Source organism: Priestia aryabhattai B8W22, assembly GCF_000956595.1.
Taxonomy (GTDB): Bacteria; Bacillota; Bacilli; order Bacillales; family Bacillaceae_H; genus Priestia; species Priestia aryabhattai.
The window spans coordinates 57,672-115,342 of the sequence record NZ_JYOO01000009.1; the positions used below are offsets into that span (position 1 = coordinate 57,672).

A 57,671-nucleotide genomic window follows, 5' to 3' on the forward strand; every position below is an offset into this window, starting at 1 on the left:
CAGTGCCCCCATGGCAAACGTTATTTTCTTTGGATTCAGATTCTCAATTGCACGGGCCGGCGCCACAATATTTGCTCCCACATTAATCGTTAAAGAAGAAAGCACGATAACGATTGTTCCTAAGAAAATGATAAACGGAGGGAATTTAGCTACTAACGCCACTGGGTCCCAAATTGCTTCTCCGAATATAACGATGGTTGCCGAGGTGACAGCAATTCCAATAAATGAAAAAATACTCATCGTCAACGGCAAAGAGAAGGTTTGCGCAACCATTTGAGATTTCTGACTTCTAGCATATCGACAAAAATCCGGGATGTTCAAAGCGAGCGTCGCCCAAAATGCAATGACTCCGGTTAAAGCAGGGAAAAATACAGCTAGAAATTCTCCAGTAGATGTAAATTTAGAAGGCGTAGATAAGATGGGGCCCCACCCTCCTGAGTTTGTATAAGCCCATATAAAAAGAATAATAGCTGAAATACCAATAACCGGAGCAGCAATCGCTCCTAATACTTTAATTGCTTGCGGTCCTTTATATGCCACTCCTACATTTAAAAGCCAAAAGAGAGCGAATACAATGGCTGTATGACCAGCTAAACCATTCCAAGATGAAAACGAAGCGCTTAGTAGTGTATCAATTGCTTCCGTTCCAATCCATGTATTAATTCCAAACCACCCAGCAGCCACAATGGCCCTAGCCAGTGCTGGGATATGTGCTCCTTTATCTCCAAACCACAGGCGGGCAAATACTGGATAAGGAATGCCAAACTTGGTTCCAGCGTGAGAATTAAGCAAAATAGGAATAAGAACAATCACATTTCCTAAAAAGATTGTACCAATTGCTTGCCACCAGTTCATTCCAAGCGTCATCATTCCGCTTGCCATTGTGTAAGCTGGAATACACAGACACATCCCAATCCAAAGCGTGGCAAAGTTAACTCCTTTCCAAGAATGTTCTTTCATCGTAGTAGGACGTAAATCTTCATTCCAAAGATCGCTGCCGCTCAGCTGATTGTGCGTCTCATCTGTGAGCGTCACAATTCCATCTTGCTCGATTTGTGTTTTCATCCATAAAACCCCTTTTCATAAAATAAGTTCATTTCAAAAAACAAATTTTATTTGAATTTTCTGAAATATAAAGGCGTTTGTGACGATTCCTTCTAGTATGTGATAAATACTAACGTTACCCCTTATTATATTTAATGCGAAACAGGGATACACTGGACAAATTGTAACATTATTTGAGGGAACTTTTATATATTGTGTAGTGTTAACTCTTTTGGTTGTTAGATAACCTAACACACAAAAGATCATCGCCTGACAGCTTCAAGCGATGATCTTTAAACTTAATGTACGTATTTTTTTTGAAAAGCCGTAATGCTTGCGTATTCTTCTTTAAATAAGCGAGCCAAACGAATATAGATAGCCGTTAACTCTTTATATACTTCACTGTTTTCTTTGATTGGATAATGATGATTAGTCGCTCCAACCATATCGGAAACAACGTTTAATGAGTCAACTTCGCCAAGGCTATATAAGCCAAGGATAACTGCTCCTAAACACGAACTTTCAAAACTTTCCGGCACGGATACTTCTTGGTTAAAGATATCTGCCATCATTTGACGCCAAAGTGCGGAACGTGCAAATCCGCCTGTTGCCTGAATTTTTGTAGGCTCTCCAATTAACTCTTCAAGTGCCAATAACACCGTATATAAGTTAAAAATAACGCCTTCTAGTACGGCACGAATCATATGTTCTTTTTTATGATGCAGACCTAGGCCAAAAAATGAGCCTTTAGCATTTGCATCCCAAAGCGGCGCGCGCTCTCCTGAAAGGTATGGATGAAACAATAAGCCGTCTGCTCCCGGCTTCACTAAAGCCGCAATATCTGTTAATACTTCGTACGGATCTTTTCCAAGACGTTTAGCTGTTTCCACTTCCGACGCTCCAAACTGATCGCGAGCCCATCTGAAAATCATGCCTCCGTTATTTACAGGGCCGCCAATTACCCAGTGGTCTTCTGTCAACGCATAACAGAAAATACGACCTTTAGGATCGACTACTGGCTTGTCAGTGACTGCTCGAATCGCTCCGCTTGTCCCGATTGTCACCGCAACAACGCCTGGTTCAATTGCATTTACGCCTAAGTTTGATAATACACCGTCACTTGCACCTACAATAAAGGGCGTATCCGGAAGTAAATGCATGTCAACTGCAAGCTCTGGGTTTAACCCTTTTAACTGATGCATGGTTGAAACAGGAGTGGATAACTGATCGGTTGTAACACCTGCTACTTTTAGTGCTTCTTCATCCCACGCAAGATTTTTCAGATTAAACAAACCTGTTGCTGATGCAATCGAATAGTCGATAACATATTCGTTAAATAGCTTAAAGAATACATATTCTTTAATTGAAATAAACTTATGTGTTCCCTTCACTAATTCAGGCTGTTCATTAGAAAGCCATGTTAGCTTGGAAAGCGGCGACATCGGATGAATAGGCGTGCCCGTACGTAAATAAATCTCATGGCCATTGTATTCATTTTTAATTTTTTCCGTCCATTCTGCACTTCTATTATCCGCCCACGTAATACATTTTGTCAGCGGCTTTCCCTGCTGATCAACGGCAATAACACTGTGCATAGCTGAGCTGAATGAAACGCATAAAATATCCTCAGGTTTTACATCGCTTGTTTTTACAACCGTTTGAATGGTACGTACAACTGCTTGAAAAATTTCTTCAGGATCTTGCTCAGCCATCGCGGGCGTAGGCGAGTATAGTGGATACTCAATCCCATGGTTAGCAATGACTGTACCGTCTACTGAAAACAATACAGACTTTGTACTCGTTGTTCCGATATCTACACCTATTGCATATTTTTTGCTCATGCTGCTGTCCCCCTACTTTACTACTTTACTTATTTACAACACCGTGACCGCCGAATTCATTTCGAAGTGCTGCTACAACTTTTCCTGTAAATGTATCTTCCTCTAATGAACGATAGCGCATCATTAGCGATAAAGCAATAACAGGAGTTGCCGTTTGAAGATCAAGGGCAGTCTCTACGGTCCATTTCCCTTCACCAGAAGACTGCATGACTCCTTTAATACTATCTAGTTTAGGATCTTTTGAAAACGCATTTTCCGTTAGTTCCATTAACCAAGAGCGAACAACAGATCCGTTATTCCAAACGCGCGCTACGGCTTCATAGTCGAAATCAAACTGACTTTTTTCCAGAACTTCAAATCCTTCAGCAATGGATTGCATCATTCCATATTCTACACCATTATGAACCATTTTTAAAAAATGACCGCTTCCGCTTTTACCTGCATACATAAATCCATTTTCTACGCAAATATCATTAAAAATTGGTTCAATTGTACGGAATGCTTCTGCATCTCCGCCAATCATTGTACACGCTCCGTTTCTTGCGCCTTCCATTCCGCCGCTTGTCCCTACATCAAAGAAGTAAATACCTTTTTCCTGAAGATCGTTAGCACGTCGAACAGATTCTTTATAATTAGAGTTTCCTCCATCTATTACAATATCTCCTTCTGACAGAAGATCTTTTAGTTCTGTAATAACATTTTCCGTTACTTCTCCAGCCGGAACCATAACCCATACAACTTTAGGTGAAGAGGGAAGTTCATTGACTAACTCTTCAATAGTAAAGGCACCAGCCGCTCCTTCATTTGAAAGTTTTTCTACCGCTTCTTTATTCACATCATAAGCTACAACTTCATGATGGTTGTCCATTAAATTTAATGATAAATTATATCCCATTTTTCCTAAACCGATTAATCCAATTTTCATTTTACAAACTCCCTTTGAAAAAAAATTTCACATTACCTTCATTATACGAATTATTTTTCATTTTGCAATCGTTTACAAGAAAATTTTTTTCACACATATTTTTGTGCTATACTCTTTTTACTACTAAATTCGTGGAAAGGAACATCAGTTATGACGCAAAATTGCTTAGGAAAAATTCGTTCTCACTATGCTAGATTCAGTGAAAAAGAGAAAAAAATTGCAAATTATATTTTAGAACAGCCAGAACAAATTATTCACAGTACCATTAATGAAGTAGCAGACGATTTAAATGTAGCTGATGCAACGGTCTTTCGCTTTTGTAAACGAATTGGCTTCAAGGGCTATCAAGCGATGAAAATAGCGCTGGCTGCTGAAATTATGACACCCATTCAGCAGATTCATGAGGAAATTGCTGAAACGGATAATGAAAAAACGATCGCTGAAAAAATCTTTCGCTCCAACGTGAGAACGCTTGAGAATACATTACAAATACTAGAGGGCAATGCTATTGAAAAAGCCGTGAAACTTCTGATGAAGGCCGATAAAGTTCAATTTTATGGCACGGGAGGCTCTTCAGTCGTGGCTATGGATGCTTTTCATAAATTTGTGCGAACAGGAATTAAAACGTTTGCATTTATCGATTCCCACTTCCAGCTTATGTCAGCTTCTCAATTGACGAAACAAGATGTAGCGGTAGTGATTTCTCATTCTGGAACAAATAAAGACACGATGAACATTTTAAATACAGCAAAAGCGAACGGTGCCAAAACGATCGGGATCACGGGTTTTCCTAAATCTCCATTAAGTCAAAACGTTGACGTTTCTCTTTATACAAGTTCAGAAGAAACCGAATATCGATCTGAAGCTCTCGCCTCGAGAATTGGACAGCTAAGCCTCATTGATGCTTTGTATGTTAATGTAATGATTGCGAATAAAGACACCTCTAAACACTCGCTTGAAAAAGTACGCGATGCTATTGCTGAAACTAGAATTTAATGTTTCGCCCTTATATATTCTTCAACTACAACATCAAACAGAGCATAAAATATATGCTCTGTTTAGTGCCGTTCTTCACTTAAATTTTTCAGGTTTTCATTCTCATTTAACATTTTCTAAGTTGCTACATATGATAAAGCACAACTTTTAAAAAGTAGGTGAAGTGTGTATGGATATTATCTATCGCACTGCAAAACTAGATGATTATACAGAAGTAAATAAAATATTAGGGGAATCACTAGAACTCCACGCAAATGCGCTTCCTTCTATGTTTGATACCCAAATGGCTGTTTTATCTCCGGAACAATATCAAGCTACTCTTTATTATGCAACCATTGATATTCTTGTAGCTCAATATCGAAATCAAATTATTGGGGCGTCTGTTGTTGAATTAAAATATAACCCTCCCACCACATTAGCTCCTCTTTCCTATACAGCATACATCCAATATTTTGGTGTAAAAAAAGGCTTTCAAAATTACGGCGTAGGAAAAGGTCTTTTTTCTGCTACGAAACAGTGGGCTGTACAAAAAGGAGCAAGTGACCTCCAGCTTACCGTATGGGCATTTAACGAAAAAGCACGTGCTTTTTATGAAAGTCTTGGGCTGGAAAACTTAAGCTATCTTATGACTACTTCACTACAGCCATAAATCGTTCCATTAACGGAGGCTAGGCACGTATCTTCTACGTGCCTAGCCTCCGTTATTCAAATAAAAGACTAAATCATTTTGACGCGTTAATTTACGCAGCTTATATACATACTAAAAGAAGTTTATTACGTAGCCGGATTGCCTTCTTGCAGCTGTTCTTGTTCATCACGCTGACGGTGAGCCAAACGACTTGCCGCACTAGAAGCTACGCTCGCTACCAAATCATCTAAAAAGGTATTAACTCCTTTTTCTTTTTTACAGTCCAGCTTTTCAATAATGCCTACTTTTACTTTATCTAAATAGCCAAAGGTCGTAACAGCGATACTGCCATAGGTTAAAACGGCACCTAAAGCAATCGTTTCGTCAACGCCAAACAGCCCTTCGTCTTGCTCTACAATACTTTGAAGAGGTTCTGATAATTTATTTTGCTCAGCTAACTTATCAAGTTCGATTCCAACTAGAAGCGCATGCTGAATTTCTCTCTTTTGCAGTACTCTCTCTACGCTTTCAGCGCATTCCTGAATGGTTAGAGCTGGATGATAAGGAAGCTGTAAATCATACACAATTTCAGCAATATCCAAAACTGTTACGCCACGCTCTTCCAGCAAATTAAATGTTGCCTTGGCTACTTCTTTGCTCGTTGGGATTTTTTTCGCTGTCATATCTCTCTCTCCTTTTCAAGTTGTTGTCTCTCTTTATACTAAATTCGATGAGAGGTGCTAAAAACCTTTTTTGTTCATCCGCCTGAGTTCATAAACTCGTCACATATCTCTTTAGGCGCTCATTACATTTACTTGCTATAATGAAATTATCTAATCAGGAGGTTTGTCTACTGTGGAAGAAAAACAAAGTAAATTTAGCAGAGGCTTATTATTATTTTTCATTGGCGCAACAGCCCTTTTCTTTATCGTTTTAATCGTTCTGTTTCTCATATCTACTTTTGGAAAAAGCGAAAAAGAAGCCGTAGCTCTTCTAGCAGGGAATCACTACGCTATCGTTAAAGAAGAGAATTCATATACTCTTTATGATCAAAAAGAAAACAAGCCTATTTTGAAAGATGTAAACGGCTATTTTGGTGCGCGCAATATCCGAAGTTATGTAAAAAATGACACAGAATTGGTTTCGATTGATGAAAAAGAAGAGGAATATACGAAGAAGCCGCTAGAAAAAGCCAGCCAAGCAGAAAAAGCTATGTTTAAAAAAATGAAAAAATTAGATTAACCAAAAGCGCTTCAGTCGATTCTGAAGCGCTTTTTTTAATGACGCATGCCTCTTTCTCGTCATTCGCTAAAAAATTCGTTACAATAAAATAAAGAACGGTTGTTAGAAAATGTGTTACAATAAAGGTAACGCTTTCATTCAAATGCATAGGAGTCGATTATTCATGTCAGAAAGTAAGCGGAAGTTAGAAGAAATTTCTTTTTATAGTGACGCACTGCAAGAAGATGTCACATTACTAGTCTATTTGCCGTCAAACTATTCTACGCTCTATAAGTATTCTCTACTTATCGCCCAAGACGGAAAAGATTATGTTATGTACGGACGTACACCTCGTTTAATCGATGATTTAATGAACGAGTCAGAAATCGATCGTACTATTTTTGTTGGAATTCCATACAAAAGCGTAGAAGACAGACGTGATAAGTATCATCCAGAAGGAAAGCAAGTAGATGCTTATATTCGCTTTTTAGCACATGAGCTTGTGCCATTTTTGGATAAAACATATCCTACATATCAAATGGGAAAATCGCGTGTTCTAATTGGCGATTCGCTTGCTGCTACAGTTTCACTGCTGACGGCCATTGCGTATCCACACACGTTCGGGAAAGTAATTATGCATTCTCCTTTCGTGAACGATGCTGTATTACAAACGGTCAACTCATTTGCTTCTCCTTCACTTCTTGATTTGTATCATGTTATTGGAACGGAAGAAACGGATGTCAAAACCACACAAGATGGTATATTAAACTTTATTGAGCCTAACCGCCTGTTGCATGAACAAATGAAGCAGCGTGGATATTCTGTTTTCTACGAAGAATTTAATGGAAACCATACGTGGAAATACTGGCAAAAAGACGTAAAGCGTTCGCTTCAATACATGTTGAAGTAGAAAGATATCATATTTTTTGAAAATTTGTTATAATAAGCTCGCTTTATACATATTTTATGATCTTACTTTGGAGGGATTTTTTATGAAATTTGGCGTTGTACTTTTTCCATCTAAAAAATTGCAAGATGTAGCGAATTCTTATCGAAAACGATATGATTCTCACTATTCATTAATTCCGCCTCATCTTACATTAAAAGAAGTCTTTGAAGCTACAGAAGACCAAATTGATGAAATTGCGGCTAACTTGCGTAAAATTGCCGAAGAAACAAATCCATTTACATTAAATGTAACGAAAGTAAGCTCATTTTCACCAGCCAATAACGTTATTTACTTAAAAGTGGAACAAAAGCCAGAACTGACGTCACTTTACAATAAACTTCATAAAGGCAATCTCGAACAGCCAACCGAGTATTCATTTATTCCACATATCACAATTGGCCAACGACTTTCAGATGATGAGCACTTAGATGTGTATAGCCAGTTGAAACTTGTAGATGTCGCTCATGAAGAAACAGTAGATCGTTTTCATTTAATGTACCAGCTCGAAAATGAAACATGGACTGTGTTTGAAACATTTCGTCTTGGAAAGGGATAAAATACGTGAACATCAAAGTACTAACGAACAAACAAGATCATTCTGATGCTTACTTCGTACGTCAAAAAGTATTTGTAGAAGAACAGCAGGTTGATGTAGAGCAAGAAATCGATGAATACGATTCCGAAGCCCTGCATTTAGTTGTATACAAAGGAACTGCACCAATTGGGGCAGGACGCTTCCGTATAGTAGAGGACTATGGAAAAGCCGAACGAATCTGCGTTCTTTCTTCTTATCGAAAAGACGGTGTAGGAAAGCTTTTAATGGATAAGTTAGAAGAGCTCGCAGCAGAGCATGAGATTGAAAAGATTAAGCTGCATGCTCAAACGCATGCGGAAGAATTTTATAAAAAGCTAGGCTACGTAACGGTTTCAGGTGAATTTATGGATGCTGGAATTCCACATGTAGAGATGGTAAAGAAACTAAGTAAAAAACACTAGGAATTGAACCTAGTGTTTTTGCTTTTTTAAAGGATAAGAACCCTCGCTTTGCTTATACTAATACCTAATCATGTGAATTAGGTGAAAATATGGATGAACTTATCGGAATTGCACTAGAGCTTTTTTTCGGATTTATCTGCTTGTTTATTTTAACTAAATTTTTAGGAAGAGCCACGATTACTCAGCTTACCACCTTTGATTTTATCTCTGCTCTTGTATTGGGAGAGTTAGTAGGAAACGCATTATATGACTCAGAAGTAGGAGTAGGAAAAATTTTGTTTTCTGTTATCTTTTGGGGAGCGCTTATTTATGTGACTGAAGTTATTACTCAAAAAAACATTCGCCTGCGCTTGTTTTTAGAAGGACGCCCATCTATTATTATTCGAAAGGGAAAAATTTCGTACAAAGAACTTAGTAAAAATCGATTAGATATCGATCAGCTCCTTCATATGCTTCGTTCAAAAGACATATTTTCCATTCGTGAAGTTGAATATGCAATTTTAGAAACAGATGGATCACTAAGCGTATTGCCAAAATCTGATTATGCTAAGCCAACAAGAAGCGACCTACACCTGCCTCCTTCTGAACCTGCTTTACCTATCGCATTCGTCAGTGATGGACGTTTGCTTTTAAAAAACTTAATTCAGTCAGGCTTTGATGAAGACTGGTTAAAGACACAATTGAAAAAACAGGGATTTACCGATTATAAACAGGTGCTTTATGCTGAATGGCAGCAGGGCAGTACTCTTTTTATTGAATCTTACTAAAATGTTTTTTACTTGTTCATTACTTTGTTAAAAAATCGTGAGCGCATGCATTCTGCCGCGTTCACGATTTTTTCTATTAGACACGTGTATTAATCACTAGGCCCTTATTTGTTAGTTCTCTGTATACACGCTCTGCTGCTTGAAGCTTTTTTCGCTTTTGTACTGAACTTGGCGTCAACCCCAGTGAATGAGAACGCGATTCAAACTCTTCGTCAAAGCTTTTTTTCTCAATAGGCCAAATACGATTTGAAAAAGAAGCATTATTTTTTTGAAGGCGATTTGCATATTGAATAGATTGATAAGGCGTGACGGGCAGTATATATCCCATATGAACCCTCCTCTTTTTCAAGATACCTTCTACTCCCAGACCCCAGTATTTTTCGCAAGAAGTATCGACATTGAAACAGCTCACTTAACCCCTCTTCTAGACTCGTTCAGAACAGATAGCACTTTGTATCTATACCGCTTTTTTTGAACATATGTGACCTCTTACTCAATATATACCCTTTTTTACATCCTATCCCTCCAAAAATATCCGTGCTCTTTTTAAAAAAAGATGATTTTGATATGATAGACTTTGATTATGGAATAAAAACTGTGCGTATATACACATCTATATCGATGTAGAACGAGAGCGGCTTCTTGCTTTACCCCCCTCTTATTTACTATTGATTGTTCATGTTTTACAAAGGAGGCCATGTTTTTTGCAACGTGCACTTTATCAAAATCAGATACTTAACCTTGCTATAACGGCTAGAGACCGATTTCAATATTTATATGAAGCTAGTCTCCGAGGAGAAATAATATGTGCTCACTGCGGAGAACCAGTTAAATTATATCTGGGGATTGAACATTCTCCTTACTTTTATCATGCTCAAGTTCCCCATGAAAGAGAAGAGTGTTCAGACACACTATCAGAAACAACAGCTGTACAACAAATAAAAGAAACTCCGGCTGAATATAGAGAAACTAATGGATTTCGTATTCCTAAAGGACGAGCTATTGGTGAGAAAAATTCAACTGCAAAAGAGAAAGCGACATGGAGGTCTTCCGCACCTTTTTCAAGTGTTCCTGCTTTTCGCTCAAAACCACCTGTTCCTAAACACTCTGACTCTCCTTATTTAAATGAATTTAAAGAGAGCGGTATTGAATTAGATTCGAACCAATGGAAAGCTGTTACACATTCAGAAGGACCTCTCCTTATTCTAGCCGGTGCAGGAAGCGGCAAAACGCGTGTGTTAACAGCTCGCACCGCATATATGATACAAGAAAAACAAATTGATCCAAAATCCATTATGCTGGTGACTTTCACGGCTAAATCAGCTAAAGAAATGAAAGAACGATTAGCTACATATCCAAAGATGTCCGGCTTCCATCTTCGTCAAATGCTAGTTGGAACTTTTCACAGCATTTTCTTACGTATGATTGTTCATCACAATCCTCAAGCGTGGCAAATGGATCGCCTTCTGAAATGGGATTGGCAAAAAGAACAGATCGTGAAAGAAGCAGCAAGAGAGCTCCACGTGGATGAAAAAGATTTTCCGTTTGATCAGGCACTTCAGCAAATCGGCTATTGGAAAAACACGCTTGTTGGAGTGAAAGATGTGCGCCCAAAAGACAAGTGGGAACAAGATGTTCACTTTTTATATCGTCGCTATGAAGAAGTTAAAAAGCAAAAACAGCTATTCGATTTTGATGACATGCTATATGGATGTTATGAAATGCTAAAACAAAATCCCGATTTACTAACTCGTTACCAAAAAAGGTTTCGCTATTTTTTAATTGACGAATTTCAAGATATCAATAAAGTTCAATATAAAATTATGAAAATGCTAAGTGAAGACTCTAAAAACTTGTGTGTCGTAGGAGACGATGATCAATCAATTTACGCTTTTCGCGGAAGCGACCCTTCGTTCATTTTAAATTTTGAAAAAGATTTTGCTCATACAACTGTTATTACGTTAAACCAAAATTATCGTTCAGCTCATGCCATCGTTTCTTCCGCTAATAAAGTGATTGCACGAAATACAGCTCGCCGACAAAAAGAAATGGCTGCCCAGTTTGATAATGAGTTGCGACCTACCTTCTTCTTTCCATATGACGAAGAAGAAGAAGCAACAATGATTGTAACGGATATGAAAGAAAAGATTAAGCAAGGCGCTTCTCCAACTGACTTCGCGGTCTTGTACCGAACTCACGCTTCTTCACGTGCCATCTTTGAACGTTTATCGCAGTCAAACCTGCCGTTTTCAATCGAACAAGATGCAGATTCGTTTTATAAAAGACGAATGGTTCGAAGTTTACTTTCATTTCTACGCTTGAGCGTGAATCCAAATGATGCAAGTTCGCTGCAAGATTTAGTGAACGCGCTCTTTTTAAAGAAAACAGCAGTCAATGACTTAAAAGCAGCAAGTATTCTTCATGACGGTACATTTATTGATGCGCTTGAATATCTTCAAGATTTAAAACCGTTTCAGCAAAAAAAGCTCAAGAAAGTAATTCCTTTATTCAAGTCGCTAAAATCAATGTCTCCTTCTTTGGCACTTGAGACGATTTCTAAAGATATGGGATTCGATGATTTTGTTAAAAAACGCGGAAATGAAGGAAATATGATGGAAAAAGGTTCGGATGACGTGCGGGATTTAAAAGTTGTAGCACGTAAATTCAAAACCGTACCTGAACTCTTAGAGCATGTGGATCATATGATTGCCATGAACACAGAGATGAAAGCTTTAAGCAAGCAATTCAATGAAAGTATTCAGCTAACCACCATTCACCGAGCAAAGGGTCTTGAATATAAGCATGTATACGTACTGAGCAGCGTAGACGGAGGATTGCCTCATGATTATGCACTCGAAGCTTATCGAGGCGGAGATGATGTGCCGCTTCAAGAAGAGCGGCGCCTTTTATATGTAGCCATGACGCGTGCGCAAAATTCACTTTACTTATCCGTTCCGCAAACTAGAAGAGGTAAAACTGCTTATCCTTCAAGATTCCTGAAGTCTTTTATAAAAAAAGTATAAAGGAAAAAGAGGCTGGGACAAAAGTATTTTAGTTAAATTGAAGTACGAACTGTTAATCAGAATTATTGATTAACAGTTCGTACTTTTTATTGTCATGTGAATGTAGGTTTAATATGTTTAGTTGCTTCTATTAACCAAATATTCCACTAAGAGGTAGATATTCATAAGTAGATGCGTTAAACTACGTTATGTACTATATTACTATATTTTAGGAGGTTCCATTATTGAACGCAAAGCTTATTCATGAAAATGAAAAGATTTTTTTCATTCTATGTATGGTTATCAGCTTATTAACCTATTTGCTTTTAATTATTTCACTCGTCGGTATTATCTACATTGCAATCGGTTTTTTAATTACATTTATGCTCCACGGTTTCTCTATTGCTCAAATTCGCAATAATGGAGTTAGATTGACAGAGAAGCAGTTCCCGCACACTTATCATCAGGCAAAACATTTATCTTCAGAGCTGGATTTAGAGCTGCCCGATATTTATATTATTCAATCAGGCGGCTTATTAAACGCGTTTGCTACACGTTTTTTTGGACGTCACTTTGTCGTTTTATACTCGGATATTGTTGAAATGATTGAAGATAATCAAGAAAAAGAACTTTCTTTTATTATTGCCCACGAATTAGTTCATATAAAACGTAAGCATACACTCTACCACTCACTTATTCTACCTGCTCTTTGGGTTCCTTTTTTAGGAAAAGCTTACTCTAGAGCCTGTGAATATACATGTGATCGCATAGCTTCCGTTGCGATTGGTAATGCAAAAGCTGCCACTCAAGCACTCACTATACTTGCGGTTGGGCGTTGTCTAAATAAAAAAGTAAATCAGGAGGAATTTGTTCATACGCACTCACAGGAAAAAGGTTTTTTTATGTGGTTGAATCAAGCCACTTCAACTCACCCTCCTATCGCTCATCGTATTAAAGAAATTAATTACTTAGCACAGCATCCGGAACTGTTTGATCTTGATTCTAACGCATTTCAAACAAATGAAATTGCATAAATGGAAAAAAGCCCTGACACGTCAGGACTTTATATAAAAACATTAAATCATTTTTTCTCATTTAGCATTTTAGCGATGGTCGCAAAATCAATGGACTGATTATTGTTTGCAATCGCCTTAACAATTTGTTCTTCTTTTTGTTTTGAAATTGGCTTATTCGCAATTTGTGCTACTCGCTTTACAATATTACGCACCGTTTGCTCATCTTTAAAGTTAGCATTTTGTACAGAATTCGCAAGCTCAAAAATATCCTTCATATTAACGCCTGTTTTCTTTTCTATATTTTTAAACATATTATTATCCATTTTGCATGACCTCCTTTATTTATACTTCATCGTATGCACCATGTGCCTAGATGGTGCCCTTTACATTTAATAAAAAAATAAAGTGCGAGTGAAACTTCACCCGCACTTTTCTGTGCCTTATTCATAGAAGGGATTAATTGTAAAAACAAACACAACCAACAATAATTAATAGAATGAATAATACAACGATTAACGCAAAACCACCGCCGTAGCCACCACCGTAACCACAACCACCGTAGCCAAATCCGCAGCCCATAATATTACACCCCCTCTGTTTTACTCTCTATACTGTATGTTCACTCAAATGATTTTGTATGGGCTTTTCAACTGTGTACATTAAATTTCATTGTCCAAACGGATCTTCAGCATCTTGCTCATCAAGTCTTTTTACATTTTGCTGCAGTTTCCTCTCTTGCTGTTCCATCTGCTTTTCTGCTTTTTCTACTTCTTTCATTCTCTTTCGATGTTCTCCCATCATATGCTGTTCAAAAAACCGTTCAAATTCATCGAAAAAATCCGGCATCTCTACACCTCTCTCCACTCTCCACTCCATGTAAAAAAGCATTGTCCGAGTGACAATGCTTCTATTGCTTATCGCTTTGGTAACTTTGAACCGCAGCCGCAACCACCTTGTTTTGGAGAAGGGTACTGGACTGGCTTAGGAATAGCCTGCCCTTTCTTCACCGATTGTTTTGTCATTGGTTGTGGATGATAAGGCAGGGGCTGAGGGTATTGATTAGGATTATAATTATAATGATAATACATCATGTTTCCCTCCTTTTTACAGCATCCTATCTATAACATTATATTCAGGACTAAAGAAAGACGTTCTATCTTATTTGTCCATTTTGCGCTGCATGGACAAAAATAAATCCGTGCTGTTTTTTGGCTTTCTTACTCGTGATCTTTCTCCTCCCTTTTGCTCTGTCACTTCACGCAGCCGTTTTTGCAGCTCTTGAATGGTTCCTTGTGCTTCATGATTGTACTGTACAATGGACTGTTCGGTTTTTGATTTTTGTTCATTGACGCATGCTTTAAGCCAATCTATTTTTTCCTCTAGTTTTCTTTTTTCTTCTTCATGCTTTTGCTTTAATTCCGCTAACTCTTCCTTAATATCTTCATATTCAAATTCTTGATGTTTGAATTTTTGATATTCTTCTTTATAAAAAGCCAATTCTGACTTCAATGAAGCAATATATTGTTTTGTTTTTTCCTCACTCATGCCCTTCACTCCTCCATTATAAATAACCCACTACTTCTAAAAAATCAGTTAAAGATGAATAACACTTTTTATTAACATGAATATGCTGTAATTGAGTTTATTATTTCCTTCATTTTTTATGCTCGCTCCAACTAGAATTTATTCCGATAAATTCCGCTTTTACTAAGGAACATAAAAGCAGGTCATTCATACACTATAGTAGTCCGATACCTAGTAACGAAAAGCGTAAAGGAAGGACAATTACAATTAGGAGGTTTAAAAATGGGAGAACTTTTTGAATCATTATGTATCCGCGTGCCTAAAGTGTACGACTGGGTTAGACGTCAAGTTGTTTTACCACAAATCTTTACGAACGACACTTCATTATTTGAAGAAGAAGCACTTAAAGATTTAGGGCATGACGTAGAAGTGGAAATTATTTTAACAGATAGTGACGGTAAACCTGTGGATCCTTCAGATGAAGATGCACTGGATAAAGTAATTGAACTTGTGCCACACGGTGGTCGCCGCGCTAGAAAAATCGTGTTACCAGATGGAGAAGTGGTTATTCTTCATGAAGTTAGATTGTCAATCAGTGGGTTCTATAAGATTAAGTTAATTGATTTAGGTGGTCATCACAAACATCATGAACTTACTTCTTGCAATATTCCATGGAAGACACATCAAACGTTTTACCTTTGTGCTCCAGAAGGCACAGAGCCAGTTGTTCACCTTGATTCTTTTGAAGGATCCGGCGGTTCTATCAGATTGTCACACTGTGACTTACAGCTGTTAAGCTTTGAGCTCGTGTTATGTTTCAGTGTACAAATTGAAAAAGATGTTAAAATTGAAGTGGAAGGCAGCTTCTGCTATCCTCGCCCTGAAATTATAGATGCAGCCAGCGGTTGCGCACCTGTTGAATATCCACCTCAATGTGAAGCGATTTTCCCTGGAAGACGCCACCATCACGATGATTGTGAGGAAAGCAGCAGCTACGAAAGTTCTTTTGAAACAGATTTTGATTAATTAGATACCATCAGAGGAGAATATTTCTCCTCTTTTTTCATCGTTTACAAGCTTTGTGCATACATATAAATAAAACTGCTGTGGGCAGCTTAGGTTTACAAAATTAATTCATAGCTCAGCAGGAAAGGAGACTACTAGATGAGTCGTAACTCCCCTTCCCCTAAAGATGATTTAACTCAATTAAAACAAAAGCTCATTCACTATAAATCAGAAATTCGGCACGTACAAAACCAATTAAAAAGCTATGAACGAGCTTTAGAACGAGAAAAAGAAAATACATCGTTTTGGAAGAAAAAACACGCTGAGACGCTTTCTACATCTGAAAAAGAAGTAGAAATTGAAGGATTAGAAAAAGAGCTGGATTTACTGAGAAACGAGCTTTCTGAACAAAAAATTATTGCAGAAGCATTTCGAGAAAAAGCCTCGAGAAAACAGCCCGTTATTGAAGAAAAGATTGTGGAAAAAGTAATCGAAAAAATTGTAGAAAAACCCGTGGAAAGATTTGAAAAGAGTGATATCCTCTGTTTTTTTCAACATTCTTTACTGCTGCCAGAACAAGATGAAAGCGAGCTGATGATATTCGGCAACGTAATTATTCAAAATCAAACGAGCAGTACTTTACGCTCTCCCGTGCTTTGCTTAAAAATGAAGCCCAATGCTTCGGCTATATTAAGCGGGAAGATCATTGATGAAAAAGACATTGAAGTTTCTAGTATCCCCTCTGCTTCTTTAGAATGGCGCTATGCTCATCCAAAATGGAACGAAAAAATTCAAAATGACGGTGAATATTGGATCAAACCTATTAAGCAAACCGTATTAAAGCCAAAAGACAAATTACTATTTGACTCTTTTCAAGTAGTCATTCCGCTGTCCTCTGATACGACTTCATTTATTCTAGAAGGCTTTTTTTATAGCGAAGAGTGGCAAGAAGGTATCCCTTTTTTAAATAAAGTTGTACTAAATTTCCCTTAATTATTAAAAGACATATTGATGTTCAATATGTCTTTTAACTCGTCCATTTATTTCATAAACGATTCTATAATTCCCGCACATCCTGCAATAGCTAAGATTGTAATGATAGGAATAGCAATGTGTGGGACCGCTACATAACTAAAGTAAATCCCTACCGCACACCATATGCCCGTACACCAATAACAGCTGAGCAGCTCTCCAATCCATCTTTGCAGTCCCTTCCCTTTTATCTCTAGGTAAGTTACCGTATTTCCTTGTTCATCTTGATCTTCTACGATTTTGTGAAACGGTTTACGAATAAACACTGTAATTTTATCAAAAACAATTAGACGAGTAAGTCGAAACGTCGCAAAGACAAATAATGTTAGATAAATCCATGTCATCTTCATTCCTCCGTGCATTCACAAACTTGTGAAAATAAAAGCTAACGTGCTTCTTCACTGTTAGCTTTTAGAATCACTTAAATTTTAACGATAGATATGGTCTGAATATCATGAAATGTCAATACTGTTTTCTCTTTATTAGGAGGAACGCTTACGTATAAACTTCCTTCTTTTAATTCTAAAATTGTTCCTATATATTTTTGGTTTTGACACGTAATTTCACAAATTGGCTGAGACATATGAGGCGGGAAGCTGCATAGAAATTCAACTTTTTCTTTAATCGTCATAGACTGAAACATTTTATTTGGCTTTTTAGTCTCTGATTGCGGTATATCCACGGGAACAATTGAACGCTCTTCCTCTTTTTCTTGCTTAATCTCTTCCACTTTTTCTACGTCAGGCTCTTTGACTTCTTGAATGGAAGAAAAGCTGGGCTCTTCTTTTAACACATGCTCTTTCTCTATTCCTTTATCGTCTTGCTGTTTTGAACTAAAATAATATTGCATAGAACGCTGGTTTTGCGTAGCGTTTGGCTGGACAATGTACATTAGCGGCTCATTTTCTTCTGACTTAGATTTTGAGTTAGTCATGAAGCATACCTCCAATTGCTTGTTATCGTTCTTTTAAAAATGTATGCTTGCACACGGAAAAACTTGTTTATTTTTTTGCGGTAGCCTTTTTGGAATTAAAATCAGCGCTGTACTTTTGTTTCCAGCATTTGAAAAAACACAATAAAAGAGGTTGAGATATAACGAAATTAATTCAATCTAAAGACGCACAAATAGGATACATTAGCTGAGCCGCTTGTTACACCGCAGCTGATTCCCGTGCAAGACTTCGCTTTGCCCTCCCATCAACTGCTAGAAGGAACTAAACAGATAAAACCTATATTCACCATAACAAAAAAAAAACCGAACCACTAATCAAAAATTTTGATCAATGGTTCGTTTTTCACTTGGGCTAAAATACTTTTGTCTCAGCCTTTTACTCTCATTCAATCAGGTAGAAAACTAAATCCAGCTAAATATCTTTATCTAATTTTATACTCAAGAAGCATACGCAATTCATTCACATACGAACGAGACCCCGTTACAATCAAACGATCATCAAATTCAAGCTCCGTATCGCCGTGAGGTACAATGGAATCTTTGCCTCTAAAGATTCGAACAAAAATCACATCTCCTGTAAATGGGAACTTACGAAGCTCCACCCCCTCGTATTTAGGGTTACGCATATTGATTTGATAAAGTGCTGTTTCTTGATTCGTTAAGATATTTAAAATATTTGGCGATTCGATTAAAGCTTTTAGCAATGCCGTTGTAGATAACAGCACAGAAAAAACTTCAATGTTATTTTCTTTCATTTTTTCATCTAATACAGGACTTTCTACGCGGGCAATAACCCGTTCTGTACCATGTTCTTTTGCAAATAGAGCAATGTCGCTATTTCTCTCTTCTTCCCCTGTTGTCACAACTAATACATCCGCATCTAAAATCCCCATACGTATTAACGTTTCCTTACTATACCCATCGATGTCGACGATATTAAAAATGGAATCGGACGTACGGTTTTCAATCTTGTCCTGAGTAGGATGATAAATCGTAACATCATATAAATCAAGATCCATTTCTCGAATAACCGGGAGTGTAAATTGATTTGCACCGAGCATATTAACCTTCAGCTTTCTGTCACTGATCTCTGGCTTTGGAAACAGCTTTCTAAAGATAATAGGTGTAATAATGCATGTAATAATTGCCACCAAAATCAGCGCACCGGACATTTGTGAATCAATCACACCAATATTTTCGCCAACCGTTGCTGCCGCAATAACGAGTGATAAAGTCGATGTTAAAAGAAAACCCGATGCCAAAACGGTTTTCATATCATACCATTTTCTTAAGATTAACGCTGGGACTAGCTTGGATATTAATAATGCAATGAATAATAAAGGCATTAAAATCAGCACTTTTTTATCACTGAACAATGACCAAACGTCAAGCTTCACTCCTACCATCACAAAAAAGATAGGAATTAAAAATCCATAGCCAAACGAATCTAATTTATGGACTAAGTTTTTGTTGGGCGCAAGAAGAGAAACGAGTGATCCCGCTAAAAAAGCGCCTAAAATGTTTTCAACACCAATTGACTCCGAGAGGCCCACTAGAATGATAATGAGTGCAAATACGGCGCGCGTGTCGATTTGAATTGTACCTTTAGACATTGTCTCAAGAAACGATCGATTTTTAAACTGCTTCCCTATGAAGTATAAAATCACTCCTACTCCAAATAAAATTAAAATCAACCATGTATTGCTATTTCCTGATTTATCATAGACGGAAGCAAATACGGCTAGTAAAATCATCGTGACTAAGTCCGCAATAACCGCAATCAGTAAAATGGTCTGTCCAATCGGCTTTTTCATAATCTGTGCATCTTTTAATGTCGGCACTACTACTCCTAGTGAAATGGTAGAAATAATAAGCGTCATCAAAAAGGCATTATCAATAAAACCGGTCCATACAAAAACATAGGACAAAAATAGTGAAACCGCAAAGATAGCTGCAAACACTAGTATAGAAATGGAAAAAGCATTTGGCACCTTTGCTCCTGATGCCTTTTTGTCTTTTGAATTTCCTCCAGCAAAAGCCGAAAAATCAATTTCTAAACCACTTAAAAACATCAAAAAGATAAAGCCTAGAGTCGAAAGTGTTTCAAGCCACATATCCTGCTCCACAAGGTCAAAACCACTTTTCCCTATAATTAACCCCATAATAATTTCAGCTACGACTACAGGTATAATGTTGAGTTTAAACCGATGCAACAGTATAGGCGTTAAAAAGGCCAAACTAATGACGATAACAAGTGATGTAAAGGACGCGTGCTGTTCCATTAGATTCCCCTCCTTTTACCTTCGCTATTTATAAAACGAAGACGTTAGTATTCAAAATTAAAGGTTAATCATAAAAGCTTGAAGGTTCTCTGTCAACTATATGAACTGATAATGAAAATCCGACATGATTACTCATGCCGAATTCTAAAGTTCCTGTCATTATTTTAAGTAACTCATAAATGTTGTCGCTAGGCCGAAGTAAATTAAAATACTGATAAGATCATTAATCGTTGTAATAAATGGTCCTGATGCGACTGCAGGGTCAATTTTAAACCTGTGCATGAGAAGCGGGATAAACGCTCCTGCTAGTGTAGCCACGATCAATGTTGAAAATACAGAGACGCCTACCAAAGCGCCTAAAATGAGATCTCCTTGCCAAATATAAACAATTAATACGACTAAAAGTCCACATGACGCGCCCGTAATCATTCCGGTAGCTGCTTCTCGGATTAACAGCTTAAATTTGCTTTCTTCTTCGATTTCTCCCGTCGCCAGTCCGCGAACCGCAACGGCTAATGCCTGTGTTCCTGTATTACCAGCCATACCGCCAATCAAAGGTATAAATACGGCTAAAATAGCTACTTGATTCAACGTATCTTCAAAACGTCCAATTAAACTCGCTGTCATCATTCCTAAAAACAGCAAAATGATCAGCCAAGGCAGCCTTTTTTTGGCCGCTACTAAAGGATTGTGATCAATCGTATCATCTACATCACTAATACCGGCTAATTTAGAATAGTCATCCGATGCCTCTTCATCAAGAACATCCATCACATCATCAACCGTAATAATCCCGAGAAGATGCTGCTGAAAATCAACAACTGGAAGCGCAAGAAAGTTGTAATCGCGCATAATACGCGCAACTTCTTCTTGGTCTTCTGCCACTGACACTGATACGACTCGTTCATTCATCACTTCGCTTATCATCGTATCTTCATCTGCTATAATTAAATCACGAAGAGAAATAACACCTGCTAGATGCTTTTGTTCATCAATAACAAATACATAATAAATCGTTTCCGCTTCTGGAGCTTCCCTGCGTAGAATGTGCATAGCTGAATGTACGGTTTGATTTTCACGAATGGCCACAAACTCAGTGGTCATAATACTTCCAGCGGTATATTCCTCGTAATGAAGCAACTCTTTAATTTCATCGGCTGCTTCTTCATCCATAATCGTTAAATAGCTCGCCACTTGTTCTTTATCCAATTCATTTAATACGTCAACGGCATCATCCGCCGACATTTCCGACAGCATGTCTGCTGCAAAATTCGGATGCATTTCTGAGAGAATTTCTTGATAATCTTCTTCTCGTATTTCTACATTTTCAAAGATATCCGCCATTTCTTCCGGAGATAACATCTCGTACAGCGCAAATCTAGAAGGCTCATCTAATTCTTCAAAAAATTGAGCTTGGTCATACGTATGCATATGTAAAAATTCTTCACGAAATGCATCGATTTCATTTTTTTCTAAAAGTGATAATAAATGTTCGGCGAACCATGCCTTTTCTTCTTTTTCAATTGAATCTGTCATGTCTTCAACCTCCCTGTCGCACAAAACTCATTTAACTTTATGATGAATTTTGTTTTTTTTCAACTCACAGCTCTTTACTCTTTTCCCAATAATATATAAGTTCTACACATAGTTTGCTCCATATAAGGGTAATTTTATATCGTCAAAGGAAAAACCTCTTAAGGATGTGGATAAAAGATGAAAGTAGATATAATAGGCGATATCCATGGGTGCTATGATGAATTAAAAGCGTTAACAGAAAAACTTGGGTATGAGTGGCAAGACGGGATTCCTGTCCACTCTGACGGACGGCGCCTTGGATTTGTAGGTGATTTAACAGACCGGGGACCTCATTCACTAAAAGTGATTGAGCTCGTATGGTCACTTGTAATAAAGCATCAGCAAGCTTACTACTGTCCAGGCAATCACTGCAATAAGCTATATCGCTTCTTTTGCGGTAACAAAGTGCAGATTACTCATGGGTTAGAAACGACCGTTGCTGAGTACGAAGCTTTGCCTTCAAGAGAACAGAAATTCATTAAAAAAAAGTTCATTGAGCTTTATGAACAATCACCTCTATATGTGCAGCTTGATCAAAATCAATTAATTATTGCTCACGCCGGCCTTAAAGCTGAATACATCGGCAGAACGGATAAAAAAGTAAAAACCTTTGTGCTATACGGAGACATTACGGGTGAAAAACATCTAAACGGCATGCCTGTCCGACGGGATTGGGCCAAACATTATAACGGAAAACCTTTTATCGTGTATGGGCATACACCCGTAGTAAAAGCCAGAAAAATTCATAATACCATCAATATTGATACAGGCGCAGTTTTTGGAGGGGCTTTAACAGCGTTTCAGTATCCTGAAGGGAATATTATATCGGTGCCTTCATCTATGCCCTATGTAGAGGGAAAATTTAACGACTTCGTGTAAAAAGAAAGTCGCTTTTCATTTAAAAAGCGACTTTTATCTTACGATTTGAAGTTTCTGCATATCTGGCGGCAAAGGTGCTGTAAAAGACAAAGTTTCTTGTAAAAAAGGATGAAAAAAAGTGAGCTCATAGCTGTGGAGAGCTTGACGAGAAATAAGATGATTCGTTCCGCCATATAGGGTATCTCCAAGCAGTGGATATCCTTTATAAGCCATATGAACACGAATTTGGTGAGTTCTCCCCGTCTCAAGCGAAAGAGCAACTTCTGTAAAAGAAGAATACGGACGAAGCGCCGCATAGTGTGTAATAGCAAACTGCCCATCTTCTCTTACTTCCCGTTCGATAATACTTGACTCTTTTCGGCCAATCGGTGCCTCTATCGTTTCCTTGCCAACAAGCTTACCATGAACAAAAGCCCGATACACGCGTTTAATTTCATGTTCTTTTTGTGCTTTAGAGAATAAGTAATGAACGTGCCTATGCTTAGCGACAATAAGCAGCCCAGATGTGTCTCGGTCTAACCTATTCACAAGATGAACAGTCGAGTTAATGTTATTTTGCTCATAATAATAGAGCACAGCATTACTTAGCGACCACGTTAGATGTTCTCGAGAAGGTATACTTGGCATGTTTGGCTGCTTATTCAAAACTAATATATACTCATCTTCGTATACAATATCTAAAGGTATAGCTTTAGGGAGAAGACTTTCACTTGTTTTTTCTGGTGGAAACGCCACCTTGATTTCGTCACCTTTTTGCAGAATATATCGCACCGTTGCATGCTTTCCATTTACTTCAATTGCTCCTCCTCTGAACTTAATGTCCGTCAGCGAAGCTTTGGAAATATCATGTTCTTTTAAAAATTCACGAACCGCTACACCCTCGAAAGAATGATCTACGGTCCAACTCAACGTAAAAACTTGTTTCATTCTCTTCCCTGCCTTTAATCATCACATACAAAAGAGTCTCTGACACGCTGCCAGAAAGGAAACGCGCGAAAGCGAGCAAATCGAATTTTTTCGCTTGCTACCCGAAATTGAATCGACTTTACATCTTTATGTAAAAGAGTTAAATGATCAATGGTAATTTGAAAGTCTGCGTCGTTAACAGGCTTTAACAGCGCTGTATGATGTCCAGGAAGAACCAATGGAGAACCTATCGTACGGAACACTCGATTGTTAATAGAAGCCATTTCAGCAATTTGAATAGCTTGAAGCGAAGGATGTAAAATCGCGCCTCCAAGGGATTTGTTATAAGCTGTACTTCCCGAGGGAGTGGATACGCAAAGGCCGTCTCCTCGGAATGTCTCAAATCGCTGCCCTTTAATTTCCACATCCATTACTAAAGAACCTTCTACACTTTTCACCGTACATTCATTCAGAGCTAAGTATCGAGCTTCGCGTCCACCGTTTGTATAGCGAATAATCACTTCGAGCAGTGGATACTCTACAGTCTGATAGGGTGTCTTTGCAATAGCAATGACCAGCTTCTCAATCTCATCAGGTGTCCAATCTGCGTAAAAGCCTAAATGGCCGGTATGAACCCCAATAAAAGCCGTCTTGTCAAGTCGGTTTCGATAGCGGTGAAACGCGTAGAGAAGCGTTCCATCTCCCCCTACTGACACTACAATATCAGGCTGGTTTTCATCATATTCTAAATGAAAATCTAATAAATACGTTTTCATTTTTTGCATAAGCGTATTTGATATTTGGTTGCCTTTTGATGTAATAGCAAATTTTATTTTCTCCACCTAATTCTCTCCCCCTATCCATCCAAAGTACAAAGCTGTTGCTGAGTCATACCTAAGATTCTTCCGCCGATTCTTTTTTTCGTGAGAAAATAGCCTGGGCTTCTTGAATCTCACCTCGTATTTGAGACATTTCTTCATCGAGCTGAGTAGCCGCTTCAGAAGCACGCTGAAGTCGCTTTTTGATATTCTCAGGAAATTTCCCGCTGTACTTATAATTTAAAGAATGCTCAATTGTAGCCCAAAAATTCATAGCCAGTGTACGAATTTGAATTTCCACTAAAATTTTCTTTTCACCTTTAATTGTCTGAACAGGATAACATACGACCACATGATATGAACGATAGCCGCTTTCTTTTTTATGAAGAATATAATCTCTTTCTTCAATCAATTCAAAGTCTGTGCGCTGACGAAGGAGCTCTACGACCGCTTTAATATCGTCCGTAAATTGACACATCATACGGAGTCCCGCAATGTCCTGCATCTCTTCCTCTAAGCGATCCAGAGAAATTCCTTTTCGAGTCGCTTTATCCAAAATACTGGCGATAGGCTTTACTCGTCCCGTCACGAATTCAATAGGTGAATGCGTAGACTTCATATCATACTGTGAACGAATTCCTTTTAATTTCACCTTAAGTTCTTCAACGGCTTGTTTATACGGTGCTAAAAATAAATCCCAATGTCTGATCATTAATAACACCCCCCTTTTTTCTCTCTGTTACTTATTTTCTTTATCTAAAAAAACTTCCTCTACTCTTGCTACCATCTCGTCTCCATAATTCACATTTCCTTCGATGTTACTGATGAGATAAGATAGCTCTTCTTTAACGGCTGATAGCTCAATTACTTCCTTATTAATTTCTAAAAATACTTTCATATCTTTATGTAAGACGTGCTTTAAATTTGCCCAAATATTATCACTAAGGCCAACATACATAAATTGATCATTAATATCTACAACATATACAAATGACATGTTATCTGAGTCAACAAGCATTTGTTTTGTATCTTCCAATTGTTCAATTTCCGTCTCAATAGGGTCTGCTTTTAAATGTAATTCATTTGATTTCATCACACAGGTAGTGATGTCAATTCGATTGTGCATAAATAAACTCCTTCCAACTATACAATTCGTTACTATTTTAACACATTACAGGAACGTTTAATAAAGGTAAAACCTAAACAATCCGTATTTCTTCATTTTCCAAGTTCCCCATATGGATATTCCTGTTAGGAAATGTAGTTTTACTGTCTCAAAAAGTGTGATAAATTAAGATGGAAAGTGCCTTACCAAAAGACCTAAATTAAAAGGATGATTTCATTGAAACAAGAAATTGAAATTGAATTTAAAAATATAGTAACGAAAGAAGAGTTTGATCGTCTCCGCTCACACTTTCAATTAACTGAAGATCAGTTTATTTCTCAAGAAAACCACTATTTTGATACACCTGCTTTCTCATTGAAAGACTGCGGGGCTGCCCTGCGAATTCGAAGCAAAAAAGATAAATCCGTTCTCACCCTCAAACAGCCTCATCAAGAGGGTCTTTTAGAAACACATGAAGCATTAACAAATGAACAAGCTAAAGAATTGCTAGATGGCAGCGCCAAGATTCCTTCAACGATTCAACAGCTTATTACTGATTTACAAGTCGATAGCCATGCGCTAACTTATTTTGGCACTTTGCGTACAAGTCGAGCAGAAATTCCATATAAAAATGGGTTACTTGTACTCGATCATAGCTTTTATCTAGGTGCTGAGGACTATGAACTTGAATACGAAGTAACGGATGCCAATGAAGGGGCAAAACATTTTGAACAATTGCTTACGGAGCTTGATATTAAAAAGAAACCAACGGAAAACAAAATTCGACGGTTTTACAAGCGAAAGTATACGTTAATGGATGGAGAATAAATTCATGAGTATGAATATTAACCATTACATGTCTTCTGTTCAATTTCCTGGAACTCAGCCATTTTCAGTTAACAACCAGCTGCCAACAGCTAACGTGATGCTTGGTACAACTTTACTCTCTGTATTTGCTCAGCTTTTTCAAGACTACGTCAATCAAGAGCCTCAAATGAGTACCAATCTTTACTTGCAGGCAGCGCAGATGTTTCCAGCTACGGCGGTTCAAACGCAGTTCCAGCCATCTGTTTCTTCCTCAGATAAGGCAGCCGCCCCGACTGCTGCCTTACCTGCACAAAAAAACGAAACGGTAAAGGCCAGTTCTCAGGATATCCAAACGATAATTACAGAAGCAGCAGCACGCTACCAGCTGGACCCTAAACTTATTCGTTCTGTTATTAAACAAGAGTCAAATTTTAATCCATCTGCCAAAAGTTCTGTCGGAGCAGCTGGGCTTATGCAGCTAATGCCAGCAACCGCTAAAGCTCTTGGTGTAGAAGATCCGTACGACTCCAAGCAAAATGTATTTGGAGGAGCCAAATATCTTCGACAAATGTTAGATAAATACGACGGAAACGTGAAATTAGCGTTGGCGGCCTATAATGCTGGACCAGGTAATGTCGATAAATACGGCGGAGTACCTCCTTTTCAAGAAACGCAAAAATATGTAAACAAAATTATGTCTTCTTATCTTGTGTAAAAGAGTCCAATCATTCGCCACTCGAACGTGGAATGGCTGTAGTTTGTCGAGGTTACACTATATAAATAGAAGGAAACGTTTGTGAAAGGATTCCTTTGTTTCTCATAATTAGTGATTCGCCACAGCATCATAGACTTTTCTTATGTAAAATTCCACTTTATCTCTTTTCCAGTAGAAGAAGTAAGCGGATAGTTTGAGTTAACGAAATGACACTGCTAAAATTAAGGAAAGTAAAAAACACCAAAGAGTTAAGACGTATATTTCTTATAACAAAGGAGTTATCAACATGAGAGAAAAAATCCACTCCCCTTACGAATTATTAGGCGGTGAACATACGATTTCAAAACTTGTTGATGCTTTTTATACACGCGTTGGACAACATCCTGAGCTCGCGCCAATTTTTCCTGATGATTTAACAGAAACAGCAAGAAAGCAAAAGCAATTTCTGACACAATATTTAGGAGGGCCTTCGTTATACACTGAAGAGCATGGTCACCCTATGCTGAGAGCTAGACATCTTCCTTTTGAAATTACACCGTCAAGAGCCAAAGCCTGGCTGACGTGTATGCATGAAGCAATGGACGAAATTAATTTAGAAGGCCCTGAGAGAGATGAACTTTATCATCGTCTTATTTTAACTGCCCAACACATGATTAATTCACCAGAACAGACAGATGAGAAAGGATTTTCACATTGAGTAATCTAAACAGCCAATACCCATCCTTGCATCAGCTTTGTCAAGGTTCAAATAAAAAACCGCTTGAAATCTATGTATTTGTTGACCCTCTTTGTCCAGAGTGCTGGGCACTCGAGCCTATTCTAAAGAAGTTACAAATAGAATATGGTCAGCTGTTATCCCTCAAGCATGTGCTTGGCGGAAACTTGCAGCAATTAAATATTGGAGCACAGCAGAGATTTGAACATATTGCAAAATCGTGGGAGAAAACTGGAAGCCGCTCCGGCATGTCATGTGACGGCAACCTGTGGCTTGAAAACCCAATCGATACTCCTTACGCTGCATCAATTGCAATTAAAGCGGCCGGACTGCAAGGAAAGAAACAGGGCATTCGCTTTTTGAGAAGACTTCAAGAAGTAGTATTTTTAGAAAAACAAAATGTTACAGAAGAATCTGTCTTAATACAATGTGCAAAACATGTGGGGCTAGATGTTAATGAATTTGTAAAAGATTTGCATTCAGATTACGCTGCGAAGGCTTTTCAATGTGATTTAAAAATCACGTCGGAAATGGATGTCGATGAGATTCCAACTCTTGTGTTCTTTAACGAAAAAGTTGAAGAAGAAGGCATTAAGATATCAGGATACTATTCGTACGAAACATATGTACACATCATTAAAGAGATGTTAGAAATTGACCCAGATCCAGCTTGTCTTCCGCCTCTTCGTTCATTTTTAAGCTATTTTCAATTTGTTGCTTCAAAAGAAGTGGCAGTTGTGTATGGTTTATCATTAGAAGAGGCTGAAAAAGAATTGAAAAAACTTCAGCTTCAGCAAGTTGTTGAGAGAGTTCCTGTCAAATACGGAACCTTTTGGCGAAGTACTGAAAAGAGCTGTTAATTATTAAATGTTGATGCTTATCCTAAGCATCGACTAAACAAAAAAGACTTGGCTTTCGCCAAGTCTTTTCGTTTGTCTTAAGACAACAAGGGGATGGGAGAAATTTTTCACGGTCAAACAAAGGGGTATATGTTTGTTTTGTGATAAACTTCACGATTAATACTATAGCAAATTATGTCGACTTTTGGCAACCCCTTTTTTCAATTTTATTCACTTTTTTATAAAAAAACTTCATAAACAGCCAGATTCACTCATATAGTACAACCAATTATGCTTTTAATAGAGGTGTTAACTATGAAAATTGCTGGAATTACTCTAGGAGTTGTTATTCTTTTATTTTCTTTTTTATTCTATATTTTGTCTCTTATGCAGCTTGTCCCTCTCATTATCGCAGGCCCTCTCTTATTTTTAGCTATTCTTATTATCTTTACATTGCTTAACAATCACAACAAATTTCGAGGATTTAAAAAATGAAGCAGGATACAGCTCCTGCTTCATTTTAATTTTATTGATTTAATAAACGTTCCATTTCCGTTAATTTCTCTTCAAATACGGCTAGGGCTTCTTCAATAGGCTGAGATGTTGTCATGTCCACTCCTGCTTTTTTCAACACTTCAATTGGATAATCAGAGCTTCCTGACTTTAAGAAACCTACATAGCGCTCAACAGCTGCATCTCCTTCTTCAAGGATTTGCTTGCTTAATGCCGCTGCTGCACTGAACCCTGTAGCATATTGATAAACATAGTAATTGTAGTAGAAATGCGGAATACGAGCCCATTCTAATCCAATCTCTTCGTCAATTACTAAGTTGTCTCCAAAATACTTTTTATTTAAGTCATAATATAATTTTGTTAATAATTCAGGTGTAAGCGGCTCTCCGTTTTGAGCACGCACGTGCACATCGTGCTCAAATTCAGCAAACATCGTTTGACGGAATACCGTACCGCGGAATCCTTCTAAATAATGGTTAAGCAAATACAAGCGCTGCTTTTCATCATCAATTGTTTTTAGTAAATAATCGTTTAGAAGCGCTTCATTACACGTTGAAGCTACTTCTGCAACAAAGATTGAATAATCTCCGTAAGGATATGGCTGCGTTTTTCTTGTGTAATAACTGTGTACGGAATGGCCAAATTCATGAGCTAGTGTAAACAAATTATTTACATTATCCTGCCAGTTCATTAAGATATAAGGATTGGTGCCATACGTTCCTGAAGAATAAGCACCGCTTCGCTTGCCTTTGTTCTCATGAACATCTACCCAACGATTTTCAAATCCTTCTTTTAACACATTAAGGTAGTCTTCACCTAGTGGTTTCAGACCTTTTAAAATATAATCTTTTGCTTCTTCATAGCTTACTTCCATTTTTACGTCTTTTACTAAAGGCGTATAAAGGTCATACATATGAAGCTCTTCAATTCCCAATACTTTCTTACGTAAATCAATATATCGATGCAACAAATGCAAATTATCGTTCACTGTTTTAACTAAGTTATCGTATACTTCTTCTGGAATATTATTTGTGCTAAGAGCTGAGTGACGAGCTGAATTATAGTGACGAACGCGGGCGCTGAAATTATCTTTCTTCACCGTGCCGCTTAACGTACTTGCAAACGTATTTTTAAATTTCCCGTACGTTTCATACACCGCTTTAAACGCTTCTTCTCGTACGCGGCGATCGCTGCTTTCTAAAAAGCGAATATAGCGTCCGTGCGTGATTTCTACTTCTTCTCCATTTTCGTCTTTAATGGACGGAAATTCTAAATCTGCGTTATTTAACATTCCAAACGTGTTGCTTGAAGACCCTAGTACTTCAGAAGCCTGAGCGAGAAGCGCTTCTTCACTTTCTGATAAAATGTGCGGACGCTCGCGAGTAATTTCATCTAACGCATGAGCGTATAACTTTAGCTCTTTATGTTCCGCCATGTATTGTTTAATTTTTGATTCTTCAATAGACAAAATTTCTGGTGTTACATACGATAGTGCACTTGCAATTTGAGTATAAAGGGTTTTAATACGATCATTTAATCCTTGATAAAAAGAGTTAGTGGTATCTTGATCGTAGCGCATGTGAGCATATGTATAAAGTTTACTAACGCGCATTGTGAGCTCGTCTTGCTCTTGAAGAGCGTCGTATAAAGTTTGAGCGGACTCTCCAAGTTTTCCTTTGAATTTTTCCATTTGCGAAATAAGAGCTTTTACTTCTTCAAATTCTTTTTCCCATGCGTCATCTGAAGCAAAAATATCCTCTAGTTTCCACGTATCTTCTACTTTTATCTCGCTTCTACTTGGTAACTTTTTCACTTTTGATTGTTCACTCATGGTCATCCCTCCATCTTTTTCTACCTGTCTATAACTGTTCGCTTTTTCTAAGGCGAATCCTTTTTATTTCTTTCGTTATTGTATGTTGTTTTAAAAGAATTAATCAAAAGTCAGTACGCTTTTGAAAAAAGGATTCTTTCTTAAGCGTACTGATTTTCAGTGGTTATGTCACTTCTTTTGCTTGATTTAACCACCTTTTCATCATTTGTCCATCTTCTAAAAACGCATCGGATGTTCGCTTTGGAATCGTGTAAGGCCTTCTGATTTTGTATACCCCAGAAGTTATAGACGTTAGCATCCCTAGCCGGCATAATACCTCTATATACTCAACCAAAGGCTGTTCCACAACAACAGGGGCCATCGGCAAAGACCGAAACACAATATGCCTCTGATGAATTCTGTAGAGCCATAGCCTGCATAACTCTTTTTCTGTAATTAAATCCCCTACGTGCTTTTCCTGCATTAAATCAAGAAGCAGCCATGTTTGCCATATAGTAGCAGACGTGTCAATCATGTATAAAGAAGGCAGCGGCATGCCTGCTTCTGCTGGAATATGAGAGGGAGGAATATTGCTTTCATAAAGAGCGTGTAAAAAAGGCTGAAGCTTCTGATTAGGATAGAGGATATAATGCGTTCTCCATGCCTTCTTTTTCTTTATCCATGAAGAGAAGAATTGAGGCTGTGTATGTGTAGAAAAAAGATCATGAAAGGTATGCTCGTGAGGAGAGAGCACGACAAGCTGTGCATAACAAATCTGAGATGAAAAAGGAATAAGATGTTCAAGTTTCAACAGTTGATTAGTAGAAGGTGAAAAATAAAGAAGTGTGGGCGTATAATCGGAAAGAGTAAGAAACTGCCACTCTTGAAAAGAAAGTTGATACATATAAGTGGATAAGCGCTTCATTCTTTTTGCCCCCATAATCCAAAGAGGCATATAATTTCCTTTCTCATAATGAATAGAACGTTTAGTTAACACTGAGGAAGATAAGGACGCACATTGAAATTCAATTGCATATTTTTGCGAGGGCGTATCTACAAGAAGATCTGGACGCTGCATAATGTCAGGAAGATAACTTTCTAACTCGACTTCAAGATGAGAACTAAACCAGTGAAACAGCTTTCGCTTTCCGTCGAGATGATAATCTGTTTCACCTTCATGCTGAGCGACGCACGTTTTTTTCAGGTGCGCAAAATGAGGAATTTTTTTTGTACCTACCTTTAACTGTACAGGGGATTGACAAGAGGGACAGTAGAACTGCTTTTCTTTTTTCCACAGCTTAAGCTGTTCAAGCGAAAAGCGCTGAGCCAGTGAAATGAGGCCTTCGTCTGTTTGGGCAACTAACAATCATACATTTCTCCTTCCTATAGTAGCGAGCTATATCCTTGTATTCGACACCTTTCTACTAAACCCTTTTCTTTCAGAAAAAAACCACATTGCAGATACGCAATGTGGTTTACAGCAATTATAATAGCGGTGAAAGCAAACGGGCTGTTGATTCAAACAGCCGCTGTATAAATGGCCGCTTTTCAAAGTCTTTAAAGTGAAGCTCACTCGTTTCTTCTAAATCTTGCATATATTCATATACGAGCTTTTGGGTACTAGCTGTGCGATATAAAAAAGCATTTACTTCAAAATTTAAATGAAAGCTTCTCATGTCCATGTTAGCTGTTCCAATAGAGGCAATTTCTCTATCAACAATCACAATCTTGCTGTGCATAAATCCTTTTTTATACTCGTAAATTTTCACACCTGCTTCTAGCAGCTCCGGAAAATAAGAGCGTGATGCATGAAAAACAATTTTTTTATCGGGCTTCTGAGGTACAAGAAGCCTTACATCTATACCGCTTAAAGCAGCTACTTTGAGGGAAGTAAAAATATCTTCATCAGGTATGAAGTAAGGAGAAGCAATCCAAATGGACTCTTTCGCAGACGTAATCATCGAAAAAAATAAGTGTTTGATAATTTCCCACTCACGGTCTGGTCCGCCAGCAATCATTTGAACACCGCCGCACTTTTCCATATCAATGTCAATTAAATCAGGCGATAGATACGTTTGAGTAAGCATCGTCTGTCCTGTCATATAATACCAGTCTTGCAAGAAAATAAGCTGCAATGAACGGACTGCCTCACCCTTCACCATCAAGTGAGTATCTCTCCAAAAGCCAAAATGCCGACTTTTCCCAAGATACTCATCACCAATGTTCAAACCTCCTACAAACCCAATTGTTCCATCAATGACTACAATTTTACGATGATTACGGAAATTGATTTTATTATTGAGAAATGGAAGTCTGACCGGCAAGAATGGAATCATTTCTACGCCCGCGTTTCTTAACTCGTGAATATAATGCGGTGAAAGCTGAAAACTGCCCACAGCATCATACAAGAAGCGTACATAAACTCCTTCTTGTACTTTCTGAATCAAAATATCTTTAATTTGTTCTCCTAAGTGATCATGTCGTACGATGTAATACTCTAAGTGGATATGATGCCTTGCATGCTTTAATGATTCCATAATTTCGTGAAACGTCTCTTTTCCATTCGTCAATGCGCGCGTATCTGATGAAAAAGAAATTGGACTCTTGCCAAGCCTGACGGCTAGCTTCAGCATTTGCTTTCTACTGGTGCCCAACTGTTCAAAGTGATTTTCTAATATACCGGAATCTCTTTCCATCTTTAAAAGCACCTGTTCATCCAGCTTTGCTTTTTTAGCAAATAAACGCCGTTTTCGCGTATTGCGTCCAAATAACAAATAAAAAAAGAACCCTATTACCGGGAAACCGCCTAATACTACGAGCCACGTTAGCGTTTGAGTTGGATGACGGTTTTCTAATGAAATAACAAGACCGATGAAAACAACACTAATCGTAATTAAGATACTCAGCACGCCAATAAATTTACCGTCCCAATACCCTTTTGTAAAATAAAGCAAAGCAATAATACCAATAACAAAAATTAAAAGCTGTAATCTATTTTTCAACTTGTTTTCACCTATCCTACAACCAATCTTTCATCATTAATAACAGGTCTTTATACCGTTATTATCCTCAAACTTGTTATTTTAACACTACACTTTCCCGTGTAGGAACCAGCCCCTGCTTTTTCCACCTATATTGTTCAAACTGAGCAGAGAGCATTTCCAAAAAAGAGGGCAAAACAAAGACCGATTTCATATACATGAAATCGGCTGCTATTATCGTAAAGGAAAATACTGCTTTACTTGTTCAAGTGCATTTTCACTGATTAATTCTTTTCCATATTCCATTAAACGATGAACTGTTACATTTGATTCATTTGCATATTCTAAAATGATACTCAAAATGTTATCAATTTCAGCTACAAAGTCTTCATCATCTGTAAACTCAACGTATAAATAATATTTCCCTTCAAACACGTACATGCTGTTGATGATATCATCTAACTCTAAATGGTGACTTAAGGAAATTAAATGTTCTAAGTCTTGAAAGCGTGCGACGAACTGTAGCCCTTCGTCTTCTATAATTTCTTCTTCAAAATCAGCTTTTTTATTTTGATTCGCTTGATGATCAAGCAACGCTTCAATTTTTCCATCTACAGGGATATCGATTTTATCATTTTCACCAACAGGTACTTCGAACTTTTGACCGTCTTTTGAAACTTGTGCTCTTGTTACAATAACCTCTAGCCCCTTCTCAAGCGCATGTACTTGAATCCAAAGAGGACCTTCTGCTACAAACTCTTCTTCTTGATGAATTTCGTCCATCATCTCCCAGAATAGCTCTTCACTGCGCTCTCGGCTAAACCAAATTTCATTGCGATCAAATCCACGTTCTTCAATATCTACGTAAGTGACAAAGAATTTTACTGTGTTTTCATTAATGCGTTCGATTTCCATTATCATCTCTCCCTTCGGAAAAATCAGTGAAGGTAATCCGGCCATTTCGAACATTACCCCTAAACGATGAAGGGACTATTTTACCCCCGTGTTAAAGCAATATTACATGTACTTTCTCACTTTGTAAAGCATTCTAACTTGGGATATACAAGCATACACTATTTGAGTGAACCTTGTATATCTATTTTATGACAAAATGCGAAAGAAAGGAAATAAAAAATACTCTGACAACTCACAGCCACCTTACACCTTACTTTGTTATATACATAATCTCTTTACCCTATGAACGCTTTTTGTTAAAAATGAACACAGATAAAGCAATATGAGCTACTTATCCTTACATATTGGGAGGGAAGACTATTGGATTTAGAATTAATAACCTCCATTCTTCTTATTATCGGTATCGATATTGTATTAGGTGGAGACAACGCTATTGTTATTGCCTTAGCAAGCCGCAACTTACCTGAATATCAGCGAAATAAAGCTATTTTTTTAGGGACTGGCTTAGCTGTGATAGTTCGCATTGTACTTACTATTTTAGCTGTTTATTTACTAACTATTCCTTACTTGCAGCTCATCGGCGGTTTTTTATTAGTGATCATTGCCTTTAAGCTTCTTGTATCAGAAGGTGATGATGCATCTTCAATCCGTGCAGGTGTGACATTAGGCGCCGCTGTAAGAACGATTGTATTTGCTGATATTGTAATGGGACTAGATAATGTAATAGCTGTAGCAGGCGCAGCTCATGGAAATATTATCTTGGTTGTCACCGGATTACTCGTATCCGTCCCCATTATTGTTTGGGGAAGCAAGCTCATTTTGTATTTGATGGAACGGTTTCCTCTGCTCGTTTATGGTGGAGCAGCTATTTTAGCTTATACTGCTGGAAATATGATTGGACATGAGAAGAGTTTACATTCATTCTTTGCAGGCCATACATCTCTAGGAACATTTATTCCGTTTATAACAATTGCTGTTGTGCTGATAAGCGGCATGGCTGTTAATAGCTTTCGTTCAACTAAATGATAAAGAAAAGGCCATACTAAACATTTTTATTTAGTATGGCCTTTTCTTTAGTTTAATGAGCACAGCAGTCTTTTATTCATAAAACACTTTGTACACTTAAAAAATAATCTCTGTGAGTAAAAAAAGAATAGATGGTACGAGTAAACAACCAAGACCTGTATAAAATGTAGCTGTCATGGCTCCGTAAGGTACAAGTTTTACATCTGTCGCGGCTAAACCAGCCGCGACACCGCTCGTCGTCCCCATAATTCCTCCATAGATCATTGCTGTGCGAGGGTTGTTTAATTTGATTTTCTTAGCAAATATCGGTGTCAAAATCATAACTGAAATGGATTTAATTAATCCTACAGCTATACTTAACGCGATAACATCGGAGGAGGCTCCAATCGCAGTTCCAGAAACCGGCCCCACAATATAGGTCACGGCTCCTCCTCCGATTGTGGTCAAAGCAACGGGATCTCTATATCCAAAACAAAGAGCAATAATTACACCTATTACAAAGGAATAGAAAACCCCAAAAAACAAGGCCGTAATCCCGCTGATTCCCGTTTTTTTTACTTCGCTAAAATTGGCGCCGAACGCAGTAGCAATAATGGCAAAATCTCGCAGCATCCCCCCGCCCATTAAACCAATTCCTGAAAATAACTGTATATCAGAAATTCCTTTCTCTCCTCCTGTGTTCACTCCACCGATATAAGCAAGAATTAATCCAAACATAATAGCAATAGCAGATCCGTGAACTCTTCCTTTTGTTAATTTATCTGATAAAAAATAAGCAATATACATGACAATCCCAATAATAGCAAATGCCGTAATCAGCCCGTTATTTTCTAATCCTTCTTTGATCATATTCATCATTTTATCTGCTCCTTAGGTAAAATAGAAAGCTCTATTTCTTGTTCCTTCACCTTCGCTTTCTCTCCTATTCTGCTGATAAATGGTATGGATAAAAAGCCTACTACGACTACTAGCACCCCTGCAAGAATTGCCATGCCTCCACCATCAAGAGCAGCTACAACATTTTGCTGTGCAGACATTGCTACCACGATAGGAATATAAATACCTCCCCAAAAAGCAATGCCTTCTTCGGATTTTACTTGAAGCTTATTTTTCTTCTTTAAATAATCCACCGCTAGTACAAGAAGAAGCATGGACACCCCTACTCCTCCAACGTTGGCTTCTACTCCCATCAGCCCTCCTAATGCGTCCCCTACAATTACTCCTATCAACATGCAAATAGACAGCAGCGCTACACCGAAGATTATCATATTACTTCCTCCCCAACCCATTATTGAAAGCGTTTACTTTATAATTTAAAAATAGTGTAAAGGAAAAAAGTTGAATAACCTATGCATTTTTAGTTATATACTTATATCAAAAACGACATAATGCAGTTTTTCTCTACCGTTTATTTTAGATTTATTCGAAAAAGAAATAAAAATCATGACATTTAGTCATGATCCTTATATGTATTCATGAGGCATACCGGAAGGTAAATGTTTAAAGTAATCAATCACAAACTGCCGGAAGGTTTGTTGTAAATCCGTCACGTAGCCTCCATTGTTCCAAGCTAAAAAGATAGTACGTTCAAATGTTTCCTCTTCAATTTTCAACAGTTTTACATCTTTTCCTGTAGAACCTCCCCACGTCACTTCAGGAATAAAACCGATTCCTTGCTTCGCTCTAATCAAACCTCTCACTGTTGCTGGATCATCGCTTTCAAACGTAATTTGAGGTACAAAATTCTGTTCCTTACAAATCACATCCGTTATTTTTCTTAATTCTTTCCCTTTCTTTAGCACAATGAATTTCTCATTTTTAAGTTCATTTAACTTTACACGTGATTGCTTGGCTAAATGGTGATCATGAGGGACTGCAAGCAAAATCGATTCACGAAGCAAAGGAGTATGTTGGATCTGACGGGTTGTTAATGGAAAAGCTGAAATACATAAATCAAAATCAGGCTGTGAATAGCTATTAGTCAAATGCTGCATCAGCCGAAAACGCACCTGAGGATATTGCTCACGAAACCTGCTTAATAGCTCTGGAAGTAAATGTGAACTAGCTAATACAACAAGACGAATTTCTTCACATGGATCGCTCGACATATCCTTTAGCTCGTGTTTTGCGTCTTCTAATGTTTTTAAAGCACGTTCTACTTTGGCACAGAACGCTTTACCATACCGATTTAATTTAATGTATTTACCGTTTCGATCAAACAAACGAATGCCTAGCTCTTTTTCCAACTGTGAAATCGTTTTGCTGAGCGCAGGCTGAGATACGTATAGCTCTTCAGCCGCTTTGCTGATATGTTCTAGTCTAGCAACTACTTGGAAATATTTTAGCTGTAAAAGCTCCAATCCGTTCACCACCACTTTTATATGTTTAATTACTCTCTTTCTTTATTAATTACATATATACTTCATTTTCCCTGCTATTTCGACAAAAAATAAGCAGCAGAGGCCATTTGGCTCCCTGCTGCTTATTTCTTTATATACCAACTTCAAGCAAACGTTACTTGGTTGGTTTCTTATTTAAATCTTAAACAGACAAATATAAAAATTAACCATTCACAAGTCTTTGAGCTTCGCGAAGTTGGAAAGTACGCACTTTACGTGGTAAGAAACGACGGATCTCGTCTTCATTATAACCAACTTGTAGACGTTTTTCATCAATGATAATCGGACGGCGCAATAAGCCAGGATTTTGCTGAATTAATTCATACAAATCTTGTAAAGGCATAGCGTCTACCTGAACGTCTAGTTTTTGGAAAGTTTTCGAACGTGTTGAAATGATTTCATCTGTTCCATCTTCTGTCATACGTAAAATTTCTTTAATCTCATCGATTGATAACGGCTCTGAAAAGATATTACGCTCTGTATATCCAATATCATTTTCCTCTAACCAAGCTTTCGCTTTACGACAAGATGTACAACTTGGTGATGTATATAATGTAACCATTTACTCCTTCACTCCTTCTATCATAATCGGTCATAACATTCAAAACATGAACTGTAAATCATGTTGTTTTATACAAACTTCAACGAGTGTAAATATTTAATGACTGATAATGAAAATCGATACTACTTTATAATTACTTTTAAAAAATAATATCTATTTGCATTATACTATAAACTTCATCGGAATGATATACTTTTTAAAGTGAACTAGTACATTAGTTCGTTCCTTCACTGTCATTATTTTCATTACCGATTTTCTTCATTATTTATTTACCACACTACTATTACGAATAAACCTGTAGATTAGTTTCATTTTTTTTATTATTTTTTTCTTTCACAAATTCCTCGAACTTTTCAGTCACTAAAAAAGCCTTGCAGAAGAAATGACTTTTCTGCAAAGCTTTTGAGATAATCTCTTATTTATTTAATAGCTGATGCGCTTTTTCCTCGTCTCATTAAGATAGGATACAGTAAAAGCCCGATGACAAATAAGCCAATACCTAGGAAAAATGTTTTTAAATCAGCTGTCCCTGTCTTAATCACCCATAGCGAATAAATAAGTGCTAACGAAGCAATAATTCCGTCTTTTACTCGCGATCCTTTAATAATATCGTACGTCTCACCTGTCACAATAAGCTTTAATTGATAAACTGTCGTCACAAAATAAGGAACTAAATAAGCGAGAGTAGCTACAACGATAGCGAAATTATAGGCTTGCGAAACTGTGCCTGAAATAGTCGCAAACAAAAACAACTGTGTTAAGCCATTTGTTAATGTTAGTGAGCGGGCTGGACTATTGTTCTGATTCGTTTTAGCAAACCACTGTGGAAACAACCCTGATTTTGCTGCTTGATAAGGAACTTCTGCACTCACAACAATCCATCCAACAGTAGAACCTAATAAAGATATAAGTGCTAAAATGGCCATTACATAAGCACCTTTATGTCCAATAACCATTTCTAACGTATCTACCAAAGGCTTTTGAGACTGCTGAAGCTGAGCTGTCGAAAGAATCCCCATAGCGAGAAGCGTAATTCCCACATAGATAACCATTGAGATTAATAATCCAAGCAGCGTTGCTTTCTTTACTACTTTTTGTGATTTTGCACGATTAGATAACAGTACAGCTGATTCAATTCCGATAAACGCCCACAGCGTAGCAATGGCTGCTCCATTGACCTGACTTCCTAATCCTACATTTATACCCTTTGAATTAACAAATTCTGTACTGACCAGGTTGGATGCGCTAAATAGCGATAGCGCCACAACAATAAATAAACCGAATCCAATAATTTTAGCTGCCGTTGTGATAAAGTTAATATTACCGGCGCTATTGATATCTCTCTGCAAAATAGCTTGAATCCCCCATAGTACAACAGAACATACTAAAAACGTAATAAATTTTCCAGCTTCTAATTGAAAATCTCCGACTGAAAATAAAATATCTTTACTCTCCATTACTGGAAAGAACGTTGTTAAGTACCCTGCAAACGATATGATGACAGATGCTGTTGCAGCCCAGTTTGCTGCCCAATAACCCCAAGCCATGCTATACCCAGCTACTTTACCTGCTTTAGGCGATGAAAAAAGATTCGCTGCATAACTTTGAGGCCCTCCTTTTAATTCAGGCTTTCTCATGACTAAGTTCCCGAACACAAGAGCAATCATGAATACGCCAAGACCTGTTGCAACCCAAGCAAGTGTTGAACCAATTGGACTTGATACGTTTGCTAAATTAGAAGGAAGCATAAATACTCCTCCGCCTACCATATTACCAACTACAAAGGCTGTTAAAAACCAAAGACCCCATTTTTTATCTTTCATTTGCCGTTTCTCCTTTTGCTTTCTAAAAGCTTAAACTTTTGACATAGAAAGCTCGATGCTAATCTATTAAAACATAGAAATTATTTGTTTCTTCATTTATTTCTTCATTTGTTTAACAATATAATATATTAGCACACTAAAGCGAAAAGAGAAATAATAAATCTTTCATTTTCTTTTGGAAAAAAATGAGACTTAAACATAACTAAATCACTTCAACCTAAAGACAAACAAATTGGGTAAATGAGCTAGTATGGATCACTTGTTCCACCGCTGTTGATTTTCGTGCAAGACTTTGCTTCCTGCAGGAGTTTTCGCCTTGCTCTCCAATCAACCGCTAGACGCGGCTACATACATGAAATCTACGTTCACCCTACCAATAAAAAAATCCGAACGAGTTGGATTCTTAATCAAGAATTCAACTCGTTCGGATTTCCCTTCAACGAAACTACTTTTGTCCGGACCTCATTTTTTATCTTTTATGAAAACCTTTTGAATAGTAGACAACAACCAATAAAACAAACCATATCGGACCTACAATAAGGGCTATTCTTGTATCTGAGGAAAACCCCATCACCACTACTACTCCCGCTAAGAAAGCAAGAGCGAGATACGACGTATACGGGAAAAACGGAAGCTTATATTTTAAATCACTTACTTGCTGATCGCTTAATCCTCTGCGGAAGCGAATTTGAGAAAGTAAAATAATGCCCCATGTCCAAATCGCTCCAATAGTAGCAATACTTGTAACCCACGTAAACACCTTATCAGGAACAACATAGTTTAAGCCAACTCCGAGTAGCAGTACAACAGCTGAAGCAATAACTGCTGCACCAGGCACGCCGCCTTTTGTTAAGTTGGCATAGCGTTTTGGTGCTTCCCCGTGCTGAGCTAAATTAAATAACATACGGCCTGTACTAAAAATTCCACTGTTACAAGAAGATAAAGCCGCTGTTAACACTACAAAGTTTATAATCCCTGCTGCAGCGGGAATTCCAGCTTTATCAAATGTTAAAACAAATGGGCTTCCTTGTGTTCCGATCTCTGGCCAAGGATAAATAGACATAATAACAAACAAAGCTCCGATGTAAAAAATCAAAATTCTCCACAGAACATTATCAATGGCTTTTGTTAATGTCTTTTCCGGATTTTTCACCTCTCCTGCTGTTACCCCAATCATTTCAATACCAAGGTAAGCAAACATAACCATTTGAAGTGATAAAAGAACGCCTTTCATGCCATTCGGGAAGAAGCCCCCGTGATTCCATAAATTACTGATTCCTGTTGCAATACCGCCATTTCCAATTCCAAAGATAATCATGCCTAGTCCAAGCACAATCATAAGGATAATCGTTACTACTTTAATAAGAGAAAACCAAAACTCTAGTTCACCATATGCTTTTACAGCTAAAAAGTTAACGCCTGTCATGATAACAAGTGCTGCAAGTGCCCATATCCACTGGGGCACACCCGGGAACCAAAACTCCATATATACTCCAACAGCTGTAATTTCAGCCATACATGTAATAATCCACATAAACCAGTAGTTCCAGCCTGTTAAATAACCAGCGAGTGGCCCTAAATAATCGTTAGCATACTTACTAAAAGAACCGGCTACTGGATTTTGTACTGCCATTTCACCTAGCGCTCTCATAATAAAAAACATAATAAGACCACTGATTCCATACATGATAAGAATACCAGGACCTGCTAACCGAATAGCAGATGCAGAACCTAAAAACAGTCCAACTCCGATAGCTGCACCTAAAGACATTAAACTAATATGTCTTTCCTCAAGTCCACGGCTTAATTCTTTTTCTTGCGTGTTCTCTTGCATAATTCTCTCTCCTAACATGTCCGTTTCATTTAATAGCGGCTACTTGTATAGTATTAATTTATTTTTCAGTCAAATAATTCTAGGCAGTGTATGTACTAAAAATCTGATATTGCAAGTTCCACACCTGCACCTTTACCGCTATCACATCTATAAAATACAATATTAAAAAAACTTCACTTTGTTCATTTTATCAAAAATCACAAAAAATGCGATAGTTTTTTGTGATTTTCACAAAAAAACTTACGATCAAAACATAATAAAAACCATTTTTTACATTATATGTTCTTATTTCACCATAATTTTCTTACTATTAAGAATAATCAATCGATTATTCTTCTATATTTTCAATTATAGATGCTTACTTTTCCCTAAAAGGGGTAAAGATAAGGTAACTGTTTAAACACTATTATGAACATCACCATGAAAAGATCAGTAGGAGGGTGCTATGAATTGGTATGAAAAACTAAGTCAATATTTTCCCATTGAAGAAATGAAATCAAAGAAGCATATCGAAACGCTTTTACAAGAACGCAGCGATATTTATCATAAAAATGAAGGACCTCATCACGTATTAATGTACGTGGAAACAGACCAATTTATCTTTATTGATTACCTCTTTGTTTCAAAAGACGCTAGAGGTCAAGGGCTTGGCGGTAAATTAATTGATGAGTTAAAACAGCATAACAAACCAATTATCTTAGAAGTAGAGCCTGTAGACTATAAAGATTCAGACTCAGCAAAACGACTGCATTTTTATAAACGTGCAGACTTTAAGCATGCTCAAACAATCGGCTATAACCGCCGCTCATTAGCTACAAATGAAATTAACCAGATGGAAATCCTATACTGGTCTCCTACCTCTGAAACAGAGGAAAGCATCTTAAATAAAATGAAAAAAACGTACGAGCTAATTCATACGTACAAAGACAAAGAAATATATGGTGCGTCTTATCAGCCGGCAGATCAAGTGTTAAAAATTGATAAAAATCGTAAAGACGGCGATATCTTAGCAGATTTATAAAAAGAAGGTAGACATGCGTCTACCTCCTTTTTATATTTTTGAATTATTATTCAAACCAAAACATTATTAAACACTTATATTCCTTTAGTTATAAGATTTACATATAGATATTTTGTCTTAAATATAAAATTCTGAAAATTTTCAATAGTATTTTCTAATCCTGTATTGTATAATACCTGTAAAGCGCTAATGTTACTTGTTCTTACATGTTTTTCTCAATTTAAAGTTTAGCGTTCTTTGATAACTAAATAAAAAACGACCTCGTTGTGAGATCGTTTTTGTTATGTTGTATATGCGGCAAACTCTGCTTGAGAACAAGACACGTAGTGACCTGGAGATACTTCTCTAAGCTCTGGTTCTTCACCGTTATAGTCATGGATACCTGGATCATAAATTTTGCGCTGACGCGTTTTTTCACTGTCAGGATCGGGAAGCGGAATAGCGGAAAGCAACGCTTTTGTATATGGATGAACAGGGTTTCGATAAAGCTCATCACTTGGTGCAAGCTCTACAATCTTACCTCTGTACATAACGCCGATGCGGTCACTAATGTATTTTACCATTGACAAATCATGGGCGATAAATAAATATGTTAGTCCACGTTCACGCTGTAACTTCTTCATTAAGTTAACAACTTGAGCTTGTATAGATACGTCCAAAGCTGAGATTGGTTCATCTGCGATGATAAAATCAGGTTCTACTGCCAGTGCTCTTGCGATACCGATACGCTGACGCTGGCCGCCACTAAACTCATGTGGATAGCGGTTTGCATGTTCTTTGTTAAGTCCCACGGTTTCAAGAAGCTCGTGAACCTTTGCCATACGCTCTTTTTTCGTCTTAGCTAAACCGTGAATGTCAATGCCTTCTGCTATGATATCTGCTACGGTCATACGAGGGTTAAGTGACGCATATGGATCTTGGAAAATCATTTGCATTTTACGATTGAATTTTTTAAGCTCTGAGCGAGATTTGCGACCATGTACATTTTCGCCATTAAATAGCACCTCACCGCTAGTAGCATCATATAAACGAATAATCGTTCTGCCTGTCGTTGACTTTCCGCAACCGGATTCACCTACAAGACCTAACGTCTCTCCCCGGAAGATGTCAAACGTCAGACCATCAACTGCTTTAATTGTTCCTTTACTTGTGAAAAAATGCTGCTTTAAGCCTTTAATCTCTAATAATTTATCTGTCATGTTATTCACCATCCTTCGCTACGAGTACAGGTGTACTGTATACATTATCAACTTTACGCATGCGACGCTGAACTGAAGCAGGCGGCTCTACTTTTGGTGCATCGGGATGTAACAGCCATGTTTTTGCATAGTGCGTATCAGATATTTTGAACATTGGAGGTTCTTGCTCAAAATCAATTTTCATTGCGTATGGATTTCGCGCTGCAAATGCATCTCCCTTTGGAGGATTCGTTAAATCTGGCGGCGTTCCAGGAATAGCAGCCAGCTCTTCTTCTGCCTCGTTATCTAAGCTTGGCATAGAAGCTAGCAGTCCCCACGTGTACGGATGTTGAGGATCATAAAATACTTCATCCACTGTGCCCGTTTCAACAATTTGACCAGCGTACATAACGGCTACTCGATCTGCTACATTTGCTACTACACCAAGATCATGGGTAATAAAGATAATAGATGTATCCGTTTTTTTCTGAATGTCTTTCATCAACTCTAAAATTTGAGCTTGAATGGTTACATCAAGCGCGGTTGTTGGTTCATCAGCGATCAGTAATTTCGGATTAGAAGCAAGAGCCATCGCAATGACAACACGCTGTCTCATCCCGCCGCTGAATTCATGCGGATATTGATTCACACGCTGTTCTGGAAAAGGAATGCCTACAAGCGTTAGTAGCTCGACTGCACGTTTTTTCGCTTCCGCTTTAGATACTTTAGAATGCTTGATTACGACTTCACCAATTTGAGCTCCAACTTTCATCGTCGGATTTAAAGAAGTCATTGGATCTTGGAAGATCATACCGATATCTTTGCCGCGAATAGCTTCCATTTCTTTATCCGTTTTCTTTGCTAAATCAATGCCGTCAAACAGCATTTCACCGCTTTTAATTCGGCCAGGAGGCATCGGAATAAGGCGCATGATCGTTTGTGAAGTTACACTTTTACCAGATCCTGACTCACCAACAATTGCTAGCGTTTCACCTTTATTTAAGTGGAAGTTAACGCCGCGAACAGCTTGAACTTCTCCGCCATATGTTTTAAATGATACAGCTAAATTTTTTACTTCTAATAAACGTGACATATGAGTTCACTTCCTTACTTACGTAGTTTTGGATCTAACGCATCTCGTAATCCATCACCAATTACGTTGAACGCTAAGATTGTTAAACAGATAAACAAACCTGGGAAAAATAAGCGCCAAGGATAGTATTCCAAAGCAGGTAAGCCTTCTGAAGCCATTGTTCCCCAGCTTGCAAGCGGTGCCGGAACGCCTAGTCCCAAGTAGCTTAAAAATGCTTCTGTAAAGATTGCTGAAGGAATCGTTAGTGTCATTGTTACTAAAATTGGACCTGTTGCATTAGGAATAAGATGTTTAAATAAAATACGCTTTGTTGTTGCTCCTAAAGTTTGTGAAGCCATTACGTACTCTTGGTTTTTCAACTGCAATACTTGTCCACGTACAATACGGGCCATGTTAATCCAGCCAGTAATGGTCATTGCCAAAATCATCGTGCCTAACCCTTGGCCAAGCATAACCATCAAAATAATAACAAGTAAAAGGTAAGGAACACCATATAAGATATCCGCAACACGCATCATTGTTTCATCCGTACGGCCGCCACGGTATCCAGAGATGCTTCCCCAAACTACGCCGATGAATAAATCAATTAAAGCTGCTGCTAACCCGATAAATAATGAAATACGAGCGCCTTCCCACGTACGGGCAAACACATCGCGCCCTAATTCATCTGTGCCGAACCAGTGCTCAGAAGATGGTGCCTGATTAGCATTCAATAAATCATTCGTTGCATAATCATATTTCACCATCAATGGACCAAATATAGCCATAAAAACAAGGAGAACCATTAGTACTACACCAAACATAGCAAGCTTATTTTTGCGAAAACGAATAAAAACATCTTGCCAGAACGAAAGACTCGGTTTTTCAATCTTTTCTGCTTGAGCATGGTCAATCCCTGCTGTTTCAAACATTTCTTTAGGAATTTTCGGAAGTTGCTGCATAGTTACTCTCCTTTCTTAGCACCTGTAAGTTTAATTCGAGGGTCAATAAAGCCGTATGCAATATCTACAAGCAAAATACACACAAGTAGTAAAATACTGTAGAACACCGTTACGCCCATAATTGTTGTATAATCTCGGTTTGAGATACTGAGTACAAAATGTGATCCTAATCCCGGGATACCAAATATTTTTTCAATAACAAAGCTACCCGTTAAAATCCCTGCTACTAAAGGTCCCATATAGGATACGACTGGAAGCATCGCATTTCGCATCGCGTGCTTAACTGTAATAACGCCTCTGCTTAAACCTTTTGCTTTTGCCGTACGAATATAGTCGTTGCTTAGCACTTCAAGCATACTTGAACGAGTTAATCGTGCGATGAACGCCATAGGAGTTGAAGCAAGCGCGAGAGCCGGTAACACTGTGTGTGCCCATGATTCCCAGCGTGCAACCGGAAAAATTTGCAGTTTCATAGCCAGAACGTATTGTAATACCGCTGCCATGATAAAACTCGGTACTGAAATTCCTAGAACCGCAATAACCATCGCCGTGTAATCTTGCCACTTATTGTGTTTTAAAGCAGCAATAACACCTAGTAGTACACCAATAGCAATCGCTATTAAAATAGCTTCCATCCCTAGCATGAATGAAACAGGGAATCCACCGTTGATCAAATCGTTTACCGTTTGGCCTTTATATTTGAAAGATGGACCAAAATCCCATTTTAAAATTGATGTTAAATAATCAAAGTATTGATGGTACCAAGGCTGGTCTAAACCGTAATACTGATTTAGATTTTTTTGAATTTCAGGGGGAAGCTGCTTTTCTGATGTGAATGGACCTCCTGGAACAGCACGCATTAAGAAAAAAGTCGCTGTTACGATCAGCCATAATGATAGAAACATATAAATAAGTCGTTTTCCTATATATTTGAACACCCTGACACACCTCCATATTTTTACAAAATCCGCGCACAAGAAAGAAAAGTATATGGAGCACCAGGCCCCATATACCCTTTGTCATAATTGATGTTACTTACTCAAAATGAGCCCACTTAATCTGAATGTCTCCAAGGCCAGACATCACAACATCTTTCAGCTGCTTGTCTTGTACCCAAGCATTTGTGTAGAAATAGATTGGTGCCACTGGCATTTCATCCATGAAGATACCTTCTGCTTTTTTCAACATTGCCTGACGTTTCTTAGGATCAGTTTCTTTTTGAGAGTCAATTAATAACTTTTTATATTCTGGATTTTCCCAGTTTGTATCATTGTTTCCGCCTTTTTTGTCACGGAATAACTCTAGGAAGTTGATTGGATCGTTAAAGTCTCCTAACCAGCCCATACGCCCAACTTGATAATCTCCTTGGTGTAATTTTTCAATGTAAACAGCCCACTCAGAGTTGTCTAACTGTACTTTAATACCAAGGTTTTTCTTCCACATATCTTGAACAGCTTGTGCAATCTTTGCATGTTTTTCATCCGTGTTGTATGAAACCTTAATTGCTGGTAGTTCTGAAGCATCTTTAAGGCCCATTTCTTTCAAGCCTTTTTCTAAATATTCTTTTGCTTTTTTCACATCATTGTCTTTGAAGTAGCCTTTTTTGTTATCTTCAAACATTGTTGGTGGTACAGCTGCCATCGCTGGAACTGAACCGTCTTTTGTAATTTGTTCCGTAATACCTTTACGATCAATTGCATAAGCTAATGCTTTACGAATGTTCACATTGTCTAAAGGTTTTTGTTCTGTATTAAACTTGTACCAGTAAGTACCTGCAATCTCTTGAATGTTTAATGAACCGTCTTTCTTTAATTCAGGAAGTGCATCAGCTGGTAATTGACCAGTAGGCATACCCGCCCAGTCCAATTCACCGTTTTTGAACATTGAAAGTTCAGTGTTGTTATCATTGATCATGTACATTTCAACTTTTTTAAGTTTTACAGCATCTTTATCCCAATAGTTTTCATTAGGAACTAACTCGATTTTGTCATTGTGTTTCCAAGTTTTTAATTTGAAAGGACCGTTTGACGTATAGTTGTCACCTGCATTTGTGTACCATTTTTCATTTGATTCAGCAATTTTTGTATTCACTGGGAAGTACGTATAGAAAGCTGTTAATTCTAAGAAATATGGCGTTGGGTTTTCTAATGTTACTTCAAGCGTTTTATCATCTGTTGCTTTAACGGCAACATCATCTAATGAACCTTTCCCTTCATTAGCAGCTTGTGCATTTTTAACATAGTATAATTGATATGCATATTGTGATTCGTTTTTAGGATCTAACGCCCACTTCCATGCATATTCGAAATCTTTTGCTGTTACAGGGTCACCGTTTGACCATTTTGCATCGTCACGAATCGTAAACGTATATTTAGTTTGATCATCGCTGATCTTCACATCTTTCGCCATTGCATTTTCAGGTTTTCCATCTTTACCGATGCGAGTTAAACCTTCAAATGTTTGTAGTAATACGTTTGATGATGTTGAATCATTAGCTAAGCCTGGATTCAGTGAAAAAGGCTCAGTTTTAATATTTACGCGAAGCTCTTGCTCTTTTTTCTTATCGCCGCCATCACTGCTAGCATTTTCACTGCCACCAGATTCTTTGTTAAATCCACATGCAGCTAAAAACAAGCTCATGACAAGCAGCAAACTGAAAAGAATCGACAATCTTTTCTTCATTGCGTGTTACCCCCTATTAAATTTTGTTTGTGTAGCAACCATATTTTTTTGATATTCACTAATTTCTTAATCCTCTTTCAATACAAAATAATCAGTTATTTTTTCATATAGTAGAGTGTTAAAGAACTCACTGCAAAATTATTCTTCTACCCTATGAAACTGTCATCAATTGTTTACATGCTGTAAATCCAATGTATGCGCTTAATATGTAGAAGACTCATTCATTACAAAATTCGCTAATTGAAACAAAACATTGGCTATTTTGTTTTTTCTGAAAAATTAAGAAATTGTAATACCTTTGTAAAAAATATGTTTGTTACGCCTATTATAAATATTTTAAAAATTTATTGCAATACTATTATTTAATGGTATTTTTTTATCATGAGGGAAAAAACCTTATCTTATAAGGATTGTGCCTACTTGTCAGACGTCTAAAATCTTTTTTGTAGTATAGGTATTATAATGGTATTACAAAGCCATTAGAAATACTAAATAAAAGATTTTTACCAAATCCTCTGCCAAATTTTCATTAAGAAATGCTTTAATTAAAAGGTTCTTGTCTTTTTTTGTCGCTGAAAAATTCCAGTAAATTGTCTTATAAAACTTTTTAGCGATAAGATGTTTAAATTCCTGCTTTTTCGCGTTATAATAACGAATAACTATATAATTAAAGCTGTGAAAAAGAGTAGTATGCAGAATTTTCATTTTTAGAGAGTTTGTGGCTGGTGAGAACAAACATTGAAACCTGCAGAATGGACTTTGGAGCTTTCAAGTGCAAAGCTTGAACGTTGACCTCAACGTTACATGAATAAAGATAGTTCACAATAATGTGTGCTAATTAGGGTGGCAACGCGGTCCATTCGCCCCTAGCTTATGCTAGGAGCGGATGGGCCTTTTTATGTTGTATCCGTAAACTAGCATCATATATGTGCAGATGAAAGGAAGATTTGATGAAAACAATTTTTTCAGGTATTCAACCAAGCGGTACAATCACTTTAGGTAACTACATTGGAGCGATGAAGCAATTTGTGGAACTTCAACATGACTATAACTGTCATTTTTGTATTGTAGATCAGCATGCAATTACAGCGCCTCAAGACCGTTTAGCACTTCGTAAAAACATTCGCAGCCTTGCTGCTCTGTATGTAGCAGTAGGAATTGATCCAGCAAAATCAACTTTATTTATTCAATCAGAAGTGCCTGCCCACACGGAAGCAGGATGGATGTTACAGTGCGTAGCGTATATCGGTGAACTTGAGCGTATGACTCAGTTTAAAGATAAGTCCGCTGGAAAAGAAGCAGTATCAGCAGGATTATTAACTTATCCTCCACTAATGGCCGCTGATATTCTTTTATACAACACCGATTTGGTTCCTGTTGGTGAAGATCAAAAGCAGCATTTAGAATTAACGCGTGACTTAGCTGAGCGCTTTAACAAAAAATACAATGATATATTCACTATTCCTGAAGTACGTATTCCAAAAGTAGGCGCACGCGTCATGTCCCTTCAAGATCCTACGAAAAAAATGAGCAAGTCTGATCCAAACCAAAAAGCTTTTATTACGCTCTTGGATGACGCTAAAACAATTGAAAAGAAAATCAAAAGTGCCGTAACGGATTCAGAAGGTATTGTTCGCTACGATAAAGAAAATAAGCCAGGTATTTCAAACTTATTAAGTATTTATTCAATCCTAGCCAATAAATCGATCGAAGACATTGAAGCAATGTATGAAGGCAAAGGTTATGGTGACTTTAAAGCTGACACAGCTAAAGTAGTAGCTGAAGCACTCGCTCCAATTCAAGAAAGATATTATGAATTAGTTGATTCTAGCGAGCTAGATGATATTTTAGATCAAGGTGCCGATAAAGCAAATGCAACGGCGAATAAAATGCTTCGCAAAATGCGAAACGCAATGGGAATTGGCCGTAAACGTTAAAAAAAACGACTGCTATGCAGTCGTTTTTTTAATTAACTTTTGGCTCTTGTTCAATTTCCCAAAGTTTTTCAAAGAAAGGTTGTCCTTTTACTAAGCGCTCGCATAATAATTTATGTTTCGGTGACCACCCTGACTTCGTTTCATCGTATAGCTGATTCCATACATCTTGAAACGGCATCTCTTGAATGTCTTCGTATTTCGTTGGATTCCACTCTGTGTACCAGTAGCGGATTTGAGCTGTATTTTTTGTTGTATGTAGCTGATCAAGTGCCATAAATAACAGCTGTTTTAGCTGACGTTCTTTACGTGTTAATCCTCTCATCGTTTCAGGAGACGGCGAAAGAATATGATGCTCTTTTTTATTTAGCTCGTCTTCACTGAACTTATATTCTAGCTCTTCTTGATCCGCAATCATTTCATAGACCAACTGTTCTTGTCTTGGAATTAAGCGGCTTTTTCGAATCGGAATATGATATCCCATCGTATCAATTGCTAAAATATTCGTTCCGTCTGTAACAATAAAACAATATTCAACCTGCGTGCGTTCATGATTTTTCCGAATGTATGCTTTCTGATAGACATCTTGTAGTAGTTGTTGAGGTAGCTCGGAAAGATCATTTTCAATGTAATGAAATAAAAGCGGATTTACTTTTAATAACGGTGCTTGATCGAGCAGTTCTACACAATCATCTTTTCTCCACTCATGGAAATGACACACATTATAACCGTTTTCTTCGCCTTCAAACCAATTAACCCATACATCATGAAGATATAGCATAATTTACCCCTCACTTACTATCTGTTTGTTATCCATCAGTATAGGCAGAGAAAGGAATTTTTATTCCAAATGATGTTATTTTTCTAAAAATTAATTATGAAAAGCCTTCGTTCTTGTTTATTATTCAAATGCCATTATTTCAAAGCTAGGACATACCGAGAGTGCTGATGATTGCTAAAGGCTTCATGAGCTATATCCACCGCTATAAGCAGAAAAAAATCCGAGTTTCTTCTATAGTAATAGGTTTGTCAGGAGGTCTGACAAACCTAAAAAAATCTATCACACTTTTGTGATAGATTTTTAACGAAGAGATTTTGGATTCAAAGCATCTTTTAATCCTTCACCAATGAAGTTGATAGCTAGGATCGTAAATGTAATAGCTAAGCCTGGCGGAACCCACATCCAAGGCTTATTCTGCAGCACATCTGATTCCCTTGCTTCTGTCAGCATATTCCCCCAGCTTGGCGTATCAGCCGGCACGCCAAAACCGATAAAGCTAATCGCTGACTCAAACACAATAAGGATAGCCATCTGCAAACTGGCTTGAACCACAATCGTTGAAAACACATTTGGCAGCAAATGTTTAAAAATAATTTTAAACGGGCTGCACCCAATGGAAACAGCTGAAAGCACATATTCATTTTCTTTTTCAGCCAAGACTTTGCTTCGCACCAGCCGGGCCGTACTTCCCCAGCTTAAGAAACTAACAACTAGAATGAGCGTCCAAACGCCTGAAATCTTTCCAATTAGAATTGTATTTAACACTACAACGAAAACAATTAGGGGAAAGTTTAATACAAAGTCTGTAAAACGCATTAAAAATTGGTCCACTTTGCCTCCGTAATAACCCGCAACCGAACCGATAAGAGTTCCGATTAAAATAACGAGTGTTGTACAAGCAACTCCAATCAGTAACGAAGTTCTTCCTCCATACAATGTACGTGCAAATACGTCTCGCCCATTTGTATCTGTTCCAAACCAATGCTCACTAGAAGGCGCTGCATTCATCGCCATATAGTCGATACGTGTAATATCTGCTTTTGTAAGCAGCGGTGCAAAAATGGCAAGAAGCGTAATCACAATCATGAAAGCCAAACTTATCATAGCTAGTTTATTTTTAACAAACTTCTTTCGCGCAATCGCCCATGGAGAAAGGTTTTTAGGAGCTTTCATATTCACTTCTGGCTGTACATCTTTTTTCGTTACAATTTCCATACTTTCTCCTCCTAATCCAAACGAATACGCGGATCTGCTACGCCGTATAACAAATCAGCAACCAGATTCCCAACCAGGGTTAAAATTGAAAACAACATTGTAAGCGACATCATAACTGAGTAGTCACGAGTTGCTACAGAGTCAACAAACAACTTTCCAATTCCTGGATACGTAAAGATTGTCTCTGTAATGATAGAACCGCTAATGATTGTTACAAGATCAAACCCTAAAAACGTAATAAGCGGAATCATTGAGTTGCGTAAGATATGAACATTATAAATTTTAGATTCTTTTGTCCCTTTTGCTCTAGCTGTGCGCACAAAATCTTTGCGACTGTTTTCAATAATATCATTACGCAAAAATTGGGTATATTGCGCGGTCGACATCAAGCCAAGAATCAGCGCGGGTAATATAACGTGATGAATTCTACTTTGAATAAATTCCCATGATCCCTCTTTCAATCCTACTTCAACAGAACCGCTAAATGGAAACCAGCCTAACTGAAAGGAAAATAAATAAATGCCTACAATCCCTGCGATAAACGATGGAACCGCTAATGCAAAGTAATTATATCCTGCAATAAAGTTATCTGCTAAGGTATACGGTTTTCTTCCTGCATACATACCTAAAATAAATGCAAACACATACGTAATTAAAAGCGAAGTCAAAGCTAAAAAGATCGTATTAGGCATACGCTCTAAAATAATATCTAATGTCGGTAACTTATGAGTTGTTGACTTTCCTAAATCTCCTTGTGCCACTCCCTTTACCCAGTTCCAATATTGAACGTAGATAGGATCGTTATATCCTAGCTTATCGCGCATTTCCTCAATGTATTTTGGATCTGTATTACTAGGGTTGATTTCTCCCCCAAAAGGGTCCCCTGGCATCATTTTTGCCAGGGAAAACACAACAAAGGAGATCAGAATCAACATTGGAATCATCCCTAAAATACGTCTTAGTGAGTATTGCAGCATCGTTGACTCTCCTTTACATGTAAAATATTTATTCTGTTACAGACCATTTCTCCGGATCTACAACTACCGTTGATGGATCTAGAGTTACGTTTTTCACACGCTTATTCACAGCATAAATATTGATATTTTCCCATAAAGGAAGTGCTGGCAGCTGCTCATTAAAGAATTTTTGCCATTTTACATATACATCTTTACGGTATTTATCATCAAATGATTTTTCACTCAAACCGTCTTTAAGCATTTCGTCAGATTCCTTATTTACCCAACGTCCATAGTTCCATTCAGCATTAGAGCTCCATAATCCTGTAGGGTCTGGATCTGAACCAGTGTCCCAAGAACCAAAGAACGCTTCTAAGGCCTTATCGTCGTTATCTTTCATTTCATTGTACAAGTTAAATTCAACAAGTGAACCCGTTGCTAATTTTGTTTTAATACCAATATCATTCCATGCTTGCATAATAGCCTTCGCACGACCCTCGAAGTTGGCTGGACCAGCATAGTGACCGAATGAAATCGTAAATGGTTTTCCGTTTGGATCTTCTACAAAACCATCATTATTCTTATCTTTATAACCGGCTTCAGCTAATAACTTTTTAGCTTTTTCTGGACTGTACTTGTACTTTGTTAAATCTTTTTGGTCAGCAGCAATCCAGAATACAGACGGAATAACTGTATTAGAAACAACCGCTTTGTCGTTCATAAATGCTTTTACCATTGCTTTTCTATCTATTGCATAAAGCAATGCTTGACGAAGTTTTAGGTCTTTGAACTTTTCGTAATCATCTACATTTTTACCAGCCTTTTGATCACGATGGCCAAATCGTAGCCCAATATACGAATAACTAGTTGATTTCCCTTCCAAAAAGTCTAAGTTTTCTGCTTTTTCAACTTGCCCTAAATCAGCTGGACGAACATCCATAATGTCGACATCGCCTTTTTTCAATGCTCCGGCGGAAACAGATGGATCCAGTACTTTTACAACAACACCATCAAGATGAGGCTTACCTTTCCAATAATCATCATTACGCTCCATTTGGACATATTCACTTGCTACCACTTTTTTCACTTTAAACGGCCCAACACCAATTGGCTCTTTACGAACTTGTTTGGACTCTGCAAGATCTTTTACAGCAATTCCTTCATAGTACTTTTTCGGCATTGGATACGGCCATAGATTATCTAAGTTATTTACACGAACTTCTTTAAACGTTACTTTAAATGTTTGCGGATCTACTACTTCAACTCCAGAAATAGAATCCGCTTTGCCGTCGTGATATTCTTGAGCGCCTTTAATATGCTCAACGTTTACATAGCGCGGACCTGTATAGTCTTTATCGGCAATCGTTTCATACGTATATTTAAAATCATCTGCAGTTAATGGATCTCCGTTATGCCACTTAATGCCCTTTTTTAATTTAAACGTGTAAGTTAGTTTATCACCACTCACGTCCCAAGTAGCTAAGTCAGATTTAATTTTTAATTTCTTATCATAAGTAAAGAGACCTTCATTGATAAATTCTAAGATTTGGCTATCATATGCACTACCATACAATGCGTACTCAAAAAGCCCTTCTGGCGCTCCGTCAATCCCATACGTAATCGTTCCGCCGTCTTTTGGCTTGTCTGTTTTTGCACCTTCAGTTTTTGTTTCTCCTCCTTCTTTACTAGAAGATGAAGAAGTGCTTCCACCGCTGCACGCCGCTAGAAAAAGCGATAGCACAAGCAAAATGGAAAAAAGTGATAAAAATGATTTCCTTTTCATCATGACGTTCCCCCTATTTAACTAATAATCTGTTCGTATGTAGCTTTACGAGTTATATAAATGGCAAGCTACTTGATGGCCAGGTCTCACCTCCTTTAAGGCAGGTTTCGTTTGGCTGCACTCTGCCATTGCATGTATACAGCGAGGATGAAATGCACAGCCTTTTGGCGGATCAATTGGACTTGGCACATCTCCCTGTAAAATAATACGCTGTTTTTTCTTTCGTGGATCTGGTTCAGGTATAGCCGATACAAGCGCTTGCGTATAAGGGTGCAATGGCTCTGCGTATAGACTTTTCTTATCAGCAATTTCCACTAAACCGCCTAGGTACATAACACCGATACGGTCACTCATATGTTTAACAACACTCAAATCATGGGCAATAAATAAAAAGGTTAGGTCGAATTCTTGTTGAAGTTCTTTAAGAAGGTTTAAAACTTGTGATTGGACAGAAACGTCGAGTGCCGATACCGGTTCATCAGCAATAATAAGCTTTGGACGAAGTGCAAGTGCACGTGCAATTCCAATCCGCTGACGCTGTCCACCGGAAAATTCGTGAGGATATTTATAGTATGCATCTTCCGGTAACCCTACTTTTGTAAGTAGATTCATAACTTCTGATTTTAATTGATTGGTTGATTTTCCTGTAAAATTCCGAATTGGTTCAGAAATAACATCTCCAACCATTTGCATTGGATTGAGGGAAGCATAGGGATCTTGAAAAACCATTTGGAAATCTTGTCTAATTTTACGGAGAAAAGTTCCTTTTACTTCTGTGATATCTTTACCATCGAAAATAATTTTTCCGCTAGTTGGTTCCAACAGTCTTAGAATCGTTCTTCCTGCCGTGGATTTCCCACAGCCAGATTCTCCTACCAGACCGAGCGTTTCTCCTTTTCGAATCGCAAAAGAAATACCGTCAACTGCTTTTACATCACCAATTTTCTTTCGAAAAAATCCCCCGTGAATAGGATAGTAGGTTTTTAAATGCTGAACTTCTAGCAATACATCTTTCACCGCTTTAGTCATTAGCTTGTCTTCACTCCTTTTGACGGATAGCTATTTTCATACAGCAGACATGCGACGTCATGCCCCTGTGAATCCTGGCGAAGAACAGGCGTAACGGAACTGCAGTCTTCCATTGCATGAGGACATCGGTTAACGAAACGACAGCCTGTCCGCGGCATGTTTACAAGAGAAGGCACAATTCCTTTGATCGTATTTAATACTTCTACATCATCTTCCATGCGTGGAATTGAGTGAAGAAGCGCTTTCGTGTACGGATGTTTTGGGGCATAAAATAACGTATCAACATCTGTATGCTCAACAATTTTCCCGCCATACATGACAATCACTTCATCACACATCTCAGCAACTACTCCTAAATCATGAGTAATCATAATAATAGACATATCATTACTTTCTTGAATTTCTTTTAGCAATTCTAAAATTTGAGCTTGAACCGTAACATCCAGGGCCGTTGTCGGCTCATCCGCAATTAAAAGTTTAGGCTGACAAGCTACCGCCATGGCAATCATGACACGCTGCCTCATTCCTCCCGACAGCTGATGCGGATATTCATCGATGAGCTTTTCGGATCTCGAAATACCAACGCTTCTTAAAAGCGCAATGCTTTTTTCGCGCGCTTCCGCTTTCGATATATTCATATGGTTAAACAATACTTC

General features: G+C 37.7%; 59 protein-coding genes and 1 other annotated feature (2 of these 60 cut by a window edge). Of the genes, 20 read left to right on the forward strand and 39 right to left on the reverse strand.

The window, feature by feature from the left end; genetic code table 11:
- The 3 genes from N178_RS09105 to gnd all read right to left on the reverse strand — a co-directional run.
- Positions 1 to 1,065, reverse strand: partial view of an NCS1 family nucleobase:cation symporter-1 gene (locus N178_RS09105; protein ID WP_028412331.1) — the 5' portion only. The gene continues 462 nt to the left of window position 1, outside the view; 1,065 of the gene's 1,527 nt are visible here — the first part of the coding sequence; it begins with the start codon at positions 1,063 to 1,065; the stop codon falls past the left edge of the window.
- 278 nt (positions 1,066 to 1,343) lie between these two features.
- Positions 1,344 to 2,885, reverse strand: coding sequence for a gluconokinase (gntK, locus tag N178_RS09110; protein ID WP_045291877.1), 1,542 nt, complete (start codon positions 2,883 to 2,885; stop codon positions 1,344 to 1,346).
- Between the two features lie 25 nt (positions 2,886 to 2,910).
- Positions 2,911 to 3,810, reverse strand: a complete 900-nt coding sequence (gene gnd, locus N178_RS09115) for a phosphogluconate dehydrogenase (NAD(+)-dependent, decarboxylating) (protein WP_045291878.1) — start codon at positions 3,808 to 3,810, stop codon at positions 2,911 to 2,913.
- A 150-nt stretch (positions 3,811 to 3,960) separates the two neighbouring features.
- On the opposite strand from gnd, the gene N178_RS09120 reads away from it, so the two are divergent.
- Positions 3,961 to 4,806 carry a MurR/RpiR family transcriptional regulator gene (locus N178_RS09120; RefSeq protein WP_014461544.1) on the forward strand — a complete coding sequence of 282 codons (846 nt, stop codon included), beginning with the start codon at positions 3,961 to 3,963 and terminating at the stop codon, positions 4,804 to 4,806.
- Between the two features lie 169 nt (positions 4,807 to 4,975).
- A complete protein-coding gene (locus N178_RS09125) occupies positions 4,976 to 5,455 on the forward strand; it encodes a GNAT family N-acetyltransferase (RefSeq protein ID WP_045291879.1) in 480 nt (159 codons plus the stop codon).
- Between the two features lie 125 nt (positions 5,456 to 5,580).
- Here N178_RS09125 and N178_RS09130 read toward each other — a convergent pair whose 3' ends face one another.
- A complete protein-coding gene (locus N178_RS09130) occupies positions 5,581 to 6,117 on the reverse strand; it encodes a phosphatidylglycerophosphatase A family protein (protein ID WP_028412335.1) in 537 nt (178 codons plus the stop codon).
- 172 nt (positions 6,118 to 6,289) lie between these two features.
- Between N178_RS09130 and N178_RS09135 the strand changes: the two genes are divergently transcribed.
- The 5 genes from N178_RS09135 (at position 6,290) to N178_RS09155 (ending at position 9,367) form a co-directional block, all read left to right on the forward strand.
- A complete protein-coding gene (locus N178_RS09135) occupies positions 6,290 to 6,676 on the forward strand; it encodes a hypothetical protein (protein WP_045291880.1) in 387 nt (128 codons plus the stop codon).
- Positions 6,677 to 6,839: 163 nt separating this feature from the next.
- Complete coding sequence (locus N178_RS09140) at positions 6,840 to 7,565, forward strand: alpha/beta hydrolase (protein ID WP_028412337.1); 726 nt, start codon at positions 6,840 to 6,842, stop codon at positions 7,563 to 7,565.
- Positions 7,566 to 7,647: 82 nt separating this feature from the next.
- A complete protein-coding gene (locus tag N178_RS09145) occupies positions 7,648 to 8,160 on the forward strand; it encodes a YjcG family protein (protein ID WP_045291881.1) in 513 nt (170 codons plus the stop codon).
- Between the two features lie 5 nt (positions 8,161 to 8,165).
- Positions 8,166 to 8,600: a GNAT family N-acetyltransferase gene (locus N178_RS09150; protein ID WP_045291882.1), complete on the forward strand. Its 435-nt coding sequence runs from the start codon at positions 8,166 to 8,168 to the stop codon at positions 8,598 to 8,600.
- Positions 8,601 to 8,689: 89 nt separating this feature from the next.
- Entirely contained in the window at positions 8,690 to 9,367 is a 678-nt protein-coding gene (locus N178_RS09155; protein WP_045291883.1) for a DUF421 domain-containing protein, read from the forward strand.
- A 76-nt stretch (positions 9,368 to 9,443) separates the two neighbouring features.
- Here the strand turns inward: N178_RS09155 and N178_RS09160 are convergent, their stop codons facing one another.
- Positions 9,444 to 9,695 (reverse strand): hypothetical protein, encoded by a 252-nt coding sequence (locus N178_RS09160; RefSeq protein WP_045291884.1) that lies wholly within the window; start codon positions 9,693 to 9,695, stop codon positions 9,444 to 9,446.
- Between the two features lie 376 nt (positions 9,696 to 10,071).
- Here N178_RS09160 and N178_RS09165 point away from each other — a divergent pair, with 376 nt between their 5' ends.
- Positions 10,072 to 12,390, forward strand: coding sequence for an ATP-dependent helicase (locus N178_RS09165; RefSeq protein ID WP_045291885.1), 2,319 nt, complete (start codon positions 10,072 to 10,074; stop codon positions 12,388 to 12,390).
- Between the two features lie 224 nt (positions 12,391 to 12,614).
- Entirely contained in the window at positions 12,615 to 13,403 is a 789-nt protein-coding gene (locus N178_RS09170) for a M48 family metallopeptidase (RefSeq protein ID WP_237758432.1), read from the forward strand.
- Between the two features lie 47 nt (positions 13,404 to 13,450).
- Here N178_RS09170 and spoVIF read toward each other — a convergent pair whose 3' ends face one another.
- From spoVIF to N178_RS09185, 5 genes are all read right to left on the reverse strand, one after another.
- Complete coding sequence (gene spoVIF, locus N178_RS09175; RefSeq protein ID WP_013055449.1) at positions 13,451 to 13,708, reverse strand: sporulation-specific transcription regulator SpoVIF; 258 nt, start codon at positions 13,706 to 13,708, stop codon at positions 13,451 to 13,453.
- 133 nt (positions 13,709 to 13,841) lie between these two features.
- On the reverse strand, positions 13,842 to 13,964 hold the full coding sequence (locus tag N178_RS25850) for a YjcZ family sporulation protein (RefSeq protein WP_013055448.1): 123 nt from the start codon (positions 13,962 to 13,964) through the stop codon (positions 13,842 to 13,844).
- Between the two features lie 87 nt (positions 13,965 to 14,051).
- Complete coding sequence (locus N178_RS09180; protein ID WP_232217001.1) at positions 14,052 to 14,249, reverse strand: hypothetical protein; 198 nt, start codon at positions 14,247 to 14,249, stop codon at positions 14,052 to 14,054.
- 50 nt (positions 14,250 to 14,299) lie between these two features.
- Positions 14,300 to 14,476, reverse strand: a complete 177-nt coding sequence (locus N178_RS26990; protein WP_165351683.1) for a hypothetical protein — start codon at positions 14,474 to 14,476, stop codon at positions 14,300 to 14,302.
- A gap of 67 nt (positions 14,477 to 14,543) precedes the next feature.
- Positions 14,544 to 14,930, reverse strand: coding sequence for a hypothetical protein (locus N178_RS09185; RefSeq protein WP_045291886.1), 387 nt, complete (start codon positions 14,928 to 14,930; stop codon positions 14,544 to 14,546).
- A gap of 261 nt (positions 14,931 to 15,191) precedes the next feature.
- On the opposite strand from N178_RS09185, the gene N178_RS09190 reads away from it, so the two are divergent.
- On the forward strand, positions 15,192 to 15,935 hold the full coding sequence (locus N178_RS09190) for a BMQ_0737 family morphogenetic spore coat protein (protein WP_045291888.1): 744 nt from the start codon (positions 15,192 to 15,194) through the stop codon (positions 15,933 to 15,935).
- Positions 15,936 to 16,073: 138 nt separating this feature from the next.
- Entirely contained in the window at positions 16,074 to 16,907 is an 834-nt protein-coding gene (locus tag N178_RS09195) for an OmpH family outer membrane protein (RefSeq protein WP_045291889.1), read from the forward strand.
- Between the two features lie 47 nt (positions 16,908 to 16,954).
- On the opposite strand, the gene N178_RS09200 is transcribed toward N178_RS09195, so the two are convergent.
- The 4 genes from N178_RS09200 to mgtE form a co-directional block, all read right to left on the reverse strand.
- Entirely contained in the window at positions 16,955 to 17,290 is a 336-nt protein-coding gene (locus tag N178_RS09200) for a DUF1360 domain-containing protein (protein ID WP_045291890.1), read from the reverse strand.
- Between the two features lie 77 nt (positions 17,291 to 17,367).
- Entirely contained in the window at positions 17,368 to 17,880 is a 513-nt protein-coding gene (locus N178_RS09205; protein WP_045291891.1) for a CotO family spore coat protein, read from the reverse strand.
- Between the two features lie 440 nt (positions 17,881 to 18,320).
- The gene (locus N178_RS09210) at positions 18,321 to 20,180 is read right to left on the reverse strand and encodes a monovalent cation:proton antiporter family protein (RefSeq protein WP_045291892.1); all 1,860 of its coding nucleotides are present in this window, start codon (positions 20,178 to 20,180) and stop codon (positions 18,321 to 18,323) included.
- A gap of 159 nt (positions 20,181 to 20,339) precedes the next feature.
- Positions 20,340 to 21,716 (reverse strand): magnesium transporter, encoded by a 1,377-nt coding sequence (mgtE, locus tag N178_RS09215; protein ID WP_014461563.1) that lies wholly within the window; start codon positions 21,714 to 21,716, stop codon positions 20,340 to 20,342.
- 177 nt (positions 21,717 to 21,893) lie between these two features.
- Between mgtE and prpE the strand changes: the two genes are divergently transcribed.
- Complete coding sequence (gene prpE / locus N178_RS09220) at positions 21,894 to 22,634, forward strand: bis(5'-nucleosyl)-tetraphosphatase PrpE (protein ID WP_045291893.1); 741 nt, start codon at positions 21,894 to 21,896, stop codon at positions 22,632 to 22,634.
- Between the two features lie 33 nt (positions 22,635 to 22,667).
- On the opposite strand, the gene N178_RS09225 is transcribed toward prpE, so the two are convergent.
- The 4 genes from N178_RS09225 to N178_RS09240 all read right to left on the reverse strand — a co-directional run bounded on the left by N178_RS09225 (position 22,668) and on the right by N178_RS09240 (position 25,484).
- Positions 22,668 to 23,561: an RluA family pseudouridine synthase gene (locus N178_RS09225; protein WP_045291894.1), complete on the reverse strand. Its 894-nt coding sequence runs from the start codon at positions 23,559 to 23,561 to the stop codon at positions 22,668 to 22,670.
- A 14-nt stretch (positions 23,562 to 23,575) separates the two neighbouring features.
- Positions 23,576 to 24,373 carry an NAD kinase gene (locus tag N178_RS09230; RefSeq protein WP_025749877.1) on the reverse strand — a complete coding sequence of 266 codons (798 nt, stop codon included), beginning with the start codon at positions 24,371 to 24,373 and terminating at the stop codon, positions 23,576 to 23,578.
- A 61-nt stretch (positions 24,374 to 24,434) separates the two neighbouring features.
- Positions 24,435 to 25,070, reverse strand: coding sequence for a GTP diphosphokinase (gene yjbM / locus N178_RS09235; protein WP_014461566.1), 636 nt, complete (start codon positions 25,068 to 25,070; stop codon positions 24,435 to 24,437).
- Between the two features lie 27 nt (positions 25,071 to 25,097).
- The gene (locus N178_RS09240; protein ID WP_014461567.1) at positions 25,098 to 25,484 is read right to left on the reverse strand and encodes a UPF0738 family protein; all 387 of its coding nucleotides are present in this window, start codon (positions 25,482 to 25,484) and stop codon (positions 25,098 to 25,100) included.
- 216 nt (positions 25,485 to 25,700) lie between these two features.
- Between N178_RS09240 and N178_RS09245 the strand changes: the two genes are divergently transcribed.
- From N178_RS09245 to N178_RS09265, 5 genes are all read left to right on the forward strand, one after another.
- Complete coding sequence (locus N178_RS09245) at positions 25,701 to 26,291, forward strand: CYTH domain-containing protein (protein ID WP_045291895.1); 591 nt, start codon at positions 25,701 to 25,703, stop codon at positions 26,289 to 26,291.
- Positions 26,292 to 26,295: 4 nt separating this feature from the next.
- Positions 26,296 to 26,985: a lytic transglycosylase domain-containing protein gene (locus N178_RS09250; RefSeq protein WP_045291896.1), complete on the forward strand. Its 690-nt coding sequence runs from the start codon at positions 26,296 to 26,298 to the stop codon at positions 26,983 to 26,985.
- A 286-nt stretch (positions 26,986 to 27,271) separates the two neighbouring features.
- The gene (locus N178_RS09255; protein WP_013055433.1) at positions 27,272 to 27,682 is read left to right on the forward strand and encodes a globin domain-containing protein; all 411 of its coding nucleotides are present in this window, start codon (positions 27,272 to 27,274) and stop codon (positions 27,680 to 27,682) included.
- Positions 27,683 to 27,708: 26 nt separating this feature from the next.
- Positions 27,709 to 28,560 carry a ClpXP adapter SpxH family protein gene (locus N178_RS09260; protein ID WP_028412354.1) on the forward strand — a complete coding sequence of 284 codons (852 nt, stop codon included), beginning with the start codon at positions 27,709 to 27,711 and terminating at the stop codon, positions 28,558 to 28,560.
- Positions 28,561 to 28,854: 294 nt separating this feature from the next.
- Positions 28,855 to 29,034: a hypothetical protein gene (locus tag N178_RS09265; RefSeq protein WP_014461572.1), complete on the forward strand. Its 180-nt coding sequence runs from the start codon at positions 28,855 to 28,857 to the stop codon at positions 29,032 to 29,034.
- 31 nt (positions 29,035 to 29,065) lie between these two features.
- Here the strand turns inward: N178_RS09265 and pepF are convergent, their stop codons facing one another.
- The 4 genes from pepF to mecA form a co-directional block, all read right to left on the reverse strand.
- The gene (pepF, locus tag N178_RS09270) at positions 29,066 to 30,883 is read right to left on the reverse strand and encodes an oligoendopeptidase F (RefSeq protein ID WP_045291897.1); all 1,818 of its coding nucleotides are present in this window, start codon (positions 30,881 to 30,883) and stop codon (positions 29,066 to 29,068) included.
- 163 nt (positions 30,884 to 31,046) lie between these two features.
- Positions 31,047 to 32,228 (reverse strand): competence protein CoiA, encoded by a 1,182-nt coding sequence (locus N178_RS09275; RefSeq protein WP_045291898.1) that lies wholly within the window; start codon positions 32,226 to 32,228, stop codon positions 31,047 to 31,049.
- A 118-nt stretch (positions 32,229 to 32,346) separates the two neighbouring features.
- Positions 32,347 to 33,864 carry a cardiolipin synthase gene (cls, locus tag N178_RS09280; protein ID WP_013081764.1) on the reverse strand — a complete coding sequence of 506 codons (1,518 nt, stop codon included), beginning with the start codon at positions 33,862 to 33,864 and terminating at the stop codon, positions 32,347 to 32,349.
- Positions 33,865 to 34,077: 213 nt separating this feature from the next.
- On the reverse strand, positions 34,078 to 34,758 hold the full coding sequence (mecA, locus tag N178_RS09285) for an adaptor protein MecA (protein ID WP_013055427.1): 681 nt from the start codon (positions 34,756 to 34,758) through the stop codon (positions 34,078 to 34,080).
- Between the two features lie 360 nt (positions 34,759 to 35,118).
- Between mecA and N178_RS09290 the strand changes: the two genes are divergently transcribed.
- A complete protein-coding gene (locus tag N178_RS09290) occupies positions 35,119 to 35,784 on the forward strand; it encodes a TerC family protein (protein WP_045291899.1) in 666 nt (221 codons plus the stop codon).
- A gap of 96 nt (positions 35,785 to 35,880) precedes the next feature.
- Here N178_RS09290 and madM read toward each other — a convergent pair whose 3' ends face one another.
- The 6 genes from madM to N178_RS09320 form a co-directional block, all read right to left on the reverse strand.
- Positions 35,881 to 36,642, reverse strand: a complete 762-nt coding sequence (gene madM / locus N178_RS09295; RefSeq protein ID WP_045291900.1) for a malonate transporter subunit MadM — start codon at positions 36,640 to 36,642, stop codon at positions 35,881 to 35,883.
- A complete protein-coding gene (madL, locus tag N178_RS09300; RefSeq protein ID WP_045291902.1) occupies positions 36,639 to 37,052 on the reverse strand; it encodes a malonate transporter subunit MadL in 414 nt (137 codons plus the stop codon). Before madL ends, madM begins: the two co-directional genes overlap by 4 nt.
- A gap of 195 nt (positions 37,053 to 37,247) precedes the next feature.
- Positions 37,248 to 38,144 carry a LysR family transcriptional regulator gene (locus tag N178_RS09305; RefSeq protein WP_045291903.1) on the reverse strand — a complete coding sequence of 299 codons (897 nt, stop codon included), beginning with the start codon at positions 38,142 to 38,144 and terminating at the stop codon, positions 37,248 to 37,250.
- 202 nt (positions 38,145 to 38,346) lie between these two features.
- Complete coding sequence (gene spxA / locus N178_RS09310; RefSeq protein ID WP_013055422.1) at positions 38,347 to 38,745, reverse strand: transcriptional regulator SpxA; 399 nt, start codon at positions 38,743 to 38,745, stop codon at positions 38,347 to 38,349.
- 419 nt (positions 38,746 to 39,164) lie between these two features.
- Positions 39,165 to 40,568 (reverse strand): amino acid permease, encoded by a 1,404-nt coding sequence (locus N178_RS09315; protein WP_045291904.1) that lies wholly within the window; start codon positions 40,566 to 40,568, stop codon positions 39,165 to 39,167.
- A 469-nt stretch (positions 40,569 to 41,037) separates the two neighbouring features.
- Positions 41,038 to 42,402 (reverse strand): amino acid permease, encoded by a 1,365-nt coding sequence (locus N178_RS09320; protein WP_045291905.1) that lies wholly within the window; start codon positions 42,400 to 42,402, stop codon positions 41,038 to 41,040.
- Positions 42,403 to 42,847: 445 nt separating this feature from the next.
- Between N178_RS09320 and N178_RS09325 the strand changes: the two genes are divergently transcribed.
- Positions 42,848 to 43,423 (forward strand): GNAT family N-acetyltransferase, encoded by a 576-nt coding sequence (locus tag N178_RS09325; protein ID WP_013055419.1) that lies wholly within the window; start codon positions 42,848 to 42,850, stop codon positions 43,421 to 43,423.
- 281 nt (positions 43,424 to 43,704) lie between these two features.
- Here the strand turns inward: N178_RS09325 and N178_RS09330 are convergent, their stop codons facing one another.
- From N178_RS09330 to N178_RS09350, 5 genes are all read right to left on the reverse strand, one after another.
- The gene (locus N178_RS09330; RefSeq protein ID WP_045291906.1) at positions 43,705 to 44,622 is read right to left on the reverse strand and encodes an ABC transporter ATP-binding protein; all 918 of its coding nucleotides are present in this window, start codon (positions 44,620 to 44,622) and stop codon (positions 43,705 to 43,707) included.
- A gap of 1 nt (position 44,623) precedes the next feature.
- Positions 44,624 to 45,694 (reverse strand): ABC transporter ATP-binding protein, encoded by a 1,071-nt coding sequence (locus tag N178_RS09335; protein ID WP_045291907.1) that lies wholly within the window; start codon positions 45,692 to 45,694, stop codon positions 44,624 to 44,626.
- A gap of 14 nt (positions 45,695 to 45,708) precedes the next feature.
- Entirely contained in the window at positions 45,709 to 46,635 is a 927-nt protein-coding gene (locus N178_RS09340; RefSeq protein WP_014461585.1) for an ABC transporter permease, read from the reverse strand.
- Positions 46,636 to 46,637: 2 nt separating this feature from the next.
- A complete protein-coding gene (locus tag N178_RS09345; protein WP_045291908.1) occupies positions 46,638 to 47,573 on the reverse strand; it encodes an ABC transporter permease in 936 nt (311 codons plus the stop codon).
- A 97-nt stretch (positions 47,574 to 47,670) separates the two neighbouring features.
- Positions 47,671 to 49,317 carry a peptide ABC transporter substrate-binding protein gene (locus N178_RS09350; RefSeq protein WP_045291909.1) on the reverse strand — a complete coding sequence of 549 codons (1,647 nt, stop codon included), beginning with the start codon at positions 49,315 to 49,317 and terminating at the stop codon, positions 47,671 to 47,673.
- Between the two features lie 666 nt (positions 49,318 to 49,983).
- Positions 49,984 to 50,188 (forward strand) — a binding site (T-box leader).
- Between the two features lie 76 nt (positions 50,189 to 50,264).
- Here N178_RS09350 and trpS point away from each other — a divergent pair.
- Positions 50,265 to 51,254, forward strand: coding sequence for a tryptophan--tRNA ligase (gene trpS, locus N178_RS09360; RefSeq protein ID WP_028412367.1), 990 nt, complete (start codon positions 50,265 to 50,267; stop codon positions 51,252 to 51,254).
- A 28-nt stretch (positions 51,255 to 51,282) separates the two neighbouring features.
- On the opposite strand, the gene N178_RS09365 is transcribed toward trpS, so the two are convergent.
- The 6 genes from N178_RS09365 to N178_RS09390 all read right to left on the reverse strand — a co-directional run.
- A complete protein-coding gene (locus tag N178_RS09365; protein ID WP_014461589.1) occupies positions 51,283 to 52,032 on the reverse strand; it encodes a YjbA family protein in 750 nt (249 codons plus the stop codon).
- Positions 52,033 to 52,332: 300 nt separating this feature from the next.
- Entirely contained in the window at positions 52,333 to 53,247 is a 915-nt protein-coding gene (gene opp4C, locus N178_RS09370) for an oligopeptide ABC transporter permease (RefSeq protein WP_045291911.1), read from the reverse strand.
- 11 nt (positions 53,248 to 53,258) lie between these two features.
- A complete protein-coding gene (opp4B, locus tag N178_RS09375) occupies positions 53,259 to 54,224 on the reverse strand; it encodes an oligopeptide ABC transporter permease (RefSeq protein ID WP_013055410.1) in 966 nt (321 codons plus the stop codon).
- A gap of 28 nt (positions 54,225 to 54,252) precedes the next feature.
- Entirely contained in the window at positions 54,253 to 55,989 is a 1,737-nt protein-coding gene (gene opp4A, locus N178_RS09380; protein ID WP_045291912.1) for an oligopeptide ABC transporter substrate-binding protein, read from the reverse strand.
- 42 nt (positions 55,990 to 56,031) lie between these two features.
- Positions 56,032 to 57,015 carry an ABC transporter ATP-binding protein gene (locus N178_RS09385; protein ID WP_045291913.1) on the reverse strand — a complete coding sequence of 328 codons (984 nt, stop codon included), beginning with the start codon at positions 57,013 to 57,015 and terminating at the stop codon, positions 56,032 to 56,034.
- Positions 57,015 to 57,671, reverse strand: the 3' portion of a protein-coding gene (locus N178_RS09390; RefSeq protein WP_045291915.1) for an ABC transporter ATP-binding protein. The gene runs 366 nt beyond the window's last position; only the last 657 of its 1,023 coding nucleotides appear in the window; its start codon lies off the right edge, out of view; it ends in the stop codon at positions 57,015 to 57,017. The genes N178_RS09385 and N178_RS09390 overlap by 1 nt, the downstream gene beginning before the upstream one ends.

What these genes read in the sequence shown, in the direction of transcription:
- N178_RS09325 (WP_013055419.1), top strand. Translation starts at nt 42,848, where the DNA reads ATGAATTGGTATGAAAAACTAAGTCAATATTTTCCCATTGAAGAAATG.
- spxA (WP_013055422.1), bottom strand. Translation starts at nt 38,745, where the DNA reads ATGGTTACATTATATACATCACCAAGTTGTACATCTTGTCGTAAAGCG.
- N178_RS09385 (WP_045291913.1), bottom strand. Translation starts at nt 57,015, where the DNA reads ATGACTAAAGCGGTGAAAGATGTATTGCTAGAAGTTCAGCATTTAAAA.
- opp4A (WP_045291912.1), bottom strand. Translation starts at nt 55,989, where the DNA reads ATGATGAAAAGGAAATCATTTTTATCACTTTTTTCCATTTTGCTTGTG.
- N178_RS09265 (WP_014461572.1), top strand. Translation starts at nt 28,855, where the DNA reads ATGAAAATTGCTGGAATTACTCTAGGAGTTGTTATTCTTTTATTTTCT.
- N178_RS09340 (WP_014461585.1), bottom strand. Translation starts at nt 46,635, where the DNA reads ATGCAGCAACTTCCGAAAATTCCTAAAGAAATGTTTGAAACAGCAGGG.
- gnd (WP_045291878.1), bottom strand. Translation starts at nt 3,810, where the DNA reads ATGAAAATTGGATTAATCGGTTTAGGAAAAATGGGATATAATTTATCA.
- N178_RS09130 (WP_028412335.1), bottom strand. Translation starts at nt 6,117, where the DNA reads ATGACAGCGAAAAAAATCCCAACGAGCAAAGAAGTAGCCAAGGCAACA.
- yjbM (WP_014461566.1), bottom strand. Translation starts at nt 25,070, where the DNA reads ATGATCAGACATTGGGATTTATTTTTAGCACCGTATAAACAAGCCGTT.
- N178_RS09320 (WP_045291905.1), bottom strand. Translation starts at nt 42,402, where the DNA reads ATGCAAGAGAACACGCAAGAAAAAGAATTAAGCCGTGGACTTGAGGAA.
- madL (WP_045291902.1), bottom strand. Translation starts at nt 37,052, where the DNA reads ATGATAATCTTCGGTGTAGCGCTGCTGTCTATTTGCATGTTGATAGGA.
- N178_RS09185 (WP_045291886.1), bottom strand. Translation starts at nt 14,930, where the DNA reads ATGAGTGAGGAAAAAACAAAACAATATATTGCTTCATTGAAGTCAGAA.
- N178_RS09200 (WP_045291890.1), bottom strand. Translation starts at nt 17,290, where the DNA reads ATGACATGGATTTATCTAACATTATTTGTCTTTGCGACGTTTCGACTT.
- N178_RS09125 (WP_045291879.1), top strand. Translation starts at nt 4,976, where the DNA reads ATGGATATTATCTATCGCACTGCAAAACTAGATGATTATACAGAAGTA.
- N178_RS09140 (WP_028412337.1), top strand. Translation starts at nt 6,840, where the DNA reads ATGTCAGAAAGTAAGCGGAAGTTAGAAGAAATTTCTTTTTATAGTGAC.
- N178_RS09330 (WP_045291906.1), bottom strand. Translation starts at nt 44,622, where the DNA reads ATGACAGATAAATTATTAGAGATTAAAGGCTTAAAGCAGCATTTTTTC.
- N178_RS09145 (WP_045291881.1), top strand. Translation starts at nt 7,648, where the DNA reads ATGAAATTTGGCGTTGTACTTTTTCCATCTAAAAAATTGCAAGATGTA.
- prpE (WP_045291893.1), top strand. Translation starts at nt 21,894, where the DNA reads ATGAAAGTAGATATAATAGGCGATATCCATGGGTGCTATGATGAATTA.
- N178_RS09195 (WP_045291889.1), top strand. Translation starts at nt 16,074, where the DNA reads ATGAGTCGTAACTCCCCTTCCCCTAAAGATGATTTAACTCAATTAAAA.
- madM (WP_045291900.1), bottom strand. Translation starts at nt 36,642, where the DNA reads ATGATGAATATGATCAAAGAAGGATTAGAAAATAACGGGCTGATTACG.
- N178_RS09250 (WP_045291896.1), top strand. Translation starts at nt 26,296, where the DNA reads ATGAGTATGAATATTAACCATTACATGTCTTCTGTTCAATTTCCTGGA.
- N178_RS09210 (WP_045291892.1), bottom strand. Translation starts at nt 20,180, where the DNA reads ATGGAACAGCACGCGTCCTTTACATCACTTGTTATCGTCATTAGTTTG.
- opp4B (WP_013055410.1), bottom strand. Translation starts at nt 54,224, where the DNA reads ATGCTGCAATACTCACTAAGACGTATTTTAGGGATGATTCCAATGTTG.
- pepF (WP_045291897.1), bottom strand. Translation starts at nt 30,883, where the DNA reads ATGAGTGAACAATCAAAAGTGAAAAAGTTACCAAGTAGAAGCGAGATA.
- spoVIF (WP_013055449.1), bottom strand. Translation starts at nt 13,708, where the DNA reads ATGGATAATAATATGTTTAAAAATATAGAAAAGAAAACAGGCGTTAAT.
- mgtE (WP_014461563.1), bottom strand. Translation starts at nt 21,716, where the DNA reads ATGACAGATTCAATTGAAAAAGAAGAAAAGGCATGGTTCGCCGAACAT.
- gntK (WP_045291877.1), bottom strand. Translation starts at nt 2,885, where the DNA reads ATGAGCAAAAAATATGCAATAGGTGTAGATATCGGAACAACGAGTACA.
- N178_RS09120 (WP_014461544.1), top strand. Translation starts at nt 3,961, where the DNA reads ATGACGCAAAATTGCTTAGGAAAAATTCGTTCTCACTATGCTAGATTC.
- N178_RS26990 (WP_165351683.1), bottom strand. Translation starts at nt 14,476, where the DNA reads ATGATGTATTATCATTATAATTATAATCCTAATCAATACCCTCAGCCC.
- N178_RS09255 (WP_013055433.1), top strand. Translation starts at nt 27,272, where the DNA reads ATGAGAGAAAAAATCCACTCCCCTTACGAATTATTAGGCGGTGAACAT.
- mecA (WP_013055427.1), bottom strand. Translation starts at nt 34,758, where the DNA reads ATGGAAATCGAACGCATTAATGAAAACACAGTAAAATTCTTTGTCACT.
- opp4C (WP_045291911.1), bottom strand. Translation starts at nt 53,247, where the DNA reads ATGGAAATTGTAACGAAAAAAGATGTACAGCCAGAAGTGAATATGAAA.
- N178_RS09190 (WP_045291888.1), top strand. Translation starts at nt 15,192, where the DNA reads ATGGGAGAACTTTTTGAATCATTATGTATCCGCGTGCCTAAAGTGTAC.
- N178_RS09240 (WP_014461567.1), bottom strand. Translation starts at nt 25,484, where the DNA reads ATGCACAATCGAATTGACATCACTACCTGTGTGATGAAATCAAATGAA.
- N178_RS25850 (WP_013055448.1), bottom strand. Translation starts at nt 13,964, where the DNA reads ATGGGCTGCGGATTTGGCTACGGTGGTTGTGGTTACGGTGGTGGCTAC.
- N178_RS09225 (WP_045291894.1), bottom strand. Translation starts at nt 23,561, where the DNA reads ATGAAACAAGTTTTTACGTTGAGTTGGACCGTAGATCATTCTTTCGAG.
- N178_RS09315 (WP_045291904.1), bottom strand. Translation starts at nt 40,568, where the DNA reads ATGAAAGATAAAAAATGGGGTCTTTGGTTTTTAACAGCCTTTGTAGTT.
- N178_RS09160 (WP_045291884.1), bottom strand. Translation starts at nt 9,695, where the DNA reads ATGGGATATATACTGCCCGTCACGCCTTATCAATCTATTCAATATGCA.
- N178_RS09335 (WP_045291907.1), bottom strand. Translation starts at nt 45,694, where the DNA reads ATGTCACGTTTATTAGAAGTAAAAAATTTAGCTGTATCATTTAAAACA.
- N178_RS09350 (WP_045291909.1), bottom strand. Translation starts at nt 49,317, where the DNA reads ATGAAGAAAAGATTGTCGATTCTTTTCAGTTTGCTGCTTGTCATGAGC.
- N178_RS09155 (WP_045291883.1), top strand. Translation starts at nt 8,690, where the DNA reads ATGGATGAACTTATCGGAATTGCACTAGAGCTTTTTTTCGGATTTATC.
- N178_RS09365 (WP_014461589.1), bottom strand. Translation starts at nt 52,032, where the DNA reads ATGCTATATCTTCATGATGTATGGGTTAATTGGTTTGAAGGCGAAGAA.
- N178_RS09205 (WP_045291891.1), bottom strand. Translation starts at nt 17,880, where the DNA reads ATGACTAACTCAAAATCTAAGTCAGAAGAAAATGAGCCGCTAATGTAC.